The 57671-nt window shown below is 58.2% G+C and carries 43 protein-coding genes (1 of these 43 only partly in view); 17 read left to right on the top strand and 26 right to left on the bottom strand.

The genetic code is table 11. The features are described from left to right. The 6 genes from BGIM_RS0122810 to BGIM_RS0122785 form a co-directional block, all read right to left on the bottom strand. On the bottom strand, nt 1-354 hold the beginning of the coding sequence (locus BGIM_RS0122810) for an Ig-like domain-containing protein (RefSeq protein ID WP_020472048.1). The gene continues 2427 nt to the left of window position 1, outside the view; only the first 354 of its 2781 coding nucleotides appear in the window; the start codon lies at nt 352-354; its stop codon lies beyond the left edge, outside the window. Nucleotides 355-566: 212 nt separating this feature from the next. Further along, nucleotides 567-2039: a hypothetical protein gene (locus BGIM_RS0122805; RefSeq protein ID WP_020472047.1), complete on the bottom strand. Its 1473-nt coding sequence runs from the start codon at nt 2037-2039 to the stop codon at nt 567-569. Beyond that, nucleotides 2036-3019, bottom strand: a complete 984-nt coding sequence (locus BGIM_RS0122800; protein WP_020472046.1) for a hypothetical protein — start codon at nt 3017-3019, stop codon at nt 2036-2038. The genes BGIM_RS0122805 and BGIM_RS0122800 overlap by 4 nt, the downstream gene beginning before the upstream one ends. Nucleotides 3020-3021: 2 nt before the next feature. Continuing rightward, entirely contained in the window at nt 3022-4026 is a 1005-nt protein-coding gene (locus BGIM_RS0122795; protein WP_020472045.1) for a hypothetical protein, read from the bottom strand. A 2-nt stretch (nt 4027-4028) separates the two neighbouring features. Next, entirely contained in the window at nt 4029-4874 is an 846-nt protein-coding gene (locus BGIM_RS0122790) for a hypothetical protein (protein WP_157369351.1), read from the bottom strand. Beyond that, nucleotides 4871-6616, bottom strand: coding sequence for an Hsp70 family protein (locus tag BGIM_RS0122785; RefSeq protein ID WP_020472043.1), 1746 nt, complete (start codon nt 6614-6616; stop codon nt 4871-4873). Before BGIM_RS0122785 ends, BGIM_RS0122790 begins: the two co-directional genes overlap by 4 nt. A gap of 317 nt (nt 6617-6933) precedes the next feature. Between BGIM_RS0122785 and BGIM_RS51870 the strand changes: the two genes are divergently transcribed. The 4 genes from BGIM_RS51870 to BGIM_RS0122765 all read left to right on the top strand — a co-directional run bounded on the left by BGIM_RS51870 (nt 6934) and on the right by BGIM_RS0122765 (nt 12437). After that, nucleotides 6934-8100, top strand: coding sequence for a transglutaminase-like domain-containing protein (locus tag BGIM_RS51870; protein WP_157369350.1), 1167 nt, complete (start codon nt 6934-6936; stop codon nt 8098-8100). A 37-nt stretch (nt 8101-8137) separates the two neighbouring features. Continuing rightward, nucleotides 8138-9385, top strand: a complete 1248-nt coding sequence (locus BGIM_RS51865) for an alpha/beta hydrolase family protein (RefSeq protein ID WP_020472041.1) — start codon at nt 8138-8140, stop codon at nt 9383-9385. A 27-nt stretch (nt 9386-9412) separates the two neighbouring features. Continuing rightward, nucleotides 9413-10471 (top strand): carbohydrate-binding family 9-like protein, encoded by a 1059-nt coding sequence (locus tag BGIM_RS0122770; RefSeq protein ID WP_238537704.1) that lies wholly within the window; start codon nt 9413-9415, stop codon nt 10469-10471. Between the two features lie 193 nt (nt 10472-10664). Beyond that, nucleotides 10665-12437 (top strand): hypothetical protein, encoded by a 1773-nt coding sequence (locus BGIM_RS0122765; protein ID WP_020472039.1) that lies wholly within the window; start codon nt 10665-10667, stop codon nt 12435-12437. A 34-nt stretch (nt 12438-12471) separates the two neighbouring features. Here the strand turns inward: BGIM_RS0122765 and rarD are convergent, their stop codons facing one another. Beyond that, complete coding sequence (rarD, locus tag BGIM_RS51860) at nt 12472-13431, bottom strand: EamA family transporter RarD (protein WP_020472038.1); 960 nt, start codon at nt 13429-13431, stop codon at nt 12472-12474. A 597-nt stretch (nt 13432-14028) separates the two neighbouring features. Here rarD and BGIM_RS63185 point away from each other — a divergent pair. Next, nucleotides 14029-14442, top strand: coding sequence for a hypothetical protein (locus tag BGIM_RS63185; RefSeq protein WP_157369349.1), 414 nt, complete (start codon nt 14029-14031; stop codon nt 14440-14442). A 179-nt stretch (nt 14443-14621) separates the two neighbouring features. Here BGIM_RS63185 and BGIM_RS0122750 read toward each other — a convergent pair whose 3' ends face one another. From BGIM_RS0122750 to tkt, 7 genes are all read right to left on the bottom strand, one after another. After that, complete coding sequence (locus BGIM_RS0122750; protein ID WP_020472036.1) at nt 14622-15584, bottom strand: acyl-CoA desaturase; 963 nt, start codon at nt 15582-15584, stop codon at nt 14622-14624. Between the two features lie 353 nt (nt 15585-15937). Beyond that, a complete protein-coding gene (gene hisG, locus BGIM_RS0122740) occupies nt 15938-16831 on the bottom strand; it encodes an ATP phosphoribosyltransferase (protein ID WP_020472034.1) in 894 nt (297 codons plus the stop codon). Nucleotides 16832-16996: 165 nt separating this feature from the next. Beyond that, on the bottom strand, nt 16997-17371 hold the full coding sequence (gene hisI, locus BGIM_RS0122735) for a phosphoribosyl-AMP cyclohydrolase (protein WP_020472033.1): 375 nt from the start codon (nt 17369-17371) through the stop codon (nt 16997-16999). Next, on the bottom strand, nt 17361-18290 hold the full coding sequence (locus BGIM_RS0122730; protein ID WP_020472032.1) for a hypothetical protein: 930 nt from the start codon (nt 18288-18290) through the stop codon (nt 17361-17363). Before BGIM_RS0122730 ends, hisI begins: the two co-directional genes overlap by 11 nt. Beyond that, the gene (locus tag BGIM_RS0122725; protein ID WP_020472031.1) at nt 18271-18849 is read right to left on the bottom strand and encodes a hypothetical protein; all 579 of its coding nucleotides are present in this window, start codon (nt 18847-18849) and stop codon (nt 18271-18273) included. The genes BGIM_RS0122730 and BGIM_RS0122725 overlap by 20 nt, the downstream gene beginning before the upstream one ends. A gap of 13 nt (nt 18850-18862) precedes the next feature. Then, nucleotides 18863-19375 (bottom strand): adenine phosphoribosyltransferase, encoded by a 513-nt coding sequence (locus tag BGIM_RS0122720; protein ID WP_020472030.1) that lies wholly within the window; start codon nt 19373-19375, stop codon nt 18863-18865. Between the two features lie 111 nt (nt 19376-19486). Beyond that, nucleotides 19487-21541, bottom strand: coding sequence for a transketolase (tkt, locus tag BGIM_RS0122715; RefSeq protein WP_020472029.1), 2055 nt, complete (start codon nt 21539-21541; stop codon nt 19487-19489). A gap of 189 nt (nt 21542-21730) precedes the next feature. Here tkt and hemB point away from each other — a divergent pair, with 189 nt between their 5' ends. Beyond that, on the top strand, nt 21731-22732 hold the full coding sequence (gene hemB / locus BGIM_RS0122705; RefSeq protein WP_020472028.1) for a porphobilinogen synthase: 1002 nt from the start codon (nt 21731-21733) through the stop codon (nt 22730-22732). Nucleotides 22733-22821: 89 nt separating this feature from the next. Beyond that, on the top strand, nt 22822-23973 hold the full coding sequence (locus BGIM_RS0122700; RefSeq protein WP_157369348.1) for a hypothetical protein: 1152 nt from the start codon (nt 22822-22824) through the stop codon (nt 23971-23973). 1 nt (nt 23974) lies between these two features. On the opposite strand, the gene BGIM_RS0122695 is transcribed toward BGIM_RS0122700, so the two are convergent. The 4 genes from BGIM_RS0122695 to BGIM_RS0122680 form a co-directional block, all read right to left on the bottom strand. Beyond that, entirely contained in the window at nt 23975-25231 is a 1257-nt protein-coding gene (locus BGIM_RS0122695) for a radical SAM protein (protein ID WP_020472026.1), read from the bottom strand. Between the two features lie 68 nt (nt 25232-25299). Beyond that, nucleotides 25300-26256, bottom strand: a complete 957-nt coding sequence (gene rfaD, locus BGIM_RS0122690) for an ADP-glyceromanno-heptose 6-epimerase (RefSeq protein ID WP_029630306.1) — start codon at nt 26254-26256, stop codon at nt 25300-25302. 278 nt (nt 26257-26534) lie between these two features. Continuing rightward, nucleotides 26535-27641, bottom strand: coding sequence for a hypothetical protein (locus BGIM_RS0122685; protein ID WP_020472024.1), 1107 nt, complete (start codon nt 27639-27641; stop codon nt 26535-26537). A 4-nt stretch (nt 27642-27645) separates the two neighbouring features. Beyond that, nucleotides 27646-28734: an Ldh family oxidoreductase gene (locus BGIM_RS0122680; protein WP_020472023.1), complete on the bottom strand. Its 1089-nt coding sequence runs from the start codon at nt 28732-28734 to the stop codon at nt 27646-27648. Nucleotides 28735-28885: 151 nt separating this feature from the next. Between BGIM_RS0122680 and BGIM_RS0122675 the strand changes: the two genes are divergently transcribed. The 5 genes from BGIM_RS0122675 to BGIM_RS0122645 all read left to right on the top strand — a co-directional run bounded on the left by BGIM_RS0122675 (nt 28886) and on the right by BGIM_RS0122645 (nt 37752). Next, nucleotides 28886-31456 (top strand): DUF1553 domain-containing protein, encoded by a 2571-nt coding sequence (locus BGIM_RS0122675; protein ID WP_020472022.1) that lies wholly within the window; start codon nt 28886-28888, stop codon nt 31454-31456. Nucleotides 31457-31675: 219 nt separating this feature from the next. Beyond that, nucleotides 31676-33190, top strand: a complete 1515-nt coding sequence (locus tag BGIM_RS51855) for an MATE family efflux transporter (protein ID WP_020472020.1) — start codon at nt 31676-31678, stop codon at nt 33188-33190. A gap of 151 nt (nt 33191-33341) precedes the next feature. After that, nucleotides 33342-35900, top strand: a complete 2559-nt coding sequence (locus BGIM_RS0122660; protein WP_020472019.1) for an alkaline phosphatase family protein — start codon at nt 33342-33344, stop codon at nt 35898-35900. A gap of 236 nt (nt 35901-36136) precedes the next feature. Then, entirely contained in the window at nt 36137-37030 is an 894-nt protein-coding gene (locus tag BGIM_RS0122650) for a 5'-nucleotidase, lipoprotein e(P4) family (RefSeq protein ID WP_020472017.1), read from the top strand. 98 nt (nt 37031-37128) lie between these two features. Next, nucleotides 37129-37752: a hypothetical protein gene (locus BGIM_RS0122645; RefSeq protein ID WP_020472016.1), complete on the top strand. Its 624-nt coding sequence runs from the start codon at nt 37129-37131 to the stop codon at nt 37750-37752. Nucleotides 37753-37783: 31 nt separating this feature from the next. Here the strand turns inward: BGIM_RS0122645 and BGIM_RS0122640 are convergent, their stop codons facing one another. The 5 genes from BGIM_RS0122640 to BGIM_RS0122620 form a co-directional block, all read right to left on the bottom strand. Continuing rightward, entirely contained in the window at nt 37784-38164 is a 381-nt protein-coding gene (locus BGIM_RS0122640) for a hypothetical protein (protein ID WP_157369347.1), read from the bottom strand. A 486-nt stretch (nt 38165-38650) separates the two neighbouring features. Next, nucleotides 38651-40603, bottom strand: coding sequence for an adenylate/guanylate cyclase domain-containing protein (locus BGIM_RS0122635; RefSeq protein ID WP_020472014.1), 1953 nt, complete (start codon nt 40601-40603; stop codon nt 38651-38653). After that, entirely contained in the window at nt 40596-42968 is a 2373-nt protein-coding gene (locus BGIM_RS0122630; protein WP_020472013.1) for a protein kinase domain-containing protein, read from the bottom strand. The genes BGIM_RS0122635 and BGIM_RS0122630 overlap by 8 nt, the downstream gene beginning before the upstream one ends. 192 nt (nt 42969-43160) lie before the next feature. Then, nucleotides 43161-44411: a precorrin-6y C5,15-methyltransferase (decarboxylating) subunit CbiE gene (gene cbiE, locus BGIM_RS0122625; protein WP_020472012.1), complete on the bottom strand. Its 1251-nt coding sequence runs from the start codon at nt 44409-44411 to the stop codon at nt 43161-43163. Nucleotides 44412-44453: 42 nt separating this feature from the next. After that, nucleotides 44454-44792 carry a DUF3467 domain-containing protein gene (locus BGIM_RS0122620; RefSeq protein WP_029630302.1) on the bottom strand — a complete coding sequence of 113 codons (339 nt, stop codon included), beginning with the start codon at nt 44790-44792 and terminating at the stop codon, nt 44454-44456. Nucleotides 44793-44991: 199 nt separating this feature from the next. Between BGIM_RS0122620 and BGIM_RS0122615 the strand changes: the two genes are divergently transcribed. The 4 genes from BGIM_RS0122615 (at nt 44992) to BGIM_RS0122600 (ending at nt 51660) form a co-directional block, all read left to right on the top strand. Continuing rightward, nucleotides 44992-48138 carry a DUF1553 domain-containing protein gene (locus BGIM_RS0122615; protein WP_020472010.1) on the top strand — a complete coding sequence of 1049 codons (3147 nt, stop codon included), beginning with the start codon at nt 44992-44994 and terminating at the stop codon, nt 48136-48138. Nucleotides 48139-48275: 137 nt separating this feature from the next. Then, on the top strand, nt 48276-49742 hold the full coding sequence (locus tag BGIM_RS0122610) for a DUF1501 domain-containing protein (protein WP_020472009.1): 1467 nt from the start codon (nt 48276-48278) through the stop codon (nt 49740-49742). Nucleotides 49743-49759: 17 nt separating this feature from the next. After that, a complete protein-coding gene (locus BGIM_RS0122605; RefSeq protein ID WP_020472008.1) occupies nt 49760-50176 on the top strand; it encodes an EamA family transporter in 417 nt (138 codons plus the stop codon). A gap of 134 nt (nt 50177-50310) precedes the next feature. After that, complete coding sequence (locus BGIM_RS0122600; protein WP_020472007.1) at nt 50311-51660, top strand: MFS transporter; 1350 nt, start codon at nt 50311-50313, stop codon at nt 51658-51660. Nucleotides 51661-51676: 16 nt separating this feature from the next. On the opposite strand, the gene BGIM_RS0122595 is transcribed toward BGIM_RS0122600, so the two are convergent. The 3 genes from BGIM_RS0122595 to BGIM_RS51850 form a co-directional block, all read right to left on the bottom strand. Next, nucleotides 51677-54193: a phosphocholine-specific phospholipase C gene (locus BGIM_RS0122595; RefSeq protein ID WP_020472006.1), complete on the bottom strand. Its 2517-nt coding sequence runs from the start codon at nt 54191-54193 to the stop codon at nt 51677-51679. A gap of 138 nt (nt 54194-54331) precedes the next feature. Beyond that, a complete protein-coding gene (locus BGIM_RS0122590) occupies nt 54332-55783 on the bottom strand; it encodes a DUF1501 domain-containing protein (protein ID WP_020472005.1) in 1452 nt (483 codons plus the stop codon). After that, nucleotides 55773-57302 (bottom strand): DUF1553 domain-containing protein, encoded by a 1530-nt coding sequence (locus tag BGIM_RS51850; protein WP_020472004.1) that lies wholly within the window; start codon nt 57300-57302, stop codon nt 55773-55775. Before BGIM_RS51850 ends, BGIM_RS0122590 begins: the two co-directional genes overlap by 11 nt. A gap of 74 nt (nt 57303-57376) precedes the next feature. On the opposite strand from BGIM_RS51850, the gene BGIM_RS64945 reads away from it, so the two are divergent. Continuing rightward, nucleotides 57377-57671 (top strand): transposase family protein (locus BGIM_RS64945; protein ID WP_040890119.1); only part of this gene is annotated, 295 nt, incomplete at its 3' end.

The following is a 57671-nucleotide window of genomic DNA, read 5'->3' as shown; positions in this document are numbered from 1 at the left end:
CGCGTAATACGTCGGTGTTGCCGTGTTGAGAGATTTCCCTCGGGCGATCACCTGCGTGGGGATCAGCGTGTTGAGCAGGACTTGGGCATGGGTTTCCACATTGGCGGCCGTGACGCGAGTGTCCCAGGCACGGGAGACGGCATTGCTCGCCCCGGAGAGGACCAGCGCGTTTGAGTTGTTCAAGCCTTGTTGGGCGCCAATCTGGGACTGCCCGGCGTTGGAACCCCACGTCGTCCAAGTGGATGGCAATTTCGCGGGAACATCGTCGAAGGTGGCCGTCGGATAGACAACGGCGGCGGGAACATCACGGGCTTCGAGCGAACACAATCGCAGAGAAACGGGACGAATTTTCATCGAGCGACCTGGTACGGATTCTTCCTGTTCCGGTAGGCTCGTCCATGCCTCCAGCGACAAATCCGTGTCAGCCGTGTTCATCGGTCATGATGTTTGATGATTTCGCGAGAATCTGGCGCAAGCAGACGGGCAAAACGCGTCGGGTCGTCGGCGAACCGGGATGATGGCCAGAACCGGCCGAACGCACGAAGCCCGCAAACGGGGATCGAGACTCACGAATGGTAGAACCGATGGGCGAGGCAGATCAGTCGCAACGGCCAGTCTCCCAACAGGTGTTCTTCCAGAGAATTGTCCTGCGGAAACTTTTTCGCATATCGCGGAGAAAGCAAATCGATCAATGATTCCGGCGGCGTGAACGTCTCCAGACAATACCTGTAAATCGTTTCCCGATATTGCGGATAATGCAAGACAGGCGTCAATTGTCGCTGGATTCGGCCGATTTTTTCCGCGTCACCTTGCAACGGCATATCGGCGCCCGTTTCGCTCCGAAGCTGGTTGACCAAATGGTACGCCTGACAGGCCAGCGGGTTGACCGCCGAAACGGCGTCGTCGAAACGATTGCTCCAACGATTCGGGTAGCAAGCGATGTCTGCGATCAAGCGGTGCAAGTCGATCCTCACGTTGTCCAGATCCGTGGTCCACTCTTTCCGGACCAACCGACACAACTCTCGCAGGCTGTCATCACGGTTTACGGCATCGGCGCTCTTCACCAGCGTCTTGAGGAAGTCGATCCGATCAAAGACCTCCGGCTTCTGCAACGCCACATAACTGAGATCGTCCAGTTCACGCAGACAGGCTTTCATCAGGTCGATGCCGGTCAGACTGGTTGTTTCCCATCCGGCGGCGTCGGCCACCGTGCGGACCAAGCCGAGCCAGGCATCCGTCGATTGCTTCAACCGCTCCCGGATGATCGGGAACTGTTCCAACACGTCGTTCCAGCGTCGGAATTGCAGAAGTTGCCGCCAGGAATTCTGGACGAGGTAAGACACCTGATAGGGATCGCGCAACCCCTCCAGGATTTTGACGCAACGCCGGTTGTTCGCCTCCAAAGGCTGCATGTTGATGAAGGTGACATAAGTTTCAAGCAACCGCTGGGAACCGCCGGTCGCGGACAATCCGCGGGCCAGCCAGTCGGCCGGGTGGCGTTGGGAGTCCAGCTCCTTGTGAACGGACAACAGCCAGTACAACCGCAGGTAATTTCGCTCAACCGATGAATGGCGGGCGGCTTCTTCCGTCAACCCCCGGTATGCGGATTCGGTTTCCCCCCGCGTGGCCAACTGCCAGAAATAGTCGCCATCCTGTTCCGGTTCTTGGGAGGGATCTTCCGTTCGCGGGGTCGCCGGCTCCAAGTCCGAAAACGAGATCTTCTCGGTGATGCTGATCTGCGGCGGCGGCAGGATTTCCATCCCTTCGTTTTCCACCGGCGGCGCCTCCTCACGGGGCGCCGGGAGTTCCTCTTCGACTTGCTTCGGCGAGTCGGTGGCCATCGCCCAAGGCAGCAGGCGGTCGTATGCCTCGCGGATGCGAGCAAACTCGGCGGGATGAAGTTCCGGCTTGTAAAAACGAATCAGCCGGGTGTATGCCTTTTTAAGTTCCCTCGCCCCGTATGGGTGCGAAACCCCCAACAATTGGTGGGGATTGGCGGGCCAGTCCGAGAGGTTCAGAGGGAGGGGGCGTTCGCTCACGGGGACGGCTGATTGGTTTTGGGGTTTGGAACCGAAAATTGCTTCTTCAACGCCGATATCTCATCGGGAGACAGCGACTTCCGCTGCTCCTTGAGTTTTTGAATCTTTTCAGTCAATTGCCTCATTCTCTGAAGCGATGCTTTGAGTTCGTTGTCTTTCTCGGACGGATCTCCAAAAGTGCTTTCCACTTTGGCGCTCGACGATGCGGAAAATCGAACTTTTGAGGCAGATGCTTCCTTTCTCAAGCCAGTGAACAAGCCCAAGCCACACATACACACGATTCCGATGAGGATCATCGTCCCCGCTTTTGAGTCATTTTTCTGGTTTTCTGCGGGAACCGTTGTTTGCGGCTTTCGTCGGACCACGTCACGATGATCGGACACGGTGTTTCGATTTTGACCCTCCAGCACCCCCAGCGTTGCAATCACCCAATCAAATCCCCGGTGCTCGCGCAGAAACAATCGCACCAAGACCCGGAAGTCTGACATCTGTAAGTTTTCTTGCTCGCAGATCTCGGCCACCCGATCTGCCCGCATGGTCAGTGGAAGCAAATACGCCGTCTCCAAACAACGGGCCACTGCCGTGAAAATATTGTCCAGATCAGGGGGCATCTTCAAGTGCAGTCCCGCCTGCAGATCTCGCAACCGGAGCCGGTGCTTTGGGAATGGTTCCGACGACCCGTTTAGAATCTCCCACTCCGCGCGTCGTTGGTCTGGTTCGAGATCCCAATACTCGCCGACAAATTTCTCCAGTCGCTCGTTGAAAACCTGCTCGAATTTCGACACCAAGGCCGGTGTCTCCACACCTTCCCAAGGGAGAATCCCCAGCACGGCCGCTGATTCCAAGGCCTCTGTCGAAGGGATGTAATTCTCCTCATCGAGAAGCGATAGAAACACGTTGCGGCGGGAATCCGCCGAGGCATCGGCGGGAACACACAGCGTGGCTTCGGCCAGCGAAATCAGATGCGTTCCGGCGGCCATGCTTATTTGTTTTCCCGTTTCTGATTATCAATGTTCCGTCCCGGCGGTGGAAAAAAAGGCGAAGTCTTGGGGAATGGCTCCCGCGTGTCGATCTTCGGCGGTTCAAACGGTTTGATTTTTGGAGGCTCCAGCCCCGGATGTTTCGGCATGGCCCATTCCGGCGGCTCCCATTTCGGCACATTCCATTTCGGCATGGTCGGGGGCGAGAACTGGGGATAAGTGATCGGTGAAATGGAACTTGGAGAGTTACTCGGCCCGCAACCGGCTCGCAGAAATCCACCGACCAGACCGAGGACGACAAGGAAGATGATCCCCGGCGTGCCCGCCTTTTTCTGTGGACTGCCGCTGGCGACGAGGGTTTTCTGCGGTTTGGGTTTTCGTCTCTCCACATCTCCGCTTGCGACCGGGACGGGCTTTGCCTTGGATGCCTTCGACAACCCAAGAACATGGAAAACACGTTCCGCCGCCGGACACACGCCGAGAAGTTTATGGGCCATCAGCCGAAGCTCCGCCGGTTGAAGTCCCTCTTCCCGGCACAATTCCTCCAGCCGATCCGCACGCATCGCGCGAGGCAGGACGAAAACCTGTTCAACGCAATGAACAACTGTCTGAAGCCTCTCTTCCAAATCCTCCGGCCATTCCAAACCCAACCCGGCGCTGAGGTCATGCAGGCGGGCCCGATATTTCGGCAATGATTCCGATAGTTGATTAAGGCGATTCCATTCTGCACGTCGATCGTCTTGGTCGAGTTCCCAATAATCCCCGACAAACTGCCCGACTTGCTCGTGAAAATCCCGCTCGAACCGTGCCTGCAAGACCGGACACACCTCTCCGTCCCGCGAAAGGATTCCCAACACCCCGGCCGACTCCAACACATCGGCCGTCGGCATGTAATCCGTCTCGTCGAGCCGCCACAGGAAGCTCGTGCGGCGATCCGCGTCGGCGGCATTCGCCGGAACGCCCAGCGTGGAGGAGGCCAGCGAGATCAGATGGTTTCCGGCCGCCATGATTACTTGCTTTCCTTCTTCGGGTTGTCATTCTCCGGACTGGCCTCCGGGGCAATCGGAACCAATTTGCCTCCAGACATTCGATAAGAGGTTTTCCCCCGAGCTTCGTAAATCTTCCTCATGGATTTTTGAAACTCCGAATCCGGATTCATGATTTCGTTTCTCACGTTGTCCGAGCCTTTTGCGGACGGAGTCATTTTTTCAGGATCATGCTTTACATTAACCATGCAAATGAATGACCAAGCGACAGCCGCCAAAATTATCACATAAATGACGCAATTATAATTGTCGTTCTTTCTCCTGATTTCCGAATATTCTTCCTGCTGTTTACTCTCTTGTCTCTGAGCGGCCATCGCACGCGAGTTGGCTGTCCACGAAAATCCGAGAACCGCAAATACCCCTTCGGCCTCCGGACACATGCCTAGCAACGTGTCAGCCAGTTCTCTGAATTCGGAGACTTGCAGTCCTTCTTTTTGGCAGAGGCCCGGCAATCGGTCATTTCGCAAGGAACGGGGGAGAACAAACAGTTTTTCCACACACCGGACGACCGGTTGAAGACGCTCTTCCATGTCGCCCAGCCAAATCACTTCCAGCCCTGCTTTCAGTTCTCGAAGCCGGGATTGATATTCCGGAAACGACGCGGTCTGTTCGTTCAGAATCTCCCATTCCCCTCGCCGGTTACGCAGCGGAAGGCTCCAATACTCGGCCACGAAACGGCCAAGCCGCTCGATGAACATCGATTCGTTCATCGCCCCGGCAACGGGACCAACAGGCTTGTCCCAAGAGACCGGCGGTTCTTCCGGTTCCCCGGATGGCGGGAGTGGGTCGTGGCCGTCTCCCATGCTCACTCGTTTTCCTGGTTCAGATCGTCAATGTTCGGGTCCATCCGGTCCAAGAACGATTCCAATGCCTCGCGGTTGGATTCGATGGCAATCGCATCCTGCATGGAGAGGGCCTCTTCAAAGCCATCCATCAATCGGCTCAAAAACTGTCGGTCATCGGAACTGAGTTCCTGATAGACCCGTTCGGCCCGGCGCAGCAAGAATCGGTTTGCCGAGTCTTCACGGGGGTGGGCTTTCAGCCGTTCCATGTCCTTCTGGGCTTGTTGGATTTCCTGCGGCGTCATCCCCCCCTTGGCGTGGCGGGTGATGACCGTGGACATCTTTTTCTTGGTGGCGATGACCGTTGCCTCCACCTCAAGAACGCCGTTGAGATCATAAGTGAAGCGAACTTCCACCTCCTGCCCGGCCGCCGCCGGGGGGATGCCCTTCACTTCCAGCTTGCCGAGCAGCAGGTTGTCCTCCACTTTGCGGCTTTCCCCCTGATAGACCTTCAGCATGATGGTCGTCTGGTTGGGGGCCAGCGTGGTCACAATGTCACTGCGGCTGATGGGAATCGTTGTGTTCCGGCTGATGATCGGCATGAAATACCCGGAGCGCCGTTCCGAGCCAAGCTGCTTGGAAATCTCGATGCCGAGGGTGAACGGGGCCACGTCCGTCACCACCATTTCATCAACCGATTGATGCTTGGCGAACAATCCCGCCTGCACGGCGGCCCCCATCGCCACCACTTCGTCCGGATTCAGCCGACAATGCGGGGGCTTGCCCAGCAATTTGGTGACGCGATCCGCGACAACGGGCATCCGTGTCGCCCCGCCAACCAAAATCACTTCGTCGATTTCGTCCTTCGTCACCTTGGCGTCATTCAACACACGGCGAACCGGCAGTTCGATCCGGTTGAGGATGTGGCCGATCCATTCTTCCATCTCGCGGCGGGTGACGGTGATTTGTTTCCCGTCTTCCTCCAAGTCGCCGTTTTTGTTGGGCATCCGGATAATCGTCGATTCTTCCCGGCTGAGGCGAACCTTGGCCCCTTCGCATAGCCGGAGCAACCGGGACACCATCAGGGGGGAGGACATCTCGGCTTTTTCAAAACTCAGACCATGACGTTCCAAGACACGCCCGGCCAGTGTGCGGGTGAAGTCTTCCCCGCCGAGGATGCTTTCTCCGGAGGAGGCTTTCACTTCCAGCGTGCCGTCGAACAGATCAACGAGGGACACGTCAAACGTGCCGCCGCCGAGATCGAAGATCAGCAGGGACTTTTCCTCGTCTTGCCGGTGAAAACCGTAGGCAATGGCGGCGGCCGTGGGTTCGTTCAAAATTCGCTCGACATACAACCCGGCGATCTTGCCCGCCGCCATCGTGGCCTTGCGTTGCTGGTCATTGAAATAAGCGGGCACGGTGATGACCGCCCGCGTGATCTCCCCTTTGAAAAAAGCCTCCGCGTCGGCTTTCAATGAGCGCAGCACCAGACTGGACAGTTCCTCCGGCGTAAATTCCTTGCCGGCGATTTTCGCGGTCCAGTCGGTCCCCATATATCGCTTGAACACGCTGGCGCACCGGTCGGGATGCAACACCCGCAGTTCGCGGGCAGCCGACCCGACCAGCACCCGGCCATCTTCGTCGATACCAACAACCGAGGGGGTCAGGTTGGAGCCGAGGGCGTTGGGGATGAGTTGCGGGCCGTCATCCGTCATGTAAGCCACGGCGCTGTTCGTGGTCCCGAGGTCAATGCCAATGATCTGATTCATGGGGCTTCTGGCCAACGATCAGCCGCAAATGAGGAACGGAAATTCGACAATGGATTGCAGCATAGTTTATCGCGTGAGGGGCCTCCGGAACAAGCAAGATTCGACGAACTTGCTCCCGAAACCCATATAGCAACGATGGGGGAAGTTTTTGTTACCAGACGATTGAACGCCGTTCATGCGTTTTGTGTCCAAACTTGTTTGGGAGAACCAGACCAGCACAGCGCCACAAAACCTCCGGGCACTCTCCATTTCAAACCGTGAACTTCTCCCGAAAATTGGCCCATTCCCTGACATGCCTGACAATAAAGAGGATGTCCATGTTCATTCAACGCCATGTTTTGCCGGGCTTGTTGGCGCTTTGCGGGCCAATGCTTGCCGTCGCCGCCGAGCCGGTCAAACCTTGGTGGCCCGCCGCCGTGGAAAAGAGGCTAGTGTCGGCCGGGGAGAACCGGGCACAGTTGGAAAAAGCCCTCAACGGCATTCCGAACGACCAGCGAAAAGGAATGCAATTCCTGATCGAAAACATGCCCGACGCTGATTTGGCGGCCATCAAAGGCGATTTCCTGATTCTCAATCATGAACTGGCTTACAAGGCCAGACAGGAAACGCCGTGGGGCAAGGACATCCCGGAAGACGTGTTTTTTAACAATGTCCTGGCTTATGCCAACGTGGATGAGAAACGCGATCCTTGGAGAAAAGAATTTTACGACATGTGCATGCCGATGGTCAAATCGTGCAAGACGCCATCCGAAGCCGTCATGAAGTTGAATTCCGAATTGTTCAAAACACTCAAGTTGAAATATGCGCCGCAGCGGAGAAGCCCCAACCTTAGCCCGAAGGAATCAATCGCCCAAGGCACGGCCTCCTGCACCGGCTTGTCGATCGTGCTGAGCGATGCCTGCCGGGCGGTTTGCATTCCGGCCCGGCTGGCGGGGACGCCGAACTGGTTTGACAATCGCGGCAACCACACTTGGGTGGAGATTTGGGACAAGGACTGGCATTTCACCGGCGCATGCGAACCAGATCCCAAGGGGCTGGATCGCGGCTGGTTCGTCGGCGACGCGGCCAAGGCAGACAAAGACTCCCCCGAACACTCCATCTACGCAGCAAGTTTCCGCAAAACCGACAGCCATTACCCGCTGGTTTGGGCGAGAACCAACAAGGGCATTCCCGGCGAAAATGTCACGGATCGCTACGCCAAAAGCCGTCCGGCCACGACCGAAACCGTGCGGGTCTCCATCCGGGTCATCGATCAAGGGAAGAAACGAATTGCGACGGCGGTGGCTGTCACGGCCGCTGGCGAAACCAAACCGGCTTTTGAAGGAACCTCCCGTGGCGAGAATGCGGACCTGAACGACCTGCTCCACTTTGATCTCGCCCCCGAAAAGGAATATGTGGTCAAGATCGGCCAGACCTCGCAGCCAATCAAAACTGGCAAGGCGGGCACCCAGCAATTGGTTGAGATTTTGAAAACCGACAAGTGATCGTCTCGCGGGCCATCAACAACGACCGGAGAATCTGATGCGCGTTCTGTGCCTTTGTCTGGCTTTCGCCTTCACTTCCATTACCGTGGCCGCCGACCCGGACACCGACCGGTCAGGCGAGGCATTGACGGCCTTGAAGACGGCTCTTGCCGCCAATCCCAAGTCGCTTGCAGAACTGACGGCCAAAGATTTTGCCCGTCTGCCTCTCACCAAAGCGGATGCCGACGCCGCCCGAAAAATGCTATGGGAAGCCCATGTCTCCATCATTCAAAAGGAACGGGCGGGCGAACTCAAAGACCGGGTGTTGAAAGAAGGCAAGTTGGAAATGCCTTTCGCCTTCAAGACGTTCGGCGCAAAACCCAAGGAAGGCCGAAGCCTCTGGATCTCAATGCACGGCGGCGGCGGAGCCCCCAAACAGGTGAACGACCAACAGTGGGAAAACCAGAAAAAACTTTACACTGTCGAAGAGGGCATTTATCTGGCCCCGCGGGCGCCGACGAACACCTGGAACCTCTGGCATGAGGCCCACATCGACCGGTTGTTCACCCGCCTGATCGAAGACCTGATCGTGCTTGAACAAGTCAATCCCGACCGGGTGTATCTGCTCGGCTACTCGGCCGGGGGAGACGGCGTTTACCAACTGGCCCCGCGATTGGCCGATCATTGGGCGGCGGCCTCCATGATGGCCGGGCATCCCAACGGCGTCTCCCTGCTGTCGCTTCGCAATGTTCCGTTCGCGTTGCAAGTGGGAGGCAATGATTCCGCCTACAACCGCAACAAAGTCGGCAAAGAGTATGGCGAGCAATTAGACAAGCTACAAATGGCCGACTCCGGAGGATATCAACACTTTGTCAAGATTCACGAAGGCAAAGGCCATTGGATGAATCTGGAGGACAAGGCGGCGCTGCCGTGGATGGCGAAATTCAGCCGCAACAGCGTGCCCGACCGGGTGGTGTGGAACCAGACCGGGACCGCCACGGATCGTTCCTACTGGCTCGCGGTTCCGGCCGGTGAGGCCAAAGTCGGCTCACGCGTGGTCGCCCGGCGCGACAAGCAGGACATTGAAATCATTGAGGCTGAAAAAACGGACCATGTGATCGTCCGCTTCGACGAGCGAATCGCGGATTTGGAGAAGCCAATCCGCATCACCCACATGGGCCAAGAACTCTTCAAGGGAAAACCGGCCCGGACCATCGCCGTCATGCTCGACACACTGGTCGGTCGCGGCGACCCCAAGCTCGTCTTCGAGGCCGAAGTGAGCGTCAGCCTCGCCCCGAAAAAATAACCCGCCACCCCAACCGGGATGTTTCCAATGATCCGTTTGTTCTGTCACGGGATTGTCCCGTTGTCCCTGTTGGTCTCGGGAGCATTGCTGCTGGCCGATGCGCCCGCCGCCAAACCAATTGCCCCTCGCGGATACGTCTGCTTGAAAGCAGAAAAGCCCCCGGTGATTGATGGAAAACTAGACGACGAGGCTTGGAAGGCGGCCCCGTGGAGCGAGGACTTCGTTGACATCGAGGGGGACAAGAAACCAAAACCCCGCCATCGCACCCGCATGAAAATGCTGTGGGATGACAAAGGACTGTATATTGCCGCTGAACTGGAAGAACCGCACCTTTGGGGCCAGTTGAAAGAACACGACTCGGTGATTTTTCAAGACCCGGATTTTGAGGTCTTCATCGATCCGGACGGGGACAATTTTAACTATGGGGAACTGGAGTTAAACGCGCTGAACACGACTTGGGATTTGCTGCTCACCAAACCATACAAGGACGGCGGCAAGGCCCTTAATGGCTGGGAGATCATCGGACTCAAGACGGCAGTGAACCTTAACGGCACGTTGAACGACCCCCGCGACACCGATCAGAGTTGGACGGTGGAAATTTTCTGGCCATGGCAGGGCTTGAAGGAGATTTCGACCGCGCCGGTTCCTCCCGGAGACGGCGACCTGTGGAGAATCAACTTCTCGCGCGTCGAGTGGGATGTCACCGTCGAAAACGGCAAATATGCGAAAGTAAAAGGCAAGCCGGAGCATAACTGGGTTTGGTCGCCGCAGGGCGTCATCGACATGCACCGGCCCGAACGCTGGGGTGGCTTGCAATTCAGCACGAAAACCAAGGGGCCGGTTGATCTTCGGCCTGACCCAGCGCAAGCCGTGAAGGATTCGTTGCACGAGGTCTACTATGCCCAAAAGGATTACTTCAAGAAACACGGGAAGTATGCGACAACGATGGACAACCTCGGCATTGCCAGCGACCGTTTCCCGGCCAAGGCAACGATTGAACTCACGCCACGCGGGTTTGAATCATTGATGCCCTTCGGCGGCAAGACCTATGGCATCACTTCGGAAAGTTACTTTTGGAAGCGGTGAGACGGCACATCAATCAAATACAATTCTGAATGATGCTTTTCCCACAACTCGGCCGGAAGAGTCGGGATCGGAACGGCCGTTATAACCGGAGCAACTTGAAAAAGTGGTTGCGAAGTTTCGCGGCTCCGGGTTGTTTCACTCAAGGGAAGCGTGGTAAGCTAAGAAGGCACACTTTTTGCTTTGGGAGCCTTTCATGCGGTACCGGCTTGCCCTTCTCACAACAGCCTTCCTCATCGTCGGAACGGCTGCGGGGCAAACCCCCGCCTCGGTCAAGGTGCGGGCCTTGGAACCCCAAGCGCGCGACCTTGAGCGGTTGAACCTCACAGTTGCCTGGCGGATGTATCTTCCGCTGAACAACGGAGGGGACACCGTCTCCGTGGTGCAGCCCGACGCCGACCGGGCGTATGTCCAGCTCCGGTCCGGTCTGTTGCTCGCCATCCAAGCCTACGCAAATCCGAAGTCATTCCGCAAACCCGGCGACATCATCTGGCAATACCAACCCCACCAGTTCGCGGGCACCCCCATGCCGGTGGCTGTGATCTCAAAACTCGCGGAAATCGAGGGAAGACTCAAGCCGGTTGCCGAAGTGTTTGCCGTCTTTGGCCAGCAATTGGTCGTTCTTGACGCGGCCGATGGCAAAATGAAATACACCGAGGAACTCCCCTCCACCGCATCAGCCGGCCCCATCGCCGATGAAGACAAGGTTTACATCCCGCTCGATAATCGCCGGATTATTTGTTACTCCCACCAACGGTTCATCCCCGGATACGCCCCCCGGAAAAAGATCGTTTATCCAGATCCGGTGCGAAACGTCAATCTGGCGAATGAACCGGCCTCTGAATTGTCGACGACCGCCAACCGTTCTCCCTCGGTCGCCGGGTTGAAATCACTTCGGCCTCCGTTCACACCGGCCGACTCAATCGACATCAGCCCCTCTGTCTCGGGCCTGAAGAACTTCGTGCCCCCCTACCAGTCCTATGAGGGCAACCGGTCTCCCTCCGTGGTGACCATGAAGAGCCTTAATAACATTTACCAACAAACCTCGTTGACCGCCTCCACCCGCATCAAGCGATTGTGGGATGTCGCCATCAGCGGCAAGGTCACCGACACTCCGGTGTTGTTCAGTCGTGATGACGCCGTGCAATATCACTCGGGAGACATTCCCGATCAGGCCGAAATGGTGCTGACGTCGTCCGGCCGAAGTGTGATCACCATGCCCGCAAGTTCCATCGGAAGCAATTCGATCCGATCAGAGTATTTCTCCCCGGCCGAAATTTCGGCCCCGTTGACCCACCACAAAGATTACCTGTATGTCTGCACGGCCGACGCCAGCGTCGTGTGCCTGAACATCAATCAACTCACCGACAAGGCGATGGCCCGAAGCCTGCTTCCTCGCGGCAAGTTCACGGCGGGCGGCCCCGTGGAGCAAAAGCCGCTGCTGGTCGATGATTCGCTTTATGTGATTGGCTCCCGCTGGGGCCTCATCCGGTTGAAGAAATCCAGCCTCGAACCGATGTGGGCTGAAATCACCCCGGACGGCCGGACCCGCACACTGCCGAACGAGTCGGTCACCAAGGTTCTCGCGGCCAATTCCCGCTATGTCTACGGCCTAAACCGCGCCGGGGCCTTGCTGGTTCTGGACGCCCGTCGGGGGACCACGCTTTCCACGTTTGACATTTCCGCGTTCAACGTGCCGGTGGTCAACGAGCGGAACGACCGCCTCTATCTCGCCGCGCCGAACGGCCTGCTCCTTTGCCTGCATGACCGGAATCTCGTCGTCCCGCAACGCTGGCTGGTCGGCAACCGGGATGTGGAAAAAGCCCTGAATGAGATTCCCAAGAAGGATGGCGACATGCCCGAACCCAAAAAGGGCGACGCAGAACCGAAGAAAGACCCGGAGGCCAAGAAAGACCCGGAAGCCAAGAAAGATCCCGAACCCAAGAAAGAAGAGCCCAAAAAGGAATAACCGGGTTCTCGAAACCATCCGAAGGCCATCGTCGTCAGACGGTGGCCTTTTTCATTTCCCGCTCAGTCATCATCGGTTCGCTGTCGATGATCGTCCTTGCCTGCCGTTGCTTCATCCATACGGTTCGCACCGCATCCCAGACGAAGATCAACAAGCCAACCCAAATCAGGCCAAAACTGACTTGGTGATCCGGGGAGAATACCTCTTTGAAAACCAGAATCGCCACGCACAACTGAAGGGTCGGCGAAATATATTGCAGAAACCCGATGGTAACCAACGGCACACGACGGATCGCCTGGGCGAAGCAAATCAGCGGAATGGTGGTGACCAACCCGGAGCAGGCGATCAGCAAATCGGTGGCGATGCCGTGATGCCCGAAGGCAAGACCGTATTTCTGTTCCCAAACAACCAGCAAGACGATAGCCGTCGGGGCGAGAAGCAGGGTTTCGACAGTCAGGCCGATGACGCCGTCCACGGGGACGAGTTTTCGCAGCACGCCGTAAATGGAAAACGTGACGGCCAGCGTGATGCCGATCCAAGGAAACACCCCAAGACTCAGGGCCATGTACAACACGCCGCCGGCCGCGAAGGCGAGGGCGATCATCTGGGGAACCCGCAGTCGTTCCTTGAAGAAAGTGACCCCCACAAACGAGTTCACCAGCGGCAAGAGAAAGTACCCAAGACTGGCTTGGGTGATTTGCCCGGAAGTGGCGCTGTACACATACACATACCAGTTCCCGGCCACGAGGTAGCCGCTGGCAAAGAGCATCATCAGAACGTGCCGGTTTTTGAAGACCGCGATGAATTCCCGCCATCGGCCCAGAAAGGTGATGATGACGGAGAGCACCACAAACGACCACAGCACACGGTGGGCAACGATCTCATGGGCGGGGCAATCGACGGATTTGAAATACAGGGGAACCAACCCCCAGGCCCCGTAGGCCGCGAAACCGTACCACATGCCGGATCGGAGTTCACGTTGATCAGTGGACAACCGCAGTCTCCCCGCGAAAGTTCCCGACGCGGGCCGCATCGGGAATCACTTAATCTATGAGGAGACGCTTTTCCGGGAAATGAGTTCGGGGCGGCCGGCGATTGGGCATAAAAGTTTTTGCCTCTTCGGCACGATCCTCGGTATGTCCGGCGAAATGATGTGGCAAGATGTTCGACCGCTTTTGTTGTCCTTCAAAATCATCCGTCGGCATATTCCTCATAAGTTGATTCAGTGGATGGGCTTGATCGTCTGACAAAGCCGGATGATTTATTTCTCGCTGCTGTCCGACGATCAAATCGTCCGACCAATCTGTCGGCCAGCCAATCTAGGAATTGGCCTGTAGCGGCATGCCTCTCCGCGCGGCCCTGTCAAGCGGGATCAACCGTGGCTATTTTTACAGTATGTTACGTTCTTGAACACCAACTTCCGGCACGACTCATTCTCATGCCAATTACAGTCGGGGATTGCTTCGGGGGCGTCCTTCTACACCCTCGGGAACCTCGTCGCCAACTCGATATCGCTCTCAAGCCTCCATTCTCGTTTCGATTAGGTCATGGCCGACTTGGGCAAGGTGCTTTGCCGAACCGATTAGTGGACTTGACTGCAACAGAGTTTCCAACCAAGGACTATGATGCGACAGAAGCATTTGTGGTATTTTGCGACGAACCTGTGGCGATGACAACAGTACAGATATTGACTGAGTTAATATCTGATTCCATCTTCCCTTTCGTGTTTTCACCTAAACTAGAAGAGGAATACCGCAAAAAAGGCGAAGAGTCATTTCTAAACTCATTTCAAAACAACAGATTTGAAGCCGAAACACCTTATCCTGTAAGCTTTGTCGCCACGAATAGAATCATTTATCATGGTGTCTTAATCTTCGGATGTGAGCATGATTTCGTTGCAACTCTTGCCTTTGTTCAGCCTGTGGCTGACACACTTATTGGTGAGATAACATTAATGAGGCATGGTCGAATCATAGGAAAGGGAAGAATTTGCACCCCTCCTTAAAGTAGCAGACGCAGCGGCGCACTGCTTCAACGAATCATTCGAGGGGGTTGCGGTCAAAACCGAGGAATGACCTTGCTAAAAATCACTGCCTGAAAGGAGAAGAACGCGGGGATGGGTCCAAAGATTCAGAAGGATCAACGGATAAAGTCGTCCATCCGGCCCGCCTTCTAAAAACAGCCTCAAGCCATCCTTCGTTCCCTCGCCTGGGCTTCTTTCGAGGGAAGTTTGAGGTTCCAGGCGAGGCCGAAAAAGGCGAGAGCGCGGATTACCCAATAGCTCACATCAAGCTCCCACCATCGCAACCCGTGACGGGCCGAATTCGGGAAGGCGTGATGAGTGTTGTGCCAGCCCTCTCCCATCGCCAGAATGCCAAACAAGACATTGTTCCGGCTCATGTCGTCGCTCTTGAACGGCCGGAAGCCCCATAAATGGCACGCCGAGTTGACACTCCAAGTCACGTGGTGAACCAGAAACAACCGCACCAATCCTCCCCAGATCAGACCCGTCAGGGTGCCGATCCAGCTTAGGGTGATAACTCCGCCGAGAATGGCCGGGACAAGAAAACTCAGGACCACCCACACGGGAAAGAGTGTGCTGGCCACCCTCGGGGCAACGCTGGCGTTGAGATCCTTGACATAGCGATCCATGCCCGGCGGGTTGGCCTCGAAGAACCAGCCCATGTGCGCGTGCCAGAATCCTCGGAGCAAGCCCATGATTCCCTGCCCCCGATGCAAAGGGGAGTGAGGATCATGAGGCGTGTCGCTGTGCTGATGATGCCGGCGGTGCATGCCGACCCATTGCTGCAGCGATCCTTGAATGGCCATTGAACCCAAAATGGCCCAAATGAACTTGATCCAGCCAAAAGTCTCAAACGAGCGATGCACGAAAAGCCGGTGGAAACCGACGGTGATGCCCAGCGCCGTGAGGACGTACATTCCGATCAACAAACCGAGATCGGTCCACCCAAACCCCCACCCCCAAACAGCAAACGGAGCGGCGATCACCCCCAGGAGCGGGACAAAAATGACAATGAGTGTGACAATCCGCACCCCCAAGGACGCGCGAAGCGTCGTCGGGTTGACCGGAGGCAGTTCGGCCTCGGGATTGGCGACAGGAGTTTCGGTTTTTTCAAGCGGTGACATTTTTCCTTTCAAACACCGGGACTTCTCAACGATGGCCGCACGGCATCATCATTGAGCTCTTATTGGCCCAAATGTTTTTCACCAAAACAGATCGATCCGTGAAGTTGCATGACGCAACGGATGTCCCGGATCGTCAGGACAGGGGCACGACAGATTTGAGAGAATGGCCGATGCGGAAATCCGCACGAATTGGCCGTTCTCTTGCAAGCAGGAGGAAGGTCCGTCATCCTTCATTGGACAACGGAAGAACTGGAAAACGCTTGGAAATCAAATTTGGCGAAAAAACAAACGCCCGGCCGCCGAACGGGAAGGCCATCGGAAGAGATGGCCAAACACCTCCCGACGAAACGGGATCACTCGATGATCTTGTTGATCGGATATTCAAAGATGCCCCGTGCCCCGGCGGCGTAAAGTTTGGGCATGATGTGGCGGACGATGTCTTCGTCGATGACCGTTTCCAAGGCCACCCAATCAGGATCGGTCAACGGCGACACGGTCGGGGCGTTGAGGGATGTTTTCGGATGATCCTTCAGGACGGCCAGAACGCGGGGCATGTCCTCCCGGCTCACGTTCAACTTCAGCCCGGCTTTCCCCTCGGCGGCGATGGCTCCCTTGAGCATCAGCACCAAGTCGTCCATCTTCCGGCGTTTCCACGGGTCGGCATAAGCGGTTCCGTTGGTGATGAACCGGGTGGTGCTGACGAGCAACGGCTCCCCAACAATCCGCAGATTGTTAGCCCGCAGGGAACTTCCTGTTTCCGTCACTTCGACGATGGCATCGGCCAGTCGGGGGGGCTTCACTTCCGTGGCCCCCCAACTGAACTCCACTTTAGCCGTTACCCCCAAGGCGGCGAGCCAGCGTTTGGTGTATTCCACCAGTTCCGTGGCGATCCGCTTGCCTTCCAGATCCTTGGGCGTGTGGATGTTCGATTCGTTGGGAACCGCCAGCACCCACTTCACCGGACGACGGCTCACTTTGCTGTAAACGAGTTCCGTCAACTCCGTCACTTGGGAGTTGTTTTCCTGAATCCAGTCGAACCCGGTGAGGCCGCAATCGAGCGAGCCGTTTTCGACATACCGGGGCATTTCCTGCGCGCGAATGAGCGTACATTGGATCTCCCGATCGTCAATAACCGGGTAATAGCTCCGGCTGGTGAACGTGATCTCATACCCCGCCTTGCGGAACAGTTCGCCAGTCGCCTCCTGAAGGCTGCCTGCGGGAATGCCGAGCTTCAACACATTGGACATTAAACCACTCCGGGAGAGAACCCGCGAATGGAATGACCAATGACCAATGACCAATGACCAAACGTTGCCTGGCCGACGATCCTATTGAAAGGAACGCCGGATATCCAAGCCGGGTTTGGTCATTGGTCATTGGTCATTGGTCATTCCACGCCATGCACAACTGAATCACTTATTGTATACTTTTTTCGGGTCGAAAATCCGTTCACCGACCACCTTGGGCTCGCCGTCTTCCAGTTTGCGGAAAAAGCAACTCGAATACCCTTCGTGGCAGGCGGCCCCGCCGATTTGTTTCACCTTCAACAGAACGGTGTCGAGGTCGCAATCCACAAAGATTTCGCGGACTTCTTGCACGTTGCCGCTTTCCTCGCCCTTGCGCCAAAGGCGGTTCCGGCTGCGGGAAAAGTAGCAGGCCCGCATGGTGCGGACGGTTTCCTCGAAGGCCTCCGGGTTCATCCAGGCCATCATCAGGACTTCGCCGGTGTCGGCGTCCTGGGCAATGGCGGGCACCAACCCGCCTCCCTTGTCGAAATCAGGCGTCATTGTCACTCACCGAAATTTTGGATTGTCGAAACTCTTCTTTCACCGCCGGGGACAGCAGCGCCACCAATGCCCAAATCGCAAATGGCGCCACCAACACCGACAGATACACCAAAACAACCGAACAGATCCCCAAGATGGCGGTTGCCATCACCCATCGATAACTTCGTAAATGCCGCATCCGGCCGGCTCCGATGACAATCACGCTCATGGTGGTGATGCCGACCGTCCCCACAATCAGGAGAGTGGTTCCCACCGACATGCCCTCGGCCGTGCCCGAATGCGGCATTGGAGTGTCAATGCCCAGCACGCCGGCGGCTAACAGGTCGACTCCCCAAACCAGCAATAACTGGCACACAAAGATGTTGACGCCCGCCCCGGCGGCCATCAACATTGCGGGTAGTTTCACCCGCTCGCGAGCGTGGGCCGACCGGTCCCCGTAGAAATCGTCATAGTCGTCGCGGATATCGGGGCTCTGCGGTCGCCTCGGCCGGGGAAATTGACTCCGCACGTCCCGTTTCAACAGTGCCACCAGCGCCCAAACACCCAAGACCCCGGCGCCGACAGGAAGGAGCAAAGCCGCCATGACCGCGGTCGCCACCGCCAGGCGATATTGTTTGAGTTGCCGCATTCGCACGGCCCCGAACAGGATCACGCCGAGATACAGAAACATCATCAAACAAAGGCTCACGTTGTTGATCGCGACCTCCAAGTCCCGGCGATCAAAAGCGAATATCAAATCCCACGTCAGGGACACTATCCAAACAGCCAACGCCAGCATCAACAGCGTGCAGAAAATGATCAGCGACCACGCCGGCCAAGCGATTCGAGAGCGGGCAACAATAGCCAAATCGTTGTTGGGAGACCCAATGGTCTCGACGCCTCCGGCCTGTTTGGGAGAGTCAAACTCCGGCGTCTTCATCACTCACCCGATACGTGTTCAACGCAAACTGCCGTCTCACATCCGGGTTGACCAACACCACCAACGCCCAGATGCCGAAAGCCACCATGAACAGACTGCCGCATACTCCAAACACTCCGCAGGTCACAGACAGGCACAGGAACGAGCCGATTGCCATGATGGCCGATGTCATGGCCATGGGATAACTCCGCATTTTCAACATGCGGACAGTCCCGATCAGCATCACGGCATAATAAGCGATCAACAACACGCTCCCGCCCGCCAACACGAACCCGAGGATTTTCTCATCATTATTGGGGGTATTCATCGCAAGGATAATTCCAAAAGGAATAAGCCCTACGGACATCAGCAAGCACATGATGGCGCAGATAATCAAAATGAGGGCCGGAGGAAACACTTTGGCTTTTGCGGCCGCCGCGACATCCCCGCCATAGTCGTCGTAGTCATCAGCTTGGTCGTGGGCGCGACGGCGACGGCGGGGCTCTTCCTCGTCATCGTAATCTCGCCGACGGGGACGATCCTCGGCTTCCCTATCATCGTCCGGTCGGTCGGCGCTCATGGGGCGGCTTTCTTCAGTAAGTCACCAAGCTAAAGACATCGTACCCCGTCAGGCGTTCGCGCCCCTTGAGGAAACTGAGTTCCAACAGGAAGGCGCAGCCGACCACGATGCCGCCGACATGCTCGATGAGGGAGCAACCGGCTTTCATGGTCCCGCCGGTGGCCAGCACATCGTCCAGCAGGAGAACCCGCTGGCCCTTGATGATGCCGTCTTCGTGCATTTGAAGCTCGGCGCTTCCATATTCCAAGTCGTATTTGGCCGAGACGGTTTTATGCGGCAATTTGCCGGGTTTGCGGAGCGGCACCAGCGGCAGTTTCATCTCCAGCGCCAGCGGGGCAGCAAACAGAAACCCACGGGCCTCGGCCGCCGCGATGGCGTCAATCGGTGTCGCGGCATAGTGGCCGGCCAGTTGCCGCACCGAGTCTTGGAACGCCGCCGGATTGGCCAGCAGGGGTGTGATGTCCTTGAACATGATCCCCGGCTTGGGAAAGTCCGGAATGTCGCGAATGAAATCGGTGAGGGACATGGATTTTGCTTTCTCTGGTGGCTGGCGATGAGCCGCGAATGATGCGCCAAATCGAAATGCAAGAGCCGGGCCCGTCTGAAGCCCGGCTCCTCGGTCAACTCTGTCAATTTATTAGCGGCCCAACACCGTTCTGGCACCTTCCAACACTTTTTCCAAGGTGAAACCGAAATACTTCACGAGATCCTTCACCGGTGCCGAGTTGCCAAAGCCGTGCATGCCAATGATGACGCCGTCGAGGCCCACATAACGGTCCCAGCCAAACTTCGAGGCCATTTCCACGCTCACCCGAGCACGCACGGCCGGGGGAAGCACGCTGTCCCGATATTCTTTCGGCTGTTGGTCGAACAGTTCCATCGACGGCACGCTGACCACACGGGCCTTCACACCCTCGGCCACCAGCTTCTCATAGGCTTCAACAACCAACCCGACTTCAGATCCGGAGGCCATCAGAATGATGGCCGGATGATCGCCGCCGGAGTTGTCCGCGAGAACGTAGGCTCCCTTGGCCAGCCCGCTTGCCGGGGCATACTTGGTGCGGTCGAGCGTGGCCATCGCCTGCCGGGAAAGGGCGAGGCACGCCGGATTGTGCTTGAGCTGGGCGATGGCCCGCCATGCCTCGGTCACTTCGTTGGCATCACCCGGCCGGAAGACGATCATGTTCGGGATCGTTCGCAACGAGGCCAGTTGCTCGATGGGTTGGTGGGTCGGTCCGTCTTCGCCGACGCCAATGGAATCGTGCGTGAAGACGTGAATGGTCGGAATCTCCATCAACGCCCCGAGCCGGATGGCGGGCTTGGCGTAATCGCTGAAGATGAGGAAACCCGAGCCGAACGGCCGCAAACCGGACAAGGCCAGCCCGTTCAACACGGACGACATCGCGTGTTCGCGGATGCCAAAGTGCATGTTTCGGCCGCCCGGATTCGTGGGGGTAAGCTCGCCGGCCCCCTCGAACTTGAGCGTCGTCAGGGTGGATTTGGCGAGGTCGGCCGAGCCGCCGATCAACCACGGATAATTCTTCGCAAGGGCGTTGATGACCTTGCCGCCGCTCTCCCGCGTGGCCAGCCCCTTTGGATCGGCCGGGAACACCGGCAGATCTTTGTCCCATCCGGCCGGGAGTTCGTGGTTGTGGATTTGTTCAAGCTGCGTGGCGAGTTCCGGGTAAGCCTTCTTGTAATCGGCAAACAACGTGTCCCAATTGGCGTGGGCCTTCTTGCCACGGGCACCCATCAACTCTTGGAAGTGTTCTTTCACGCCGTCCGGCACGAGGAACTTTTGATCCTCGGGCCATCCATAGAACTTTTTCGCCCCCTTGATTTCCTCTTCGCCAAGCGGGGCGCCGTGGGCGTCCGACTGGTCCTGTTTCTTCGGAGCGCCGTAGCCGATGATGCTTTTCACGATGATCAGCGTCGGCTTGTCGGCGACCAACTTGGCGTCGGTCAATGCCTCGGCGAGGCCCGTCGTGTTATTCGCATCGGCAACATGCAGGACATTCCAGCCGTAACCCTCGAACCGCTTGCCGACATCTTCGCTGAACGACAACGTCGTGCGACCGTCGATCGTGATATGGTTGTCGTCGTACAGCCACACCAGATTGGATAGTTTCAGGTGGCCGGCCAGCGAGGCGGCTTCCGAAGAGAGGCCTTCCATCATGCAGCCGTCGCCGCAGAGGGCGAAGACTTTGTAATCGAACAGTTCAAACTTCGGCTTGTTGTAATTGGCCGCGAACCATCGCCCGGCGATGGCCATGCCGACGCTGTTGCCAAGGCCCTGTGACAGCGGGCCGGTGGTGGTTTCCAGCCCGCTGGTGATGTGCGATTCCGGGTGTCCGGGGGTCCGGCTGTTCAACTGGCGGAAGCGTTTGATATCATCGAGCGAGACGGCGGGTTCGCCGGTCGGCTTGAGATCCTTGTCCAGTTGCGGAATACCCGTCAAATGGATCAACGAATAAACAAGCATCGACGCATGACCGACCGACAGCACAAACCGGTCACGGTTGGCCCAAGTGGGATCAGTCGGGTCGTAGTTGAGGAATTCCTGCCAGAGTGTGTAGGCGACCGGGGCCAGGGCCATCGGCGTGCCCGGATGGCCGGAGTTGGCTTGTTGCACGGCATCCATCGAGAGCGTGCGAATGGTGTTGATGCAGAGTTGGTCGATACTCGTCGGCATGTGGCCCCCGGAGAAACATAAATCAAAGACCGACCGTCCCGTGCGTGGCGGCCGGTTCGATTCCGAATAATGTATGGCCCGCCTCCGGGAACGGAAAACGAATTGCGACGGGGTTTGGCACAAAGTATCCTGTTGATTTGCGATCATCCTTATCCGGCCACAAACGGAATCTCCCCGTAAAATCCCCTCATGAATCCATCCGGCTTTCCCCTGATTCGGCCCCGGCGGCTTCGCCACAATCCCCTCGTGCGGGAACTCGTCCGCGAGACGACGCTTGACGCCCGGGATTTCATCTTCCCCATGTTCGTGCGGCCCGGCAAAGGCATCCGCACAGAAATCTCCTCCATGCTGGGGAACTACCAGCTAAGCCCCGACACGTTGGTGGAGGAAGTCGGTCTGGCCAAAGATGCGGGCGTCAAATCGTTCATCTTCTTTGGCATCCCCACGCACAAGGACGCGACCGGTTCCAGCGCCCTCGACGACGCCGGGATTGTGCAGGAAGCCCTTCGCACGCTTCGCAAGCATTACAAGAATGAGATCGTGCTGATCACGGACGAATGTTTTTGCGAATACACCGACCACGGCCATTGCGGCATCCTGAATGAAAAGCAAGGCCGCACGGATGTGGACAACGACGCGACGCTCCCCATCCTCACCGCCCAATGCGTCAGCCACGCGAAGGCGGGAGCGGACATGATTGCCCCCAGCGGCATGATGGACGGCATGGTCGGGGCGATCCGCCGGGGATTGGACGCCGCCGGGTTTTCGCACATCCCGATCATGAGCTACGCCGCCAAATACGCTTCTGGGTTTTACGGGCCGTTTCGGGAAGCCGCCGAATCCCCGCCACAATTCGGGGACCGGGGCAGCTACCAAATGGACCCGGCGAACACGGACGAAGCCATGCGGGAAGTGGAACTGGATGTGGCCGAAGGGGCCGACATCCTGATGGTGAAACCGGCCCTCAGCTATCTGGACATCATCCGGCGGGTGCGGGACAACTTTCAACTCCCCGTGGCCGCTTACAACGTCAGCGGCGAGTTTGCAATGGTGAAGGCCGCCGCCCAAAAAGGCTGGATCGACGAACGCCGGGTGACGATGGAAATCCTCACCAGCATCAAACGGGCCGGCTGCGACATTATCCTGACATACCACGCCGTCCAAGCCGCGAAATGGCTGAAACAAGGCTGAAAGACGAATTGCCCTAGACGAATATCCCCCGAACGATTATGAGCCTTCCCACGTTGGATTCCCGTGGAATGTTCGGGGGGATGGGGAAAATGATTGGCAAACGATTCGCTTGCGCGACGGCCTTGTTTCTGGCCGGGGCGGCCGGGGCATCAGCCCAGACGGAGATTCCGGGAATCACTCGCCCAATGCCGCGTGAGGGCGCGCCCGGAATCACCCAGCCTCTGCCGTTGGAAAGAACGCCGGTTTTTGAGCCAATTCCCGAACCAAAGCCTCAATGTGCTTTTGAACTCGCCAAGGAACACGGAAGATGGCTGGTGGCCGTCAAGTCGTTCCGGGGAGAGCGCGAGACATACTCAAGGGGCCGATTTGTGCCCGATACGCACATCCAAGAACTCGCCGAACAGTTCGCTGATTACATTCGCAAGACATACAAGATCAACGCCTATGTTTATCCCCGTGGCTGGGTATTGCGCCAAGAGCGAGACGTCGAAACCACAACCCGCATTAAAGCGATAAAAGATTACTACCACAAACAAGGCATCGAACCGACCGCGCAGATGCTTCGAGTCAAAACGGTGAGCGTGCCTGACGAATTTACCGTGTTCGTGGCGCCGGCCCGTGGCACGCTGTCGGATCGTGAAATGGCCATCGACTTCGCCAATCAGGTTCGCAAACTCTCGGCTCCCCCCGAATTCAACGACGTGCTCTCACAAGGCAGAGACAACGAAGAAAACTCCGCAAAAGGGAACCGCTTCAATGCGTTTCTCGCCAGCATGCCCGGCATGAATCCCATGATTCCCAAAAGCATAACCACCAATGTCGAGACCCCGAAGGCCGACGACTTCCTGATGAAACTGAACTCCGGCGAAACGTACAGTTTGCTGCACAAGACCCGGCGAAAGTGGACGCTATTGGTGCAAACCTACGGCGGCGGCGGGACCGTCATGCAGGCCGGCGCCAACGGAGCTGGAAGCGGCGAGGCCTCCGACCGGCTCGAACGGGCGGCGTTGCAGGCTCACAATGTGGCCGAGCTGCTTCGAGCCAACAAAGTGGAAGCCTATGTGATGCACACGCGCACTCACAGCATGGTCTTCGTCGGCGACTATGAAACGGGCGACGACAGGGAATTGCTCGGTTACGCCGGCGCCTTCGCCAAGAAACAACTTAGAGACAAAAAAACCGGAAATGTGGTGGAAACTTTCATGGAGAAACCGTCTCCGGTGATGATCCCGAAGCCGTGAGTTATTGTCGTCCCGCCAGCACACCGGGGGCCGCCGTCTTTGAGTGGTCACGCCCCTTGTAGACGCCGAAATCGTTGAACCAAAATCGTTTGGCGATTCGGTACAAGATGTTCTTCTCCGGCATTTCTTTTCCCGGCGCATACTGCGACGTGCGAACCGTCATCGCCCCAAGTTCTTCCAAAGCCGTCTGACGGGCCGTCACATCCGTGGCTTTGTGCTTTTCAACCAGTGCCTTCAACAAATCCGGCCGTTCCAACACAATGCAACCGCGAGTGGTTTCCTGCGACAGTTCGCGGAATTCTTTTAAGAAGGCCGATTGCTTGAATTTTTGTCGAAGCGTTCGTTGGTCGCCGTTCTTGGAATGGATGGATTCCGTGGAGAACTGCACAATCGGGCAAGGTTCGATGTCGCCCCACGGATTGATGTGGTGGCTGATGCCCGTGGCCGCCGGGCAAAGGGCCTTCCCCTCGCCGTCGTAGTAGGCATCCACGATGATAATCGGCTTCTTGGCCCGTGTGTTCACCACAAACTCACGCGCCCGGCGGGCTTGTTCGGGTGTCAGGCACATGTCCGGATTCGGGTTTGGCCCCATAGGCCGATACACATGGAACCATGTGTACAACACGCCCATTTCGATCAGGCGATCCACCCATTTGTCCGTCAGCAAATCGTCGATGTTCGTCCGACATAGGCTTGTGCAAACACCCGTGAGCAAGTTGTTCTTCAGGCAATTATTCAGCCCCTCCATCGTCTTGCTGAGGACGTTCAACCGGCCGCGACGTTGATCGCTGATGATCTCCGTTCCCTCGACGCTGATGAGCGGTGTCACATTCCCGAGTTGTCGCAACCTCTTGGCTTTTTCATCGGTGATGAAATGCCCGTTCGTGAAAATCTGGAAATAGCAATCCGGGTGTTCGGCCAGCATATCGAGCAACTTCGGGTGCATGAACGGTTCCCCGCCCACGATGCCGAAGAAGACATTGCCCATCGACTTGGCTTCCCGCACCAACTTATGGAATGCCTCCGGTTGGATGATCTCCTGCTTGTGGGCGACATCCACCCAGCATCCCTGACACCGAAGATTGCACGAATTGATGATCGACACATACAGAAACGGCGGGAAGTATTCCCCCCGCCGAAGACGGGATTTGTGCCGTTCAACCGAGAGCATTCCCTTCAAACCCATGTTCCAAGCGAGTTTCCACAGCAATCGCTTGTCCGTCTCGAACAGGGCACGCTTGGCCATCGCAAACAGCATGGAGGATACTCAAAGAGGAATGCAGGCGGCGGGACATGTTTAGTATAGCTGATGACGAATGAAGAAACTCATCCGTCGAGCCACGCGACCGTTTTCCAGACGCCTTCCTCTAGCGTGGTCGCTGGCGTGTGATACCCCGCCTGATGAAGCTTGGACATCTCGGCCTTCGTGTAGTTCTGATACTTGCCGGCCAGGTCGGCGGGCATGTCCACAAAGCGGATCACCGGTTCCCGGCCCATCGCAACGAACGTGGCCTTCACCAAGTCGAGAAACGTCCGCGGTGTCCCGGTGCCTGAGTTGTACAGGCCGCCGGGGGCGTTATTCTTCCACAGCCAGATCATGTGATCGACGCAATCGCCGACGAACACAAAATCCCGCAACTGGCCGCCGTCCGGATAGGCGGGGTCCGTGGAGCGGAACAGTTTCATCTCGCCGGTGCGGAGGATTTGCCCGTGGGCCTGCCACACCACGCTGGCCATGCGGTTCTTGTGTGTCTCGCGCGGGCCATACACATTGAAGAACTTCAACCCGGCCCACTTGGGCGGCGTCGGCCGTTTGGAGGCGACTTCCGCGAGGGCAACGATGTCAAAGTCGTTTTTGCTTTTGCCGTACAGGTTTAACGGGTGCAACTCGCCGGGATGCGTCCGGTCATCGAAGCCGCGCGATCCATCCCCGTAGGTGGCTGCCGAGGAGGCATAAAAGAACGGCCGGCCGTGGGAGGCGCACCAATCCCAAAGTGTCCGCGTGTAACCGACGTTGTTTTTCGCCAGATAATCCCAATCCCCTTCGGTCGTGGAACTGCACGCCCCAAGATGGAAAATCGCCGCGAGAGATTTCATTTCGCCGGTGAGAGCCGCGAGAAAACGATCATGATCCATGAACCGGAAGTGTTCCAGCCCGACCCAATTGGCGGCCTTCGGGGCGGTAATTGGATGATCGACGAGCAACAGTTCATGCCCCTCCCCGGCCAGCCGATGCGCCAGATTGGAGCCAATAAACCCTGCCGCCCCGGTGATTGCAATCACGATTAACCCCTCCCGGAATGTGATCGTTGGCCGGAAGAGAAGACTAACCACAAAGGCGCGAAGATCACACAAAGTTTCACAAAGAAAACCCAGCCAGATCGAAATCAACAAGCAAAGGAAAACCTGAAGAAAGCAAAGAGAAAGATCATCGAAGGATTGTCTTTGCTTTGTCTCTCTTGACTTGTTTCCTTTGCTTTGATTTGGTTACGATCTTTGTGAGACTTTGTGTGATCTTCGCGTCTTTGTGGTTAATCTTTTTTTCTTATCAGCTCTTCCGATCACGAACCTTGAAGCCCTTGATACAGACGATGTGCAAACAACGCGTTGTCACATTGTAGGTAATGCATCGCCCCACCCATGCGGGAGAAACTTTTGCAGAACCGCAGATAGTAAGCCGGGTTGGTCTTCGGCGGTTCGCCGGTGGTCCAGTCCCAGTTGCCGCCGTCTTGCAGGTCCACCACGAAGATGGTGTGATTCTTCACCACCTCCCGGCCGTTTTGAAGCCGGAGGTTGTTCACACAACTGATGCTTTTTTCAAACACCTGCGGCCCCATGATGGCTGAACCGACAGACAGGACCACGCCGCCATCCAGTTGATCGACCGAGCCGCCGAAGAGCTTGAAATCCCATTCGGCCCCGCGACCGATCACGCTGCCAGAAAACACCGGGTGATTGGCGATGATGTCGTAGCCGATGCCTGGATGAACCGTCAGCGGCAAGCCATGCCGATAGGCCGAGGTCAGGATAGAGGCATGCTTCCATCGGTGATGGATCTCAATCCGGCCCCCCGGCCAACCCTGCTCCCGCATCGCTTTCAACAAATCAGCCCGTGCGGAAGTGAGCGGGTGCGTCGGTTCGCGGGAAATGGCGGCAGCCAATTCTTCTTGCGAAGGAAGTGTCACGCCGTCGTCGTGAATCAGTTTCCCCAACGACCGGCCATAGCCGAGATTGTTCAACGCCCCGGCCATCATCGCCAGATGGATGTTGGAGGCGGTTTCATGCCAAGTGCCGAACGTGCCTGTGGCGACGTTCATTTCCACGCTTTCGGTGGAAGCCCCGTACCAAGCATATTCCCAATCGTGAATCGTCCCGGCGCCATTGGTGGCGAGGTGGGTCAGCCAGCCGCCAGCCATCAGCCGGTCCAGAATCGTGGCCGTGCCGTTGCGGAGCAGGTGCGCCCCGTAAATGAGCATCACCGCCGCCCCGCGATGCCGGGCTTCGCGGATTTTCCGAACACACTCGGCAATCAGCCCGGCGTTCCGGTCGTCGCAGGGTTTCGGCGAAGAATCCGGGTCGATGAGAATATCATCGGCCCGTGTCAAACTCACCCGCTCGGAGAGAGGGAAGACTTTTAGCCGGGAAAAGTCGAGGGGTTGGGTGTTCACGGGGTTACTCGAAAGGAATGCCCGTCTTCGTGGAAATATCCTTCAAATCGTTGATGACGGCTTGCAGCAACGGAATGCCGGTCTTGGCCCGTTCGATTTCCGCCAGCCGTTCCGGGTCGCCGGGGATGACGACGCCGGGGGTGCCGGGGGCGGGCTTGGTGGCCCGGAAGGTGCGAATCCAATCGTCCATTTGACGTTTGAATTCGGCCGGTTCGATGAAGCCGTCAATCCGCATGACGCCAAAGCAATGGCCGATTCCCTTGCCCACGCTGCGGGCCGGAATTTCCTGCCGCAAGGCGAACGGCGGGGCATACGGCCCCCAGTTGGCGCCGCTCAACACGCAGCAAAGAATGTCCACCATCGAGGCGAGGCCAAAGCCCTTATGGCCCCCCATTTCGCGGGTGCTGCCCAATGGCAGCAACGCCCCGCCTTCGACCATCTGTTCCGGGCGGGTGGCCATGTTGCCATGCTTGTCGATGGCCCACCCGTGGGGAATCTCGGCGTTCTTCCGCTTGGCGATTTCAATTTTGCCATAGGCGGTCGCACTGGTGGCGAGGTCAATCACCACCGGCGGCTCTTCACCGGCCGGGAAGGCGATGGCGATGGGGTTGGTGCCGAGCATCCGTTCCGCGCCCCACAGCGGGGCCACCAGTTTCGTGGTGTTCGTCATCGACCAGCCGATGAGATCGCGTTCCAACGCTTTGATCGAGTAATACGCGGCAATCCCGTAATGATTTGTATTCGATACGCTCACCACGGCACTGCCGGATTTCTCGGCTTTGTCCATGCAAATTTCGTTGGCCTTGGGGCCAACGACGAGCCCGAGGCCGTTATCCCCGTCCACGGTGGCCGTCGCCGGCTTTTCGCGGATGATCTTCACGTTGGCCTTCGGGTTGATCCGCCCGAGGGTGAGCATGTCGAAATAGGTGTGCAGGCGGGCGACGCCGTGGGATTCGATGCCGCGCATGTCGCTCATCGCCAGCACTTCGCTGGCGAGTTTCGCATCCGCAGAAGGCACGCCGAAATGCTCAAAAGTCCGCTGCGAAAATTCGCGGAGCCGCTCGGGGGCGTAATACGTCAATTCGTCGGCCATCGGCAACTTTCCTCGAAGAGATCAATCGGCGTGCATCTGTTTTCGGCATGTTGGCGGGGGATGACAAGAGACGGGCGGGAAGTGGCCGGGAATTCAAAAGAGAAACGGCCGTCGTTTGCATCTTTCCCGGCCGCCGGTTATGATGCGTCTCATGCGAACAGCACTCTCCCTCCTGCTCCTCTCGGCCTCGGTTTCCTTCGCGGAATCGCCAGCGTTCGAGAAAGATATCCTGCCGATTTTCCAAGCCCAATGCCTCAGTTGCCACGGGCCGGACAAGCAGCGTGGCGGCTTGCGGCTTGACCGCAAAGCCGATGCCTTGGCCGGTGGGGATTCGGAGAAGGCGATTGTCCCCGGCCATGCCGACAAGAGCCTCTTGTTGAAGCGAATCACCGCGAGCGATTCCAAGGAGCGGATGCCCCCCAAGGGCGATCCGCTGACGGCCGATCAAATCACCAAGCTGAAAACTTGGATTGAAACCGGGGCGAATTGGCCCGATTCAACAACGGCCGTTGAACAACCTCATTGGAGTTTCCAACCAGTCCGCAAATCGGACGTGCCGAAGTCGGGCGATTCTCACCCGATTGATGCGTTCATCAACTCCCGGCTGGCGAAAGACGGGCTGAAGATTTCCCCCGTTGCGGACAAGACCACGTTGATTCGACGGCTTTCCTTTGATCTTCTCGGCCTCCCTCCGACTCCGGGACAGATTAATGAATTTCTGAAAGACCAATCACCGGACTCCTACGCCAAGTTGATTGATCGCTTGCTTGCTTCCCCGGCTTTTGGGGAACGCCAAGCCCGGCACTGGCTGGATGTTGTTCGCTTTGCCGAGAGCAACGGCTTCGAGATGAATCAAGTCCGGCCAAATGCTTACCACTACCGCGATTATGTCATCAAGAGTTTCAACGACGACAAGCCGTATGACCGCTTCGTGAAAGAACAGATCGCCGGGGATGTGTTGGGGGCCGACGTTGGGACATCATTTCTGGTGGCCGGGCCGTGGGACCAAGTGAAAAGTCCGGACCCGGTGTTGACCGCCCAGCAACGGGCCGACGAATTGCACGACATGATTAGCACCACCGGATCGGCTTTTCTGGGGCTGACCATCGGTTGCGCCCGATGTCACAATCACAAATTCGACCCGATCTCGCACACCGACTATCACGCGATCAAAGCCGTTTTCGCCGGGGTGCAACACGGGGAACGATCAGTCACTCCCCCTGCCCCGAAATCTCCCCCCGGTTTGGTCAGCCCGCGAACGCCGAGCAAGCCGGTGAAGGCCGGGGGCAACACGGAACATTTCCCGACGACGCTGGCGAAGTTTATCCGGTTCACCATCCTCAAATCGGGTGGCACGCAACCTTGCATCGACGAGTTGGAAGTCTTCAGCGCCGACGACAGTCGGAAAAATGTCGCCCTCGCCGGCAACGGGGCCAAAGCGACGGCCTCCAGCACCTTGCCCGGTTATGCCATCCATCAATTGGCCCACATCAACGACGGCAAATTCGGCAACGACCATAGCTGGATTTCCAACGAAGCCGACCGGGGTTGGGTGATGATTGAATTTGCCGAGGCGTCCAAGGTGAATCAGGTGGTTTGGAGCCGCGACCGCACGACGCCCCCGAAATTCCAAGACCGGCTGGCGACCGATTACCGCGTGGAACTGTCGCTCGATGGCAAATCTTGGCAAACCGTCGCCAGCGGCGCCAACCGGCCCAAGACAGACGGGGACGGCCCGAAAATCTATTGCGGCCGGATGGAGGGCACGCCCGATGTGTTTCGCCTCAACCGGGGCGAAGTGACGCAACCGAAGGAGAAAGTCGGCCCCGGCGTGTTGACATCATTCGGGCCAAAGAAAGCAATCCCGGCCAATGCAACCGATGCCGAACGTCGATTGGCTCTCGCGGAATGGATCGCCGATCCGGCCAATCCGTTGACGGCCCGCGTGATTGTCAATCGAATCTGGCAACACCATTTCGGCGCCGGACTTGTGGACACCCCAAGCGATTTCGGCCGCAACGGGGCGAAACCTTCCCACCCGGAATTGTTGGATTGGCTGGCGGCCGAGTTGGTCGATCATGGCTGGAGCCTCAAACACATCCATCGGTTGATCGTGTCCTCGGCCGTTTACCAACAACAAAGCAAAGCCATCCCGGCGGCAATGGCCAAGGACGCCCAAACACGGTTGTTGTGGCGATTCCCGCCGCAACGGCTTGAGGCTGAGATCATCCGCGACACGATCCTGAGCGTCAGCGGCCGACTCGACGGCACGATGGGCGGCCCCGGTTTTGATCTGTTCCAGCCGAACGGGAATTATGTGAAGGTGTACACACCCAAAAACGAATTTGGCCCGGACACATTTCGCCGGATGGTTTACCAGTCGAAACCCCGGATGCAACTCGACGACACCTTCGGCGCCTTCGACTGCCCCGACGCCGGCCAGATCGCCCCGAAGCGTTCCAGCTCGACTACGCCGCTCCAGGCGTTGAACTTGTTAAACAGCCCCTTTCTGTTGCAACAATCCGGCTTCTTCGCGGATCGCTTGAAGAAGGAAGCCGGAGAAGACGCGGCGAAACAAGTCTCCCGAGGCTTTGAACTGGCCTTCGGCCGCAAACCGACCGAAGACGAAACGGCCGCCGCCGTGAAATTGGTGTCCACCCACGGGTTGCCAGCGTTTTGCCGGGCGATCTTTAATGCAAATGAGTTTGTGTTTGTGCGATAGTGAATCAGACATTGCGGGAGACTGCAAAACTCCCGCACTTCAAATCTTCTTTCTCAGCGAAATCGGCCAGAAAACACGAACCCACGCGAACCCTTCGGGCGTCCAATCCCTCTCGTACCGGACATGGTTTTTCGCCATCCGGCCAACGGATGCGGTTAAGACCCGGTCCGGTTCGTACAATCGGATTTTTCGCCACCAGCCCACGGGATATCGGTACTCATGACGGATCAGAACATCGACACCCCCGTGATTGATTCCCCCTCGCAAGATGTTTCCACGGCGCCACCGCCCGCCCCGGCCACCCTGCGGGGATTGCTGACGATGGCGTGGCCGCTGATTATCTCGAACAGTTTCAGCACGATCCAGATCACCATCGACCGGCTGTTTCTGAGCGGTCAGGGAATCGATGTGGCCTCCGGGGCCACATCGGCGGCCATGATTTTCTGGCTGCCGTACATCCTGCTGTTCAGCACGGCCGCGTATGTCGCCACGTTCGTCGCCCAATACACCGGGGCCAAACGGCCGCATCGGGTCGGGTCGGCGGTCTGGCAGGGGATTTGGTTTTCCGTGGTGGCCGGGATCGCTTTTCTGGGATTCATTCCGCTCGCGGACGGCCTGTTCGCCCTCATCGGCCACTCACCGGAAATCCAATACTACGAGGCCGAGTATTTCCGTTGCATGTGCTGGTTCGCCCTGCCGGGGTTGTTTGTCTCCTCGATCTCGGCCTTTTTCTCCGGCCGGGGCGAGAGTCAGGTGGTCATTCTCATCAGCATTCCGGGCACGCTGGTCAACAGTGTGCTGGCCTACGCCTGGATTCCGGGCCACTGGGGATTCCCGTCAATGGGCATCACCGGCGCCGGATATGCGGCCGTGGCCGGTGGCTGGGCCTCGGCCCTCACGGCTTTTGCCTTGTTCATGCGGAAGCGATATCGGGTAAGCAACTCCACGTTAATTGGGTGGAAGCCAGATTTCTCGTTGCTCTTCCGGCTAATGCGGTTTGGGTTGCCAAGCGCCTTGCATTGGACGCTGGAAATGACCGCCTTCAATGCCTTCGTGATCCTCACGGGTTGGTTCGGCACAGACGACCTGAACGCCACGAATCTGGCGATCACGATCAATAATGTGGCATTCATCCCGATGATGGGGATGGGCATGGCCGTCTCGATTTTGGTTGGCCAGTGTCTTGGGGAAAACAACCCCAAAGCCGCCGAGAAACTGACATGGATGGGCGTGGCCGTCGCCGGAACTTACATGCTGACCATCGGCTTGATGTATGTGGTCGTCCCGAGCCTGTTCATCGGCCCGTTCCAAGGGGACAACCCGCCGGAACGATGGGCATTGATCGCGGAACGCACCCAGATTCTTTTGCTGTTCGTCGCCGGGTTTGCCTTGTTTGATGCCATCAACTTGGTGGTGAGTTTCGGTTTGCGCGGCGCCGGGGACACGCTGTTTGTCTCGGCCGTCTCGCTTTGTTTCGCGTGGCCGGTGATGGTTATCCCGTCGTATGTGGTTTATCGCCTCGGCTGGTCGCACGGGTTGTTCTGGGCCTGGGGTTTCGCGAGCCTCTACATCGGCTTGCAATCCCTGTGTTTCGTCGTCCGCTTCCGGGGCGGCAAATGGAAGTCAATGCGGGTGATCGAACCCGAAGTGATCGACCCGCTGGATAAAGAACTGGCCGCTTCCGAAACGAATGCCAACGGAGAGATTGTCGGCACGGCGACGGAAACTCTCTGACAAACACCATCAGATCATCCCATCGACTCAATGGGATGATCTGATGGTTGCGATATGTTTGATCTTCATCATTTCTTGATTAGACGCATCCCCCGGCGAGTGTGACAATCATCCTTTCACCCGACATTCTTGATTCACTGCGGGAGTTGCGATGCGTTTCGTTGTCACTATGCTGGCCGCCTCATTAATGGCGGCCGCCGTTCCGCTAGCCGCCCAAGACAAACCCGTCCAAGACAAACCCGTGTTTGCCGGCCCGACGTCGACCGGCTTCCTGCTTCCCAACGGCTGGCATCTCACCCCCGTCGGCAAGCACGTTGAAACGACCGATTTGCCGTTGAACATTTATCCCCTCAAAGACGGCAAACGGGCGATTGTCGCCACCAGCGGGTTCAACTCGCACAACTTGTATCTGATCGATCTGGCCGAACACAAAATCATCGCCCATGAAACCTCCCGGCAGACTTGGTACGGCCTGGCCGTGAACAAGGCCGAAGACAAAATCTGGTGGTCCGGCGGCGGCAACGGCGACAATCATACCTTCGACCTCAAGGGCGATGAATTCACCCGGACCAGCAAGAAGGAAGTCCCGATCCGCAAACTGACGGCCGCCGAACTGGAGAAATTGGCCGAGGAAATGGCGCTCAAACCAAGCTTCAAGAGCGGTATGCTGCTCGATGAAAAATCAGACACGCTCTATGTGCTGGACATCAACAACGGCGGCTTGACCGCCCAAAAGCCCAAAGGGGGCGAAGGCAAAAGCGCCAAGGTCGGTGGCCGGCCTTACGACATCGTTTACGGTCCCAAGAACCGGTTGTTGTATGTCTCTGACTGGGCCGGCCGGCGGGTGCTGGCGGTCGATCCGACGGAACTGACCGTGGTGGCCAAAATCCCTGTCGGCGAGCATCCCAATCAGATGATGCTCCACCCGACCGATGGCCGTCTGTTCGTGGCCTGCGCCTCCAGCAACAGCGTTCATGTGATCGACACCGCCAAAGGTATCGTGACGGAAGTGATTTCCACCAGCCTGTTCCCCAAGGCTCCCGAGGGAAGCACCCCGTGCGCCCTGGCGCTGACGCCGGACGGGAAAACGCTGTTCGTCGCCAATGCCGACAATAACTGCGTGGCTGTGGTGGACATCGCCGAAGAGAACGAGAGCGTCATCAAGGGATTCATCCCCACCGGTTGGTATCCGACTTCTTTGGCCGTCAGCATCAACGGCAAAGATCTTCTGATCGGCGTCGGCAAGGGCCTGCAATCGAAGGCCAACCCGCTGTTCACCAAGGAACAACTGGCCGCCAAAGAAAAGGATGATGTCAAGGAAGTCGCCCGGCGGTTGATGCCGTACCCGTACATTGGCACCACCATGTCCGGGGCGCTCTCAATCGTGACGATCCCCGACGACAAGCAAATCAAGGAATACACGGCCCAAGTCTATCGCAATTGCCCCTACTCGGACAAATTGCTGACCAACTCCCCGCATTCGGAAAAGACGGCGATCCCCACCAAAGTCGGCGATCCGTCCCCGATCAAGTATGTGATTTACATCATCAAGGAAAACCGCACTTACGACCAAGTCTTCGGCGACTTGGCGAGCGGGAAGAACCCGAAGGGCAACGGCGATCCCTCTCTGTGCATGTTCCCCCGGCAGGTGACGCCGAACCATCACAAGCTCGCCGAAGAATTCGTGTTGCTCGACAACCTTTATTGCAACGGCCAGGTAAGCCGCGACGGGCACCCGTGGAGCACGATGGCCTATCATACCGACTACATTGCCCGCGACTGGCACCTGACCTATTCGGGCCGCAAAGGCGTGGACGACGATGATGAAGGGAACCTCTCCAACGGCCCGTCCGGCTACCTTTGGGATTCGTGCAAACGGGCTGGCCTCTCTTACCGCAACTATGGCGAACACGGCAAACGGGTGAGCGACGGCCAGGGGGGCATGAAAATGGAAGGCCGTGTGCCGGGATTGATCGGCCACATGTGTCCGGATTATGGCATCCCGAAAAAGAAGGGGGTCCGCGTGCGGGACACAGATAATGTGGATGTGTTCCTTAAGGAATACGACCAATTCGCCAAAGCCGGAACGATGCCCCGCTTCATCGTGATGAGTCTCGGCGAAGACCACACGGACGGCACCAAGATCGGTTCATTCACCCCGAAAGCCTGCGTGGCCAGCAACGACCTGGCCCTCGGTCGCTTGGTTGAGGGAGTGAGCAAGGGGCCGCTTTGGAAGGAAACCGCGATCTTCGTGATCGAGGACGACGCCCAAAACGGCCCGGATCATGTGGACGCCCAACGCACGGTTGGCTTGGTCATTAGCCCGTTCACGAAACGAAAGCATGTGGACAGCACCCAATACAGCACGGTCAGCCTGATTCGCACGATGGAACTGATTCTCGGCCTGCCGCCGCTGAGCCAGTACGACGCGGCCGCCCGGCCGATGTTCAACAGTTTCACGGACAAGCCCGATCTGACCGAATACAAGCACACCCCGGCCGAGATCGACCTGACGGCCAAGAACGACAAGCTCTCCTACGGCTGGGAACGCTCCAACCGAATGGACTTCAGCGATTACGACTTGGTGGATGACTTCGAGTTGAACGAAATCCTCTGGCGGGCCATCAACGGCAAAGACGCCCCCCTGCCCCCGGCCGTCCGCCGGGCGATTGCCTTCCGCTCATTGCCGGTGGAAAGTGGAAAGCGATGAGTTGAGGACGGACTTCCATTAAACCGACCGCTTCAGTTGCCGACCTGTGCAAACGGGTCGGCTTTTTTTCTTGGCAAGTCAAACGGCCCCGGCGATGAAATCCCAAAATCTTCATCAAACGGCTTGCCGACTGTTCTCCATGCACGGAAAATCTCACCTCCTTGGTGACGGGTCATTCCGCACCTTCCGGCAATGATGCCCCCGAATCCTGAATCCGTCCAAGTTCCGAGAGTTTCATGCGAAAAATCACACCAGTTCATCTTATTTTGGCTTGCTCAACTTGTCTTTGCGTCGGCTGGCTCGCGGGTGATCGCGGCATGGTTCCGCTCGCCGCAGAGCCGCTGCCCGTGAAAAAGGCGGACGCCCCGGCGCTCCCGATGCCCTCGCGAATGGCGGCGAATGTTTATCTGCAAACCTCCGCCGAATATCGGGCCTGTTGCTTGCAGGTTTACCGGACCGCCGGCCAGCAATTGTTATCCAAGCTGAAGTCGGGCGGATTGAATTTGACGAAACCGGCGATCATCATGGACCTGGACGAAACGGTGCTTGATAACTCCGCTTTCCAGACGTTCCTTTACAAAAACAATCTGGAGTACACGGACGACCTGTGGGCCGAGTATGAGGAGACCGCTCCCCAAGATGTCACTCTGATTCCGGGAGCGAAGGCCTTCATCGACATGGCGGAAGGCCTGGGGGTGACGGTGATTTACATTTCCAACCGCACGGACAAATTTAAGAGCAAGACCATCGAAGCCTTGGAGAATCTGAAAATCAACGTGAAAGGGATCGCCGACCGCATTCACCTGAAGGCCGAGAAATCCTCCGACAAATCGGCCCGCCGGGAGGCGGTGGCCGCCAAGTACAACGTGATGATGCTCTTCGGCGACAATCTCCGCGATTTTTCAGAAGCATTCGCGGCCCCAAAACTGCCGAAAGAAGCAACGACCGAGGATTATTGCAAGGCGATCAAACAACGGCTGGCGGCGGCAGACGATGCCGCGTGTCATTGGGGCGTGGACTGGTTCGTCCTGCCGAATCCCGTCTACGGAGAATGGGACCGGATCACCGGCCCCGAGCCACTGGCCGTTCTTCACCCGACGAGCATGAGAACAAAGCAACCAGCCAAGTGATTTTTTTGGAAACCATCTCCGGATGGTGTCCGATCGCGGCGATGATTTTGGATAACCTCGGATAGCATCCTCTCCATGAGAAAGATCCGAGGTGTTTCATGGCTGCCACACAACTTCCTCCGCCCACAACCACGGCGGCCAAAATCATCATCAAAAAAGTGACAAACGCCCTGCAAGACATTGATGTCACCGCCGAGATTCTGCCGGATGGAACCACCGCCGACAAGTCGGTTCAGGGGCACACATCGTTTGATCCGGTCGGAGCCTGGTCCGACGGCCAGGGGGGAACGGTCTTTTTCAAAACCCCCGGTTATTCATGGGAAAAGAAAGGGGCATTGGAAATTGTCTCAAAGCTGAGCGGCCCCGTGCAGATCAAAGGCAATGTCAAGATTCAGACCATCTACGGACCAAACGCCAAGGCGACGGACACATCCGGCTATGGCCGGGGCACCACCCCGGAGGATGAGGCGGCCGGAACCACCAGCCTTGGCTTCCACGAATCCTGCCACCGCGACGACTATGTCAATTTCCTGAAGTTGAAGCCCCTGCCGGCCTTCGGCGGCAAACCGGGCCAAACCAAACAACAATACGCCCAAGCCGTCACCGCCTTCGGCAACGCCATCCAAAAATACTTCACGGACATGGATCAGGATAGTTTCCGAAAGACCGACGAAGTCGGTTATAAGAGCACGGAATACGACGCCAAAGGACCACGACCGTAGCCGCTCATCCATCCGGCCGCATGTGCGATTTTCAATCGCCTCGCCGGGATGCGATTTGAATTTCCCCGTCATTTGACGTTTTGGGGAACTGAATGGTCTCTAATTCACTTTTCAGCCGCAGATAACACTCATGGCTGTCCGGCAGTATGCTGCACCTCATTTGCGCCACCACTTGACGGGTTGAACGTTCCAAGTCTGTTTCTCCCGAGAAGAACGTGTCCAAATGACGCAGGATTGCCTCATCTGTTTGATTAATCGCCAGAAACCCCCGCCCGGCCTCTTCGAGCGTGATTTTTTCATCGCGAAGATTGATGAGTATTTGTTCGCGGAGGGCCATTCGGTTAAGCCCCGTTTCAATTCGTTGATCCACCGAGGAATTTCGTTTTGCTTCTTGAACCGGCTGGTTTTTCAACTGGCCCGCACTCCAAAAATCCAGCCCGGATTCTTCGGACGACAGCGTGTCCGCCGCCCAAACAAAGAGGCAGAAAACCGCCAAGGAAACACCGATGAGAGCGCGGTCTTGAATACGAGTCCGAAAGCATCCCAGACGACGAGAATGTTCGTTCCGCATCACAGTCTCCCGTGAATTCGGGTGGTGGGAAAACGCAGTCAATTCGCCCGGTTTCGGGGAGATTAACCTTTAAGCGACAGGCAGGTGATCGCCGGTCGCGTGTAAGACGACCGAGCAAGACATGGCAATTCAATCTTGTTACAAACAGGAAATATGTGAAAATAGTGTGAGATATGTCACCCCGGATCAACCGGGTGAGGCTCTCACATTAGTGACTTGGCTTTCGACCTCAAAGGGGTCGCTCTAAAGTGACGGGCGGGCTTCGATTTCTCAGCCCGTGTGATTAACATCAAATAACGGGAAGGGCGTCCGAACCGCCCCGGCGATTCACGATTTCCGGTCCAAACGGATCACGCCATCCCAACGCTCCAAGAACGCTGGATCGCTGCGTTTTTTGAGAAACTCCGGGTCTTGTGACACACCGTTCAAAAAGTCGGACGCCGTCATTGTTGTAGACCGTGTGGATGAGGTCGGATCAACGATTAATTGATCCAATCGATCCAATTGTTCGGACATCTTGTTCCAACGCCCTTTTTCAAATTCCCTCACAGCCCGATCCCAGACCTCCAGATAATCCGGTCCGTAAGAACCCGGCGGGCAGAGTTCGTAAAGCCGGGTTTGCAGCGTCATTCCCGCCGGGCGGACGACGGGGAATCGCCGGAGCATGAACTCCTTTTCCTCGGGATCGCGGGCGTGAAGCACCGCGGCCACGTTCTCATCAATCAGGATCGGCACGCCGACAATCTTGGTCATCCCCTCCAGACGGGAGGCGAGATTCACGACCGGCCCGAACACACCGAATTTGCGGAAGTCGAACGGGCCGATCTCGCCGGCCACCGCCTTGCCGTGGGCAATGCCGATGCCGCAGCGATACTGCCTGCCGGTGCGATAAGCCGTTCGACGGAAGTTTTGCAGGATGTGCATGGCGGCGCGGGCGGCCTTCAATGTCTGGTCGGCATCGTCAAACGGCCAGCCCCAGAAACCCATCGCCGCGTCGCCCACCAAGTCGCCCACCACGCCGTTGTTGTTGATGATCGCGGCCGTCATGTCGCTTAGAACATCGCTGATTTGCTTCCATTCGGCCACCAAATCGGCGGCGCCCGCCTCGGCCTCTTTGCAGGAACCCCGCAAATCGCAGAAGAGGACGGTCACGTCCGTTTCGCGGGGTTGCTGGGTTTCGCGGGCGTTGGAGAGGGTCAGAATCTCCGAGATTCGTTTCGGCAGATAATGCTCGTAACGGGTGACCTTTTCCTTGGCCTGCAAAAGTTCGTGAACGCTCTTGAAAATCTGCACCGAGGTGTCGATGACCTCTTGGGCGTTCAACAACTCCGGCGGGATGGGGGCATTCGGGTCGCGGCTTTTGGGAAGCGTGCCGACCAGATAGAGGCCCATCTGTTGACGGCGGTTGTCCGAGGCGAACAACGGAGCGCAGATGGCCCACTCCGTGGAGACATCCAGCGAAGTGAGGTCTACTTGCCGCAGTTCGTTGTTGTTGTTTTTCCCCCGGACCCAAAGAGTGTTCTCGGCATTGGTGAACAGGGCCAGTTTCGTCAGCGTGCGGGACACGCGGAACTCGTCCACGCGGTTGTCTGGCCGGCGGGATTCAACCTGCCGCACGGTCACGCGGCAATGCCCCGGATCGGCGCGGGGACCGCCGGCTTTCGGGTCGTCCAGCGTCGCCTCGACCACGGCGGCAATATCCACATGCGGGACAATCGAGAGGACAAATCGCAATAACGCCTGATAACGGTCCTGTTCCTTGCGGGAGGTGCGGATGACATCCGGGAGTCTTTTCAGCGCCCTGATGACGGGATCGCCGGAATCGTCGCCCCGCGGATTGAAGGGAATTTTCGCCTGCGACGGACGGGCCACCGTGTTCGTGATCGCCCCCAAGAGATCCTGGCTGTCGGCCGTGTCCGATTTCTGTTCATGCAATTGAAACGAGAATCGGCCAATCAGGAAGAAATCCCCGATGCTCATTTGAAATTCGTTCTTCGCCTCTCCCTTGAAGAAAATCTCATTCTTGGTGGGTTTCGGCGTCATCTTCCGTTCGACGGAGAGCCTGGCTGTCGCGGGGTTCCAATCAACGAAGACATGCAAGCCGGAGACGTAATTGTCCGGATCGGGCACAACCCATTCGGACCGGTTGTGCGGTTCGGCCTTGATCTGGCTCATCGGCGTCTTGCCAATGCTGACCTTCCGGTTCTCCGGCAACTCATAGCACCAAAGAAAGGCGGATTCATTCTGCGCGATTTGAAACCGGGCTTCCAGTTCAGCCATGATGTTTCGTGTCCGTGGTCGTTGAATCGGAGGCCGGATTCTTTCCGGCGGGGGACCCGTTCTCCGAAAGTATTGTATCACCGGAACGCAACAGGCGAAGCAGCCAATACCACGCAAGAAGCGAGGCGGCCGCAAACATCAGGAACAGGAACAAACCCAACGCCCGCATTTGCAATCGCAGCGTGGCATGGGACTTCGAGGCATGTTCCTTGGAGAGTTTCACCAGAAAATACCACGGCCGGCCTGCCTCTTGCCGGCTGACCGGCCAGAATTCCCGCCAAGCGGCAATACACTTGGTGCCGGTCGCTTCCTCAACCGAGGGATCATCATAATAATGACTGGCATTGGGAAGGTTTTGAACCAATGCCTGAACGAGCGGATCATTCACGCGGCCCTCGTCCAGATAGACGCTTTCCCCGGCGAGCGTGTTCCATTGCAACCGATTATCCCGCCGGATCACCAACACGAAATCCATGTCGCTTTCGGAACCATATTCCACCAGCCACCGGCTGAGGTCCGTGTCTCGGTGGACACTGGAAATCAGTTTGCCGAGAAATCGGTCCGGGTCGCCGGGCGGGCGTGATTTGTCAAACAACGGCACGGACAGATCGATCACCCATTGGTTGCTTGTCTTGCAAAAATACATGTCCGAGATGTGGGGCTGCAATCCCGGCTTGACCGCCAAATCTTGTTGATCGGGCTTGTCCTCGGCGCCATTGAAGAAATCCCGCCATGCCTGATTGCGACCGAATTCGGGCGTGTCCGCGACCAGTTTCCCGGTGTCGTCGCAAATGGCCGCGAAATAGGCCCGGTGATCGACGTTCAAAAGCAGGGAATACTGCGATGCCCCCTCTAATGGCAGCGAATCGGGCGATTTGTGATCGGCCGGCTCATCCGCCAAATGATTGGTCAGTCGAAACTCGGCATCCAACCCCTGAATCGATTCCCCGAGTTTGGCCCGTTCGGCCGCCGACAAAACCGTCTTGGCGTCAAACTTGTCCGGCAGACCGTTCCGCAATGCCTCGCGATATTTGGCTCGGGCAGCCCGGAGACGGTCCACCACCTCCGGTTTCGCTTCCATCAGAACGGCGGACTTTTTCAAGAAATCCATCCGGTCCTGGATTTTCTCCTGAAGCAACTGCCCGCCCAAATGGGCGGTGTGCGTGAGGGAGTTGTGAATCTCCTTTCGCAACTCGGCCTCGGAGTCATTAATCATCCGGTTGGAGGCGAAATAGCTCAACGTCGCCATTCCGATGATCCCGATCACGGTGGCCTGCAACGCCCCCCGGATAAACGGGCCATTTTTCAAAAGACGGCGACGTTTGACGAGCAATTCCCGGATGTCCCCGGCATCCATCGGCCGTCTGGCCGGGTCCGGGTCCAGACACTGTTGAACCAACTGGGCAAGCGGGACATCGATGGCGGGATTATTCTTCCGCAGGTTGGCGAGCGGTTGTCGGCCCACTTCCGTCCGGTAATAGCGTAACCGCTCCACCGTGTTGCCGGTTCGCAGATTTGCCAGTTTTTCCCGGAATTTTTGCGAGGCGCGGGGTGGTTCCCCGGTGAGCATCTCATGCAGGATGGCCCCGAGGGCGTACACGTCCCACCGGGTGTCCGGAACGGTGGGTTCGAGCGTCGCCTGTTCCGGCGCCATGTAAAAGAACGTGCCGAGGGCCGGTGCGCTGTTGGTCGTCAGGTGGGATTGGCCAAAGTCCGCAATCAGCGGTTTGCCATCTTCCGAAAGAAGAATGTTCGCCGGTTTGAGATCACAATGAATGACCCCCTTGGAGTGAACGAATGCCATCGCATCGACAATTTGCTCAAAGATCCGCACTGTGGTCTTCACATCCGGCCGGGACTGGCGAATCCGCTCCGCAAGCGAACCGCCGGTGGCCAGAGGCATCACATAGTACGGGTCGGAGGCGTTCCACGAAACCTCCTTGTAGCCCATGATGCCGGTGCAGCCCGCCAGTTTGCCGAGCATCCGCGTTTCGTCGATCACTGATTCGAGAACACCACCCCGCAGAAAGAACTTGATGGCGACATGTTCTTCCGTCAATTGGTTGACGGCTTCCCAAACCGTGCCAAACGTCCCCTGGCCGATGTGGCGAAGCAACTTGTAATTGGCCGCGATCGGCAGGTTCTCGGCATTTCGGCTTGCATCGACCCGGCGGTCGAGTTTCTGCATCTCGGTCTGGCTGGCGGAGGAATCCGAACCAACAACCGCCGGTAACGGGTTGGGAGAATAGAGCCTCGCCTTGAGTTCGTTCGGGATCTCGTTGGTGCCCAAATAATCGCTGGTCTCGTCCGCAAGTGACGGGTGCTTGTTGTCTTCCGGCGAATTCGGAGAGCAGGATTCGGGCATCTTGCGTGTTTGTTGTGAGTGAGGCGGGCAGATGAAGAGATTCTAAACCGTCGTTCGGCCGATGCAAGCAGGAGCGTTCTGATAATCGCTTGGGGATATCGCCGCACGCTCCCCGATTCCGACTCGGCAACCGGGATGGCCTTGCCGCCGAGGAAGATTGAGATGGTCAGGACATCAACATTTCACCACGAACTACTTCTTCAACACCTTCAACAAAAACGTCGGGTTGACGGCGTCGAATCGCAACGCTTCCAACTGTTCAACGCTGCGAGAAAGATTGACCAGCAGAACAGACACGCCCGAGGCGAGTCGTTTCATGGTCTCATAAGTTTGCGTCAACATTTCCAGTGTGCCAACGTTCACGACCAACCGGCCGCCGGGCCGGAGAGCGGCGTAGGACGCCTCCAAGAGTCGGGCGATCTCGCCACCGTTGCCACCGATAAAAATGGCATCCGGGTCGGGCAAGCCTTGGAACACCGCCGGGGCCGTCCCGAACACCGCCTGCACATTGCGGATGCCATACGTTTCGGCATTGGCCACAATCAAATGATAATCGGCCGAATCTTGTTCGAGGGCATAAACCCGGCCAGGTTCCACGAGTTGGGCCGCTTCCAAAGCGACGGAACCGGAACCGGCCCCGACATCCCACATCACGCAACCGGCTTGCAAATCCAACTGGCTGAGCGCCAGTGCCCGGACCTCGGCTTGGGTGATTAGTCCGGTCTTCGGCTGGCTTTGAGCGAACACATCGTCCGGGTTGCCGAACCGCATCAGCCGCTTGGTCGTGCGCGGGGCGTCCGGCCGGCCGGGTTTTCGCTTCAGGATCATCACATTCAGGGAATCGAACGTCATGCCTTGGATTTCGCCCAAGTCGCCGGTCGTCAGCCGTTCGTCCTTGCCGCCAAGGTTTTCGCACACATAGGCCCGGAAATAATCGAGGCCGCGAATCAGCAATTCGCGGGCAATACGAGCCGGATGATAGGTGTCGCTGGTGAACAACCCGACCGTCTCGGCCGTGCGGATGCGGTCTAGCACATCGTCGAGTGAGCGAGTCGAAAGATCGGTGAGATAGGCTTCCTCCCACGATTCTTTCACATGGGCGAAGGCCAGCTGCATGCTGGAAACGTGCGGCAATACTTCAAAGCGGTCTTTGCCGAGCCGGTCGCAGAGATAACGGGCGACGCCGTAAAACATCGGGTCGCCGGTCGCCGCCACGACGATTCGCTTGTGGCCGAAATTGGCGAGCAATCTCTCCGAGAGTTCGCCCAAGTCGGAGCCGATGCGCACCCGCTCCCCGTCGGCTTCCGGCAACAATCGCAGGGCCGTCTCGGAACCGACGAGCATCTGGGCGGATCGCACCAGTTCTCCGGCCCGGCTGGTCAGCCCGGCGATTCCGTCCGCGCCGATTCCGATGATGTAAATTTTCGCCGGTGTCTCCGCCATCTGCTTCCCCTCGCCGAATGTCGAAAGATGCCTGTTCCCCGCTTAACTCCGACGCACGCGCTTTTGCGGGTCGGTTTCAATCGGGCCGAAGGTCTGTTCGTGTCGTTGCACGGCGGCTTGCAGGGCGCCCAACAGTCGTTTGGCGGTCGGGAAGTTCAGAATCACACGATGGCCGATCTTCGCCGGTTCGGTAGTGTTCCCCACGACCAAGCCCGAGTGGAAGCCAAAATCGAGCAACAGTTCTTCAAATGTCCCGGCGAGCCGGAAAAAGTTGCTGTAAGTCGTGTTCATTCCCGTGGTGGAAACCTCCAGACGCATCGGCTGGGGGGACGGCGGCACGGGGACGATGGCCCCGGAAGATCCTTCGGCTTCTTCGGACATGTTGATTTGCTCCGGTTGTTCGGCATGCTCGCCGATGAGCAAACATTAGACATGCGACCCCCCAACTGCAAGGGAACTCCGGATGTTACTTGGAAGTTGTTCCCCGGCCCGTTAAGATGATATTGGGACCAATTTGAATATCCCGCCTTGATCGCACGCCCGTTTAGCAGTTTGCAGATTGTCATCGGAGCCAGCATTGATGAAGTATCTCTCCCTCATCATGGGTGTGTTCGTCGCCATTCCGGCCACGGCCGCCGAGAAACTGCAATTCAACCGGGATGTGCGTCCCGTGCTTTCGGAATATTGTTTCGCGTGCCACGGGCCGGACAGTGCCGCCCGCAAGGCCGACCTGCGACTCGACAAGGCTGATGCCGCCCAAAAGTCCGGGGCGATCATTCCCGGCGACCTCAAGAAAAGCTCGGCGATTGAACGCATTTTCTCGGCCAAATCGGACGAGATCATGCCGCCGCCGAAATCACACAAAGTGATGAAACCGGCTGAGAAGGAAATCCTCAAGCGATGGGTGGCCGAGGGCGCCGAGTACCAACCGCATTGGTCATTCATCACGCCGAAACGCCCGACGTCGCCGAATGTGGCCAATGCGGGTTGGGCCAAATCGCCGATTGACCAATTCATTCTGGCGGAACTCGACAAGGCCAAACTGACGCCCGCCCCAGCCGCCGACCGCCGGACGCTGATCCGGCGATTGAGCCTGGACATGACCGGCCTGCCGCCGACCAATGAAGAGGCCGACGCCGTCGCCAACGACCCGGCGGCCGACTGGTACGAAAAATATGTGGACAAACTGTTGCAATCCCCGGCTTGGGGCGAACATCGCGGCCGATATTGGCTGGACGCCGCCCGCTACGCGGACACCCACGGCATCCACTTCGACAACTTCCGCGAAGTGTGGGCCTACCGCGAATGGGTCATCAACGCCTTCAACGCCAACAAAAAGTTTGACCAGTTCACCCTCGAACAACTCGCGGGCGATCTGCTCCCCAATGCCACGCTCGACCAACAGGTGGCCTCTGGCTTTAACCGCTGCAACATCACCACCAGCGAAGGCGGGGCCATCAACGAGGAATACCTCGTCCTGTACGCCCGCGACCGGACAGAGACCTCTTCCACCGTATGGATGGGGCTGACGACCGGATGCGCCGTCTGCCACGATCACAAGTTCGACCCGATTTCGCAGAAAGAGTTTTACTCCCTCTCGGCCTTCTTCAACAACACGACGCAAGCGGCGATGGACGGCAACGTCCACAACACACCGCCAATCATCACTATCCCGAAGGCCGAGGACCGGGAAAAATTCGGCAAGATCGCCAAAGAGATTGCCGACTTCCAAAAGCAAACCGCCGCCCGCCAGAAAGAAGCCCGTCAGGACTTCGACCAATGGCTGGCCAAAATCAAGCCGGAAGAACTCGCCGCCAAGGTGCCGACCGCCGGGCTGGTGTTCCATGCTCCCTTTGATTTGGAGAAGGGGAACAACATCAACATGACCGTCGCGGGGCAGCCAAAGAGCGTGACCCTGAAAGACGGCTTCGTCTTGGAAGAAGGAAAGATTTCCCCAAAGGCGTTCTCGATCAAACCGGGAGCGACCATCGAACTTCCCGAAGTGGGAGATTTTGACACGAAGCAAGCCTTCTCCGTCGGGTCATGGGTGAAGTTCCCGTCACGCGCCCAAACCGGGGCGATTGCCTCCCGCATGCAACCCGGCCCGGACTACACCGGGTGGGACTTGTGGTACGAAGGGGGCAAGATCGGCATGCACGTCGTCAGCAAGTGGCCGACCGACGGCTTGAAGGTGATCACCAAGGGAATCCTGAACCCGGCCAACGACTGGCACCATGTGTTCGTCTCTTACGATGGCTCGGCCACACCCGCCGGGATCAAGATTTACATCGACGGGGCCATTCAGCAAACTGATGTTGCGATGAACACCTTAAAGTCCTCCGCAAAGGCGAAGGTTCCGTTCAAGGTGGGCCAGCGAAGCGCCGGCGAACGGCTGACGAGCATGTGGCTTCAAGATTTGCGAGTCTATGATCGCGGCTTGAACGGCCCGGAGGTCGAGAACCTCGCCAAGTCCACCCGCATCGCCAAGATCGTTTCCACCCCCGCCGATAAACGAACGGCGAAGGACAAGGACGAGCTGTACGCTTGGTGGCTGCTGGCGGTCGATTCCAAGTATCTCGAACTGACCACCAAAGTGGCCTCCCTGCAACAAGAAGAAGTGGCCATCAAATCGCGGGGAACCATCGCCCACATCATGAACGAAAAGCCCGAACCGGCGATGGCCTTCGTGCTGAACCGCGGCGAATACGACCGCCGCAAGGACAAGGTGACGCCGGAAGTGCCGAAGGCCCTTCCCCCGTTCGCCGCCGACTTGCCGAAGAACCGGCTTGGCCTCGCCAAATGGTTGCTCACTCCCGATCACCCGCTGACGGCCCGTGTGACCGTCAATCGCTTCTGGCAAGAACTCTTTGGCACCGGCTTGGTCCGCACCAGCGGCGATTTCGGCATCACCGGCGAACAACCCTCCCACCCGGAACTGCTCGACTGGCTGGCTGTCGAATTCCGCGAAAGCGGCTGGGATGTGAAGAAATTCTTCAAAACATTGGTGATGTCCTCCACTTACCAACAAGCGGCCGTGACCACCCCCGAAAAGCGGGAACGCGACCCGGCTAACCGGCTGTTGTCTCGCGGCCCCCGCTTCCGCATGGATGCCGAGATGATCCGCGATTATGCCCTGGCCTCCAGCGGCCTGTTGGTGAAGAAACTCGGCGGCCCAAGCGTGAAGCCTTACCAACCAGAAGGCGTCTGGGAAGCGGTCGCCATGATCGGCAGCAACACGCGGGATTATAAGCGTGACACCGGCGAGAATCTTTATCGCCGCAGCATGTACACCTTCTGGAAACGAGCCGCCCCGCCCGCCTCAATGGACATTCTCAACGCTCCCAACCGCGAAACATGCACTGTCCGGCGGGAACGGACCAACACGCCGCTGCAAGCCTTGGTGACGCTCAACGACCCGCAATTCGTGGAAGCCGCCCGCGTGCTGGCCCAAACCACGTTGAACACCGGCGGGGCCACCCCCGAGGCCAAACTGGAATTCCTCGCCAAGCGATTGCTCACCCGAGCGTTCACCGCGAAGGAACTGCCGGTGGTGCAATCCAGCCTCAACGACTTGCTGGCCGAATTCAAGGCAAAGCCGGAAGAAGCCAAGAAACTCCTCGCCTACGGTGAATCCAAGGCCGACGACAAACTTGACCCGGCGACGCTCGCGGCATGGACGATGCTCGCCAACGAATTGCTGAACTTGGACGAAGTGTTAAACAAGTAGGGTTTAGGGGATAGGGTTTAGGGTTTGGCAGAGACAAGAACCAATTGTGTCCGTCGCTTGCCGCCACCCTGACCATCCTCTCCACCACGATTGCCTGCTAAACCCTAACCCCTACACCCTAAACCCTAAAAGCAAAAATGCACCCGATCTCCGAATACGTTCGATCCATGACGCGGCGGCACTTCTTCCAATCCGGGGCCAATGTCCTCGGTGCGGCCGCGTTGGGCACGCTGCTTGGCATGGACAACAAGGCGACGGCCGCCGGGAGCAAGACCGGCACACGAGCCGCTTTGCCGGAAACGCATTTCCCGGCGAAGGCCAAACAAGTGATTTACCTGCACATGGTCGGCGGGCCGCCGCAGATGGATCTCTTCGACTATAAGCCGAAGATGAACGACATGTACGACAAGGATTTGCCCGAATCCATCCGCAACGGCCAGCGTCTCACGACGATGACCAGCGGGCAGGCCCGGTTTCCGATTGCCCCGTCGAAATACAAATTCGCCCAATACGGCAAGTCCGGTATGTGGCTCTCCGAGTTGCTGCCGTGGAAGGCCAAGATGGCCGACGACATGTGCTTCATCCGCTCGATGCACACGGAGGCGATCAACCACGAACCCGCCATCACCTACATGCAGACCGGCAACCAAGTGACCGGCCGGCCGTGCCTCGGGGCGTGGACCAGTTACGGCCTCGGCACCCTCAACGAAAATTTGCCGACATTTGTGGTGCTGGTGGCCCAACCATCGAACACTGAACAAGTGCAGGCGATCTCGGCCCGGTTGTGGTCGGCCGGTTATCTCCCCGGCGAACACGCGGGGGTTTCCTTCCGGGCGAAGGGCGATCCTATTCTCTACATCAATAACCCGCCGGGAGTGTCGTCCGATCTTCGCCGCAAGACGCTGGACGGATTGAAGAAACTCAACGAGATGCAGCACGAACAACTCGGGGACGCGGACATCCAAACCCGCATCCAGCAATACGAGATGGCTTACCGGATGCAAACCAGCGTGCCGGACCTGACGGACATCGCCAAGGAACCGGAATCCACATTCAAGCTCTACGGCGACGACGCCAAGAAACCGGGCACCTTCGCCAACTCCGTGCTGATGGCCCGCCGGTTGGTGGAACGCGGCACCCGTTTCGTGCAGATTTACCACAACAATTGGGACACCCACGGCAACGTCGCCGGCCGGTTACCGTCGCAGTGCAAAGACGTCGATCAGGCGTGTTACGGCTTGATTCAGGACTTGAAGCACAAGGGAATGCTCGACTCCACCCTCGTGATTTGGGGCGGCGAGTTCGGCCGGACGGTCTACAGCCAAGGGGGCCTCAGCAAGACTAACTACGGCCGGGACCATCACCCCCGTTGCTTCACCATGTGGATGGCCGGCGGCGGTTCCCGTGGCGGCCAAGCCTACGGGGAAACGGACGATTTCTCCTACAACATCACCAAAAATCCCTGCAACGTCCACGATTTCCACGCGACGGTACTGCATCTGCTGGGTATCGACAATGAACGATTCACCTTCAAGTCGTCCGGGCTGGATCAGAAGATGACGGGCGTCGAACCCGCGAAAGTCATCAAGGATCTGCTCGCCTGACGAAACCGGCGGGCAACATGAACTGGCTTCATTGGTCGATCCTCTCGGCCTTCTTCGCGGGCATCACCGCCGTGCTGGCCAAGGCGGGCACGCGGGACATCGAACCCAACCTCGCCGTGGCCATCCGTACCACGGTCGTTCTCGTTCTGACATGGGGAATCGCTCTCTTCAACGGCTTCCCCTCCCTGTCTTCCATCCCAAGTCGCGGTTTGTGGTTTCTGTTTCTTTCCGGCTTGGCGACCGGCCTTTCTTGGTTATGCTACTTCCGGGCGTTACACCTCGGAGAAGCCTCGTCCGTCGCTCCGATCGACAAACTCGGAGTGGTCTTCGCCATCGCCTTCGCGGCCATTTTTCTGGGCGAAGAACTCGGCTGGCAACACTACGTCGGCGGCGGTTTGATCGTCGCCGGGGCCATCGTGATTGCCTTGAAATAATCGAACTTCAATTTCAAAATCGTTGGCCCGTTTGTGAATCTTTCGCAACACGGCATGGCATCTGCTAATCCAGTGGGAAGAAAATACTAACGCATACAATCAGCAAACCCGGCCTTCGGGCATCCGGAGAACACATGGGCGTGGAAGAAGCGAAACCCGATCCTTGGAAGCGACTGCGGGCCATGGGCCGGGCGTTTGACAATCGGAACTATCGCCTCTTCTTCACCGGGCAGGGGGTGTCGTTGGTCGGCACCTGGATGACCCGACTGGCGACCGGGTGGCTGGTGTTCCGAATGGGGGGTGATGATGCCGCCTGGTTGTTGGGTGTGGTGAGTTTTGCGGCGTTGGCCCCGATTTTCTTCCTCGGGCCGTTCGCCGGCGCGTTCGTGGATCGGTGGAACCGGCATCACGTTCTCGTCGTGACACAATTTCTGTCCTTGCTCCAGTCTGCCGGTCTTGCGGCCGTGGCCTTTCTCGGGGAGGCGGGGTCGGCGACCGTCTGGCTGGTGGCCGGGTTGAGTGTCTTTCAAGGGATCATCAACTCATTCGACATGCCCGCGCGGCAATCGTTGCTCGTGGAAATGGTGACCCGGCGGGAAGACCTGCCGAACGCGATCGCCCTGAATTCATCGCTAGTCAACGGCTCCCGGTTGGTCGGCCCGGCGCTGGCGGGAATCGTGATTGCGGCCGTCGGGGAGGCTTGGTGTTTCGTGGTCGATGCCGTCAGTTATGTGGCGGTCATGGCGGCCCTGCTGGCGATGCGCCTGCCCAAAAAAGAGCGAGCGCCGGTGACATTGTCCGTGGTGCGTCATCTGTGGGAAGGGGTGCGATATACGGCCGGATTCCCGCCGGTGCGGGCATTGTTGCTGCTGCTGGGTTTGGTCAGTTTTGCCGCGATGCCGCAAAGTGTTCTGATGCCCGTGTTCGTGGCCGACGTTCTGCACGGCGGGCCATCCACGCTGGGCTTGCTATCGGCGGCCTCCGGAGTCGGGGCGTTCACCGGGGCGTTGTATCTGGCTTCCCGATCCTCGGTTCTTGGTCTTGGCCGTGTGGTGACCATTGCAACGCTGGTCTTGGGAAGCGGGCTGATTGTGTTCTCGCAAGTCAACGTCACATGGATGTCTGCCGCGTTGCTGGTCACCACCGGGGCCGGGATGATGGTCCAGATGGCCGCCACAAACACCTTGATCCAAACGATGGTGGAAGAAGACAAACGGGGGCGTGTGATGGGCTTTTACGGAATGGCCTTCCAAGGCACCGCCCCCTTCGGCAGCCTGCTGGCCGGGTGGCTGGCCCACGTCGCCGGTTCGGCCAACGTGGTCTTGGGATCGGGGATTTTCGTGCTGCTGTGCGGGCTGACGTTCGCCACCCAGATCCCGCGATTACGTCGGCACGTTCGGCCGGTTTATGTCAAACTCGGCATCCTGCCGGAAACGGCCGAGGAATTAAACTCGGCCACCGTGCTCGCCGTGGCCGAGAGATAAATTCAGCCATCCGTCGTCAGCCCGGATTTTTCCCCATCGCCGGGTCGCTGAATCCCCAAACCCCGGTCTCGACCCGGCCGGCGTATCGTTTTTCAAATCGATCATCACCCACAACTCGCACGCTGAAATCGTACCAACCGTGGCTCTTTTTGGTGTCGATGGCGAGCGTGAGATTTCCGCCAGACGCAAGCTCTCGTTCCACATTTTCATTGTGGTATGAGTTATCACGCACCCGGAGTTTGTGGCCAAGCCGGCCATCCCGATTGGTGGCGACAATTTCAATGCCGCCGGTCAGTTCCGGGCCGTCTTTTTTCGCTCGCGTGTAATTGATCTCGATGCTCGTCTGGGGTTCGTCGGCGCCGCCGATGAACTCACGGAAGAAACCGTTCGGACCGGCCACCCGCAGGTGATAACGGCCCCCCTCGAAGTCGGCGAGCGCCCACGAGTCTTCAAGGTGTTCACCAGCCTCGACGGCATAATTGCGAACCTTCATGTTGCCGGCGGCGTGCATGGCATACACCGTGAAAGGCGACCCGGCCGACCGGTCGCCGAACGCCTCGTTGAGCGAGGCGAACTTGATCGTGAAGTGAGTCCGTTTTTCGTTGAGCTTGCCATCGACGACAAGTTGGTATGGCAACGCGCACGACCGGCGGACGCCCTCTTCCTGATACGGCAAGAGCGGCGATTTTCGCGGATCTTTGCGGATCAATTCGAGTTCTTCGGCGGTCAGTGGCTTAAACCCGCCGGGCGCCTTTTTGAATTGCGCGCGATGGATCGATTCGAGGAAGGCGTTCCGGGGGCCGAAATCCGGCAATCCGCTTTTCTGATCGGCTGTTGTCTGGAATGACGCCGTCAGATCGCCGCACACCGCGCGGCGCCAGCTGGTGATATTCGTCTCTTCGACTTTCTTTCCGAGTTTGTGGCTGAGCAGTTTTTCCAAGAACCGCAGGACCGACGTATGATCGGCCACCTGCGAATAAACGCAGCCGCCACGACTCCAAGGAGAGGCGATGACCATCGGCACACGATAGCCCAGGCCGACCGGGCTCTCTCGCGCCCGGCCCCGGTCTTGCGCGAGTTCGACGTAGTCGAGGCTCGCATCAATCCCTTTGGTCACGAGACCGGTTTCGGGACGCTTTGGGTGCGGCGGCACAAACGGCGGCACATGGTCGTAATAGCCGTCGTTTTCGTCGTAAGTCAGAATGAAGACGGTCTTCTTCCAGACTTCCGGGTTCTTGGTCAGAATGTCGAGCGCCTCGGCGATATACCACGCGCCATACCACGCCGACGACGGGTGGTCGGAGAGTTTTTCGGGGGCCACCAGCCACGAAACCGTCGGCAGTTTGCCGCTGTTCACGTCCGCCCGGAACTGGTGAAACAAGTCCCCCTTCGGAACGAGCATCTTGCGTTGCTGGTCACCGTCGCGATAGGTGATCTCCGTCAACTGCCGATACGCCGGGTCGCCGGTGTTTGTGCAGAACGCTTTTTCATGCAGCTTCCGCTCTCGCTCGGGAAGTTTCTCAAGGCTCATTCCGGCCATTTCCTTGATTTCGGCCTCCAGAGCCTTGAGCTTCGCCCCCAGATTGAGAATCTGCTTTTCAATCGCGGCCTTCTCGGCCGCCGTTCCCTTGTGAGCCGCCAGTTTCTCCTTGATCGAGGCAATTTCGCCGGGAATCGCCTTGGCGCGCGCGTCAATGTATTGCCGATGCGCGGGCATCAGATGAACGTGGTATTGCCGAAAGTACTCAAGCGGGTTGTCGCCATAATTCGCCAGCCAGTCGTCTTCGATTCCGCTCAGGCCGGTTTCGACCGTCAATTCATTCTGATAGACCTTCCAAGAAACCCCGAGATTTTCGAGCCGCTCCGGAAACGTCGGCCAATCGACGAGGTGATCGTGATCGGACTCGCCATTCCGCACGTTGGCGAAGGCCTTGGGTGAATTCGGCTGGCGGATCGAAGCCGACCAAAGGTGATTGCGATTGGGAGTGGTGCCCGTCAGTGTTGAACAGAAGTATTGGTCGCAAATTGTGAAGGCGTCCGCCATCGCGTAATAGAAGGGGATATCCTCGCGGGAGTAGTGCCCCAACGTCAGCGGCATGCCCGAGTAGGCGCGACTGCCCGGCCGCTTCGCGGTCAGCCAGCGGTCATACAACCCGTGATTGCGGGCATCGACCTGGTCGTTCCAGCCATGCGGCAGCGAACCCATCCAAGTGACTTTTGAAGAATGGATGTCGAATCGAAACGGAGCGTAGCGTTCACCAGCCGCGTTGGCCTGCAACCAAACCGGATTGCCGTCCGGCAGGGTGATGGCTCGCGGGTCGTTGAACCCGCGAACGCCTCGCAATGTGCCGTAGGCGTGGTCGAACGAGCGGTTCTCTTGCATCAAGATGACCACATGCTCGGCATTGAGAAACGTGCTGGCCTTTTCCGGTTCAATGGCGGCAGCCCGCTGGATTGATTCCAAGAAACCCGCCACACCAGTCCCTGCCGCGATGCGAGCGGCCAAGTTCACGAACTCTCTTCGGGTCTGCATGGTTTCCCTTGGTGATCGGTGTTGCGGAATGTGTTCGCCGGGATGGCTACGGCCATTGTTCTGTCCGCGCAATCATTCGGCCAGCATCAATGGCATATTTCACCATATCGACACACTTGGCGGCCCTCTGGCCGCCTCTCATGCCAAGATTTCTTTGACCACCCGCGACGGCCGGCCATCGGTCAGTTTCTGGGCCTTGCCGCCGTGGTGGTAGACCAGTTTGTCGTGGTTGATGCCCAGCAGATGCAGAAGCGTCGCTTGGAAGTCGTTCGGCGTCACCACGTTCTCGACAGCCTTATGGCCGACTTCGTCCGTGGCTCCGTAGGTCATGCCGCCCTTGATGCCGCCGCCGGCCAGCCAGCAGGTGAAACCCTGGCCGTTGTGGTCACGGCCGACCTTGTCGTTCAAGTCCCCCTCGCACACGGGAAGCCGGCCGATTTCGCCGCCCCAGTGAACAATGGTTGAATCCAACAAGCCGCGTTGTTTTAAATCTTGCACAAGGGCCGTCGCCGGTTGGTCTGTTCGCTTGCAGATAGCGGGGAGGCCGGCACGGATATTTTCGTGCGTGTCCCACGGTTGGCCGCCGAGGAAGAGTTGCACAAAGCGAACGCCGCGTTCCACCAATCGCCGGGCGATCAAACAGCGGGTGCCGTATTCACGGGTTTCCGGCCGGTCCAGCCCGTACATATTTTTCACCCGCTCCGGCTCCCGCGACACATCAAGAGCCTCCTTCGCGGCCACCTGCATCTCGGCCGCCAGTTCATAGCTGGCGATGCGGGCTTCCAAGTCAGCCTCGCCGGGATGGGCGGCGAGATGTCGGCGGTTCAACTCGGCCAGCAAGTCAAGGTTTTGCCGTTGCACGTTTCCGGCCACCTCCGGCGGCGCGTCGAGGTTCAATATGCGCGGTTCTTGAGGCCGCAGCACGGTCCCCTGATAAAGCGGCGGCAGGAAGCCGCACGACCAGTTGTGGGCGGCATCCACCGGCGGCCCGCCCGGATCAGATAATACCATGTACGCGGGCAGGTTTTGGGCCTGCGTCCCGAGGCCATAGACGATCCAGCTTCCCATCGTCGGCCGGCCGGTCACTCCGGCGATGCCGCCGTGGAAATAGCGAATCGACACTTCGTGTCCGTTGAACCCGGTGTGCATCGACCGGATCACGCACAGGTCATCGACCATCCCGGCGGTGTGAGGAAGCAATTCGGAGACATCCGTTCCGCATTGGCCGTGTTTGGCGAACTTCCAAGGGGAGCCAAACAGCTTTTTGTTTGCCCGGTTGACGAAGCTGTATTGGATGTCCCCCTTATATTCCTTGCCGCTGTTTTTCGTCAGTTCCGGCTTGGGGTCGAACAGATCGACATGGCTCGGACCCCCGTGCATGAACATCGAAATGATTGCCTTCGCTTTCGGCGCGAAGTGCGGCGGCCGGGGCTTCAAGGTTGCGGCCGGATTCTCGCCAGGCTTGGATGGCCCGTCGGCGGCCAAGAGGCCGTCTCGTTGCAGCAAATGGGCGAGGGCAAACAACCCGACCCCGCCGGCCGACCGGGATAGAAACGCGCGACGAGTGGCTGGTGATTGGTTAATCGACATAGAGGAACTCGTTCGAGGCCAGAAGTTGTTGGCAAAGGTTGGTGAGGGCGGCCAGTTCCGGGTCTGTTTTCTTAGCCGAAGGAGACTGACTTTGTTGCTGAACAAAACGTGAAGCGATTTGAAGCTCATCGGCGGTCGGCAATCGAAGGTAGGCAAGCTGCCACACTTTGGCGATCAACTGCGGGCGGGCATATTCTACTTTGACGCTTCCCACCAAATCATGGGCGAAATCGACCGAGACATCCACCTTTGCCTTGGCGGCCAGTTGGGCGGCCTGTTTGCGGACAAACTCGCCGTTCATCAGCATCAGTGATTGCGGCGCGGACGTCATTGCGTTGCGGCGTTCGCAACTCAGCTCTCCACCGGGGGCATCGAAGGTCGTCAGGAACGCCACCGGCTTGCTGCGCCGGGCTTGCAGATAGACGCTGCGCCGAGGTTTGTCATCCGGCGTGCCCACCTGCCCGGCCGCGTCTTCGACAATGCCGACCGAGGGGCCGAACATCGTGCGGTCAAGCCGGCCGTTCACCATCAGCATGCGATCACGAACGGCTTCCGCCTCCAGCCGCCGCACGGAGAATCGACCGTACAGCGTGTTGCCGCCATCAATCGCATCCTTCAATGGTTCTCGCCGGGACGACTGGCGATAGACGGTCGAGGTCATCAGAAGTTTGTGGAATTTCTTCTGGCTCCATCCGAGCCGGGGGAGTTCGGTGGCCAGCCAGTCAAGCAACTCGGGATGCGTCGGCGGCTGGCCTAATCGACCAAACTCACCGGGCGTGTCCACGATGCCCCGGCCGAAATGATTCAGCCAGAGCCGGTTGGCCATCGTTCGCCCGAACAACGGGTGCGTTCCGTCGGTCAGGTGTTTTGCCCACGCCAGCCGGCGGCCGCTGGAGGGAAGGCTTGCCTCCTTCGCGGGAATCTCGAAGCGTTTTCCCTCGGCGGCGGTCACCGTGAGATCGCCGGGCAATATGTCCGGCCCGATGGGCTGGCGGGCATCCCCCCGGTGGAACAATTTGGTGGCGGGCAATCGGCCGGGAATTTCTGTCATCACCGCGACGAATTCCTCGACAGGCCGCTCGGCCCGCTTGGTGGCGATCTTGGCCTGCATGGCCTTCAACTCGTCGGCGGCCTTCGGGTTGTACTGGTAAAGAACACCCGGCGTCAGGTTGAGCTTGGGGTTGGCGGCCACCAGTTTTTTCTGTTCCTCCGTCCGCTTATCGGCCGGAGCATCGAAGGCGGCCTTCAACTTCGGCCGGTCGTCGGCGGGGAATTTCTCCAATTCTTTCTCGAAGGCTTCCCGCACGGCCGCCTTCTGTTTCACGTCGAACTCGGCCTGCATCTTGGCGGCCTCGGCATCCACAAGAGCCGTCTTCGCCCGGTCAGCATCGGTGAGCAGCGAGACTCGCCGTTCGCCCGGCCGACGCCATTGGCCGGGATCAAGGCCCGGCTCGAACACCGCACGAAGGCGATAGTAATCCGTCTGCGGAATCGGATCATAGCGATGGTCCAGGGCCATTCCCCGTTTGAGGTTGTGGAGATGGGCTTGATTGGGTAGAAGAGGTGATCTTCCAAGTTACCCGGTCGGTGGCCATGAGTACCTGCACGCTGTTGGAAGCCCTCTCGGAATTGCCCGATCCTCGCAGTCCTCGCGGACAGATTCATCCGCTGCCCGCGGTGATCGGACTGGTCGCCCTGGCCATGCTGATGGGACGCACCAGCCTGATTGGCATCGCCCGTTTCGGCCGGCAGCATGGCGTGCCTCTGGCCCATGCCTTGGGTTTCAAGCGGGGCAAGACCCCGGCCGTGTCCACCCTGTCGCGCACGCTCCGGCGATTCGACGCCGTCCAGTTCGAGGCGATCCTGGCCCGCTGGGTTGCCGGGCGGG

This window comes from Zavarzinella formosa DSM 19928 (assembly GCF_000255705.1).
GTDB classification, from domain to species: Bacteria; Planctomycetota; Planctomycetia; order Gemmatales; family Gemmataceae; genus Zavarzinella; species Zavarzinella formosa.
The sequence above is the reverse complement of the archived record's forward strand: the minus strand, read 5'-3'. Positions and strand labels throughout refer to the sequence as shown.

What these genes read in the sequence shown, in the direction of transcription:
- BGIM_RS0122800 (WP_020472046.1), bottom strand. Translation starts at nt 3,019, where the DNA reads ATGGCCGCCGGAACGCATCTGATTTCGCTGGCCGAAGCCACGCTGTGT.
- BGIM_RS0122795 (WP_020472045.1), bottom strand. Translation starts at nt 4,026, where the DNA reads ATGGCGGCCGGAAACCATCTGATCTCGCTGGCCTCCTCCACGCTGGGC.
- BGIM_RS0122785 (WP_020472043.1), bottom strand. Translation starts at nt 6,616, where the DNA reads ATGAATCAGATCATTGGCATTGACCTCGGGACCACGAACAGCGCCGTG.
- BGIM_RS51870 (WP_157369350.1), top strand. Translation starts at nt 6,934, where the DNA reads ATGTTCATTCAACGCCATGTTTTGCCGGGCTTGTTGGCGCTTTGCGGG.
- BGIM_RS51865 (WP_020472041.1), top strand. Translation starts at nt 8,138, where the DNA reads ATGCGCGTTCTGTGCCTTTGTCTGGCTTTCGCCTTCACTTCCATTACC.
- BGIM_RS0122770 (WP_238537704.1), top strand. Translation starts at nt 9,413, where the DNA reads ATGATCCGTTTGTTCTGTCACGGGATTGTCCCGTTGTCCCTGTTGGTC.
- BGIM_RS0122765 (WP_020472039.1), top strand. Translation starts at nt 10,665, where the DNA reads ATGCGGTACCGGCTTGCCCTTCTCACAACAGCCTTCCTCATCGTCGGA.
- BGIM_RS0122750 (WP_020472036.1), bottom strand. Translation starts at nt 15,584, where the DNA reads ATGTCACCGCTTGAAAAAACCGAAACTCCTGTCGCCAATCCCGAGGCC.
- hisG (WP_020472034.1), bottom strand. Translation starts at nt 16,831, where the DNA reads ATGTCCAATGTGTTGAAGCTCGGCATTCCCGCAGGCAGCCTTCAGGAG.
- hisI (WP_020472033.1), bottom strand. Translation starts at nt 17,371, where the DNA reads ATGACGCCTGATTTCGACAAGGGAGGCGGGTTGGTGCCCGCCATTGCC.
- BGIM_RS0122730 (WP_020472032.1), bottom strand. Translation starts at nt 18,290, where the DNA reads ATGAAGACGCCGGAGTTTGACTCTCCCAAACAGGCCGGAGGCGTCGAG.
- BGIM_RS0122725 (WP_020472031.1), bottom strand. Translation starts at nt 18,849, where the DNA reads ATGAGCGCCGACCGACCGGACGATGATAGGGAAGCCGAGGATCGTCCC.
- BGIM_RS0122720 (WP_020472030.1), bottom strand. Translation starts at nt 19,375, where the DNA reads ATGTCCCTCACCGATTTCATTCGCGACATTCCGGACTTTCCCAAGCCG.
- tkt (WP_020472029.1), bottom strand. Translation starts at nt 21,541, where the DNA reads ATGCCGACGAGTATCGACCAACTCTGCATCAACACCATTCGCACGCTC.
- hemB (WP_020472028.1), top strand. Translation starts at nt 21,731, where the DNA reads ATGAATCCATCCGGCTTTCCCCTGATTCGGCCCCGGCGGCTTCGCCAC.
- BGIM_RS0122700 (WP_157369348.1), top strand. Translation starts at nt 22,822, where the DNA reads ATGATTGGCAAACGATTCGCTTGCGCGACGGCCTTGTTTCTGGCCGGG.
- BGIM_RS0122695 (WP_020472026.1), bottom strand. Translation starts at nt 25,231, where the DNA reads ATGCTGTTTGCGATGGCCAAGCGTGCCCTGTTCGAGACGGACAAGCGA.
- BGIM_RS0122680 (WP_020472023.1), bottom strand. Translation starts at nt 28,734, where the DNA reads ATGGCCGACGAATTGACGTATTACGCCCCCGAGCGGCTCCGCGAATTT.
- BGIM_RS0122675 (WP_020472022.1), top strand. Translation starts at nt 28,886, where the DNA reads ATGCGAACAGCACTCTCCCTCCTGCTCCTCTCGGCCTCGGTTTCCTTC.
- BGIM_RS51855 (WP_020472020.1), top strand. Translation starts at nt 31,676, where the DNA reads ATGACGGATCAGAACATCGACACCCCCGTGATTGATTCCCCCTCGCAA.
- BGIM_RS0122660 (WP_020472019.1), top strand. Translation starts at nt 33,342, where the DNA reads ATGCGTTTCGTTGTCACTATGCTGGCCGCCTCATTAATGGCGGCCGCC.
- BGIM_RS0122650 (WP_020472017.1), top strand. Translation starts at nt 36,137, where the DNA reads ATGCGAAAAATCACACCAGTTCATCTTATTTTGGCTTGCTCAACTTGT.
- BGIM_RS0122645 (WP_020472016.1), top strand. Translation starts at nt 37,129, where the DNA reads ATGGCTGCCACACAACTTCCTCCGCCCACAACCACGGCGGCCAAAATC.
- BGIM_RS0122635 (WP_020472014.1), bottom strand. Translation starts at nt 40,603, where the DNA reads ATGGCTGAACTGGAAGCCCGGTTTCAAATCGCGCAGAATGAATCCGCC.
- BGIM_RS0122630 (WP_020472013.1), bottom strand. Translation starts at nt 42,968, where the DNA reads ATGCCCGAATCCTGCTCTCCGAATTCGCCGGAAGACAACAAGCACCCG.
- cbiE (WP_020472012.1), bottom strand. Translation starts at nt 44,411, where the DNA reads ATGGCGGAGACACCGGCGAAAATTTACATCATCGGAATCGGCGCGGAC.
- BGIM_RS0122620 (WP_029630302.1), bottom strand. Translation starts at nt 44,792, where the DNA reads ATGTCCGAAGAAGCCGAAGGATCTTCCGGGGCCATCGTCCCCGTGCCG.
- BGIM_RS0122615 (WP_020472010.1), top strand. Translation starts at nt 44,992, where the DNA reads ATGAAGTATCTCTCCCTCATCATGGGTGTGTTCGTCGCCATTCCGGCC.
- BGIM_RS0122610 (WP_020472009.1), top strand. Translation starts at nt 48,276, where the DNA reads ATGCACCCGATCTCCGAATACGTTCGATCCATGACGCGGCGGCACTTC.
- BGIM_RS0122605 (WP_020472008.1), top strand. Translation starts at nt 49,760, where the DNA reads ATGAACTGGCTTCATTGGTCGATCCTCTCGGCCTTCTTCGCGGGCATC.
- BGIM_RS0122600 (WP_020472007.1), top strand. Translation starts at nt 50,311, where the DNA reads ATGGGCGTGGAAGAAGCGAAACCCGATCCTTGGAAGCGACTGCGGGCC.
- BGIM_RS0122595 (WP_020472006.1), bottom strand. Translation starts at nt 54,193, where the DNA reads ATGCAGACCCGAAGAGAGTTCGTGAACTTGGCCGCTCGCATCGCGGCA.
- BGIM_RS0122590 (WP_020472005.1), bottom strand. Translation starts at nt 55,783, where the DNA reads ATGTCGATTAACCAATCACCAGCCACTCGTCGCGCGTTTCTATCCCGG.
- BGIM_RS51850 (WP_020472004.1), bottom strand. Translation starts at nt 57,302, where the DNA reads ATGGCCCTGGACCATCGCTATGATCCGATTCCGCAGACGGATTACTAT.